The organism is Mesorhizobium sp. M2E.F.Ca.ET.219.01.1.1 (assembly GCF_004016445.2).
Lineage (GTDB): Bacteria > Pseudomonadota > Alphaproteobacteria > Rhizobiales > Rhizobiaceae > Mesorhizobium.
Genome location: NZ_SADT02000004.1, coordinates 283,531 through 339,467 on the forward strand (window position 1 = coordinate 283,531; position 55,937 = coordinate 339,467).

The 55,937-nt window shown below is 63.5% G+C and carries 56 protein-coding genes (2 of these 56 only partly in view); 28 read left to right on the plus strand and 28 right to left on the minus strand.

Features of this window, described 5'->3' with window-relative positions:
* Positions 1-134, plus strand: partial view of a hypothetical protein gene (locus tag EN862_RS21375; protein ID WP_127867867.1) — the 3' portion only. 712 nt of this gene lie to the left of the window's left edge; only the last 134 of its 846 coding nucleotides appear in the window; the start codon falls outside the window, past its left edge; it ends in the stop codon at positions 132-134.
* Between the two features lie 249 nt (positions 135-383).
* Positions 384-2,150 carry a tetratricopeptide repeat protein gene (locus EN862_RS21380; protein WP_127867961.1) on the plus strand — a complete coding sequence of 589 codons (1,767 nt, stop codon included), beginning with the start codon at positions 384-386 and terminating at the stop codon, positions 2,148-2,150.
* Here EN862_RS21380 and EN862_RS21385 read toward each other — a convergent pair.
* The 4 genes from EN862_RS21385 to EN862_RS21400 form a co-directional block, all read right to left on the minus strand.
* Complete coding sequence (locus EN862_RS21385; RefSeq protein ID WP_127867868.1) at positions 2,142-3,455, minus strand: O-antigen ligase family protein; 1,314 nt, start codon at positions 3,453-3,455, stop codon at positions 2,142-2,144. The two genes, EN862_RS21380 and EN862_RS21385, sit on opposite strands and share 9 nt — an antisense overlap.
* Positions 3,452-4,987, minus strand: a complete 1,536-nt coding sequence (locus EN862_RS21390) for an undecaprenyl-phosphate glucose phosphotransferase (protein WP_127867869.1) — start codon at positions 4,985-4,987, stop codon at positions 3,452-3,454. The genes EN862_RS21385 and EN862_RS21390 overlap by 4 nt, the downstream gene beginning before the upstream one ends.
* A gap of 98 nt (positions 4,988-5,085) precedes the next feature.
* The gene (locus EN862_RS21395) at positions 5,086-6,216 is read right to left on the minus strand and encodes a glycosyltransferase (RefSeq protein ID WP_127867870.1); all 1,131 of its coding nucleotides are present in this window, start codon (positions 6,214-6,216) and stop codon (positions 5,086-5,088) included.
* A gap of 10 nt (positions 6,217-6,226) precedes the next feature.
* Positions 6,227-6,790 carry a polysaccharide biosynthesis/export family protein gene (locus EN862_RS21400; protein WP_127867871.1) on the minus strand — a complete coding sequence of 188 codons (564 nt, stop codon included), beginning with the start codon at positions 6,788-6,790 and terminating at the stop codon, positions 6,227-6,229.
* Positions 6,791-7,051: 261 nt separating this feature from the next.
* Here EN862_RS21400 and EN862_RS21405 point away from each other — a divergent pair, with 261 nt between their 5' ends.
* Together EN862_RS21405 and EN862_RS21410 are read left to right on the plus strand one after the other, a co-directional pair.
* Positions 7,052-9,301, plus strand: a complete 2,250-nt coding sequence (locus tag EN862_RS21405; protein WP_127867872.1) for an exopolysaccharide transport family protein — start codon at positions 7,052-7,054, stop codon at positions 9,299-9,301.
* A gap of 274 nt (positions 9,302-9,575) precedes the next feature.
* Entirely contained in the window at positions 9,576-10,010 is a 435-nt protein-coding gene (locus EN862_RS21410; protein ID WP_127867873.1) for a peptidylprolyl isomerase, read from the plus strand.
* 19 nt (positions 10,011-10,029) lie between these two features.
* On the opposite strand, the gene EN862_RS21415 is transcribed toward EN862_RS21410, so the two are convergent.
* A complete protein-coding gene (locus tag EN862_RS21415; RefSeq protein WP_127867874.1) occupies positions 10,030-11,259 on the minus strand; it encodes a GNAT family N-acetyltransferase in 1,230 nt (409 codons plus the stop codon).
* Positions 11,260-11,349: 90 nt separating this feature from the next.
* Here EN862_RS21415 and EN862_RS21420 point away from each other — a divergent pair, with 90 nt between their 5' ends.
* A complete protein-coding gene (locus tag EN862_RS21420) occupies positions 11,350-12,408 on the plus strand; it encodes a polysaccharide deacetylase family protein (RefSeq protein ID WP_127867875.1) in 1,059 nt (352 codons plus the stop codon).
* 30 nt (positions 12,409-12,438) lie between these two features.
* Here EN862_RS21420 and EN862_RS21425 read toward each other — a convergent pair whose 3' ends face one another.
* Positions 12,439-12,654 carry a DUF2842 domain-containing protein gene (locus EN862_RS21425; protein ID WP_042643947.1) on the minus strand — a complete coding sequence of 72 codons (216 nt, stop codon included), beginning with the start codon at positions 12,652-12,654 and terminating at the stop codon, positions 12,439-12,441.
* A 152-nt stretch (positions 12,655-12,806) separates the two neighbouring features.
* On the opposite strand from EN862_RS21425, the gene EN862_RS21430 reads away from it, so the two are divergent.
* Positions 12,807-13,898, plus strand: coding sequence for a COX15/CtaA family protein (locus EN862_RS21430; protein ID WP_127867876.1), 1,092 nt, complete (start codon positions 12,807-12,809; stop codon positions 13,896-13,898).
* A 70-nt stretch (positions 13,899-13,968) separates the two neighbouring features.
* Here the strand turns inward: EN862_RS21430 and argC are convergent, their stop codons facing one another.
* Both argC and speB read right to left on the minus strand, forming a co-directional pair.
* Positions 13,969-14,901, minus strand: coding sequence for an N-acetyl-gamma-glutamyl-phosphate reductase (argC, locus tag EN862_RS21435; RefSeq protein ID WP_127867877.1), 933 nt, complete (start codon positions 14,899-14,901; stop codon positions 13,969-13,971).
* A 29-nt stretch (positions 14,902-14,930) separates the two neighbouring features.
* On the minus strand, positions 14,931-15,932 hold the full coding sequence (gene speB / locus EN862_RS21440; protein WP_127867878.1) for an agmatinase: 1,002 nt from the start codon (positions 15,930-15,932) through the stop codon (positions 14,931-14,933).
* Between the two features lie 125 nt (positions 15,933-16,057).
* Here speB and EN862_RS21445 point away from each other — a divergent pair, with 125 nt between their 5' ends.
* Positions 16,058-17,272: an acyltransferase gene (locus tag EN862_RS21445; RefSeq protein WP_127867879.1), complete on the plus strand. Its 1,215-nt coding sequence runs from the start codon at positions 16,058-16,060 to the stop codon at positions 17,270-17,272.
* Between the two features lie 95 nt (positions 17,273-17,367).
* Positions 17,368-18,426, plus strand: a complete 1,059-nt coding sequence (locus EN862_RS21450; RefSeq protein ID WP_127867880.1) for a glycerophosphodiester phosphodiesterase family protein — start codon at positions 17,368-17,370, stop codon at positions 18,424-18,426.
* Positions 18,427-18,621: 195 nt separating this feature from the next.
* Here EN862_RS21450 and EN862_RS21455 read toward each other — a convergent pair whose 3' ends face one another.
* Complete coding sequence (locus EN862_RS21455; RefSeq protein ID WP_127867881.1) at positions 18,622-19,494, minus strand: aldo/keto reductase family oxidoreductase; 873 nt, start codon at positions 19,492-19,494, stop codon at positions 18,622-18,624.
* 94 nt (positions 19,495-19,588) lie between these two features.
* On the opposite strand from EN862_RS21455, the gene EN862_RS21460 reads away from it, so the two are divergent.
* A complete protein-coding gene (locus EN862_RS21460; protein WP_127867882.1) occupies positions 19,589-20,497 on the plus strand; it encodes a LysR family transcriptional regulator in 909 nt (302 codons plus the stop codon).
* Positions 20,498-20,555: 58 nt separating this feature from the next.
* Here EN862_RS21460 and rpsI read toward each other — a convergent pair whose 3' ends face one another.
* From rpsI to EN862_RS21475, 3 genes are all read right to left on the minus strand, one after another.
* Positions 20,556-21,026, minus strand: coding sequence for a 30S ribosomal protein S9 (gene rpsI, locus EN862_RS21465; protein ID WP_040999876.1), 471 nt, complete (start codon positions 21,024-21,026; stop codon positions 20,556-20,558).
* On the minus strand, positions 21,026-21,490 hold the full coding sequence (gene rplM / locus EN862_RS21470; RefSeq protein ID WP_040983169.1) for a 50S ribosomal protein L13: 465 nt from the start codon (positions 21,488-21,490) through the stop codon (positions 21,026-21,028). Before rplM ends, rpsI begins: the two co-directional genes overlap by 1 nt.
* Positions 21,491-21,715: 225 nt before the next feature.
* Positions 21,716-22,180 carry a PaaI family thioesterase gene (locus EN862_RS21475; RefSeq protein WP_127867883.1) on the minus strand — a complete coding sequence of 155 codons (465 nt, stop codon included), beginning with the start codon at positions 22,178-22,180 and terminating at the stop codon, positions 21,716-21,718.
* A 150-nt stretch (positions 22,181-22,330) separates the two neighbouring features.
* On the opposite strand from EN862_RS21475, the gene EN862_RS21480 reads away from it, so the two are divergent.
* From EN862_RS21480 to EN862_RS21500, 5 genes are all read left to right on the plus strand, one after another.
* Positions 22,331-23,152, plus strand: a complete 822-nt coding sequence (locus EN862_RS21480) for an enoyl-CoA hydratase (protein ID WP_127867884.1) — start codon at positions 22,331-22,333, stop codon at positions 23,150-23,152.
* 43 nt (positions 23,153-23,195) lie between these two features.
* Positions 23,196-23,978, plus strand: coding sequence for an AAA family ATPase (locus tag EN862_RS21485; protein WP_127867885.1), 783 nt, complete (start codon positions 23,196-23,198; stop codon positions 23,976-23,978).
* Positions 23,975-24,496 carry a CoA-binding protein gene (locus tag EN862_RS21490; RefSeq protein WP_127867886.1) on the plus strand — a complete coding sequence of 174 codons (522 nt, stop codon included), beginning with the start codon at positions 23,975-23,977 and terminating at the stop codon, positions 24,494-24,496. The genes EN862_RS21485 and EN862_RS21490 overlap by 4 nt, the downstream gene beginning before the upstream one ends.
* Before the next feature lie 158 nt (positions 24,497-24,654).
* A complete protein-coding gene (locus EN862_RS21495) occupies positions 24,655-25,935 on the plus strand; it encodes an O-acetylhomoserine aminocarboxypropyltransferase (protein WP_127867887.1) in 1,281 nt (426 codons plus the stop codon).
* Position 25,936: 1 nt separating this feature from the next.
* Entirely contained in the window at positions 25,937-26,281 is a 345-nt protein-coding gene (locus tag EN862_RS21500) for a cupin domain-containing protein (RefSeq protein WP_127867888.1), read from the plus strand.
* 49 nt (positions 26,282-26,330) lie between these two features.
* On the opposite strand, the gene EN862_RS21505 is transcribed toward EN862_RS21500, so the two are convergent.
* Both EN862_RS21505 and EN862_RS21510 read right to left on the minus strand, forming a co-directional pair.
* Complete coding sequence (locus tag EN862_RS21505) at positions 26,331-27,569, minus strand: cytochrome P450 (RefSeq protein ID WP_127867889.1); 1,239 nt, start codon at positions 27,567-27,569, stop codon at positions 26,331-26,333.
* A gap of 80 nt (positions 27,570-27,649) precedes the next feature.
* Positions 27,650-28,378, minus strand: a complete 729-nt coding sequence (locus EN862_RS21510; protein ID WP_127867890.1) for a hypothetical protein — start codon at positions 28,376-28,378, stop codon at positions 27,650-27,652.
* A 109-nt stretch (positions 28,379-28,487) separates the two neighbouring features.
* On the opposite strand from EN862_RS21510, the gene EN862_RS21515 reads away from it, so the two are divergent.
* A complete protein-coding gene (locus EN862_RS21515; RefSeq protein WP_127867891.1) occupies positions 28,488-28,832 on the plus strand; it encodes a hypothetical protein in 345 nt (114 codons plus the stop codon).
* Positions 28,833-28,851: 19 nt separating this feature from the next.
* Entirely contained in the window at positions 28,852-29,379 is a 528-nt protein-coding gene (locus EN862_RS21520; RefSeq protein WP_127867892.1) for a gamma carbonic anhydrase family protein, read from the plus strand.
* Between the two features lie 20 nt (positions 29,380-29,399).
* On the opposite strand, the gene EN862_RS21525 is transcribed toward EN862_RS21520, so the two are convergent.
* From EN862_RS21525 to EN862_RS21540, 4 genes are all read right to left on the minus strand, one after another.
* The gene (locus EN862_RS21525; protein ID WP_127867893.1) at positions 29,400-29,951 is read right to left on the minus strand and encodes an ankyrin repeat domain-containing protein; all 552 of its coding nucleotides are present in this window, start codon (positions 29,949-29,951) and stop codon (positions 29,400-29,402) included.
* A gap of 252 nt (positions 29,952-30,203) precedes the next feature.
* A complete protein-coding gene (locus EN862_RS21530) occupies positions 30,204-30,809 on the minus strand; it encodes a transglutaminase-like cysteine peptidase (RefSeq protein ID WP_127867894.1) in 606 nt (201 codons plus the stop codon).
* A gap of 241 nt (positions 30,810-31,050) precedes the next feature.
* Positions 31,051-31,668 (minus strand): PilZ domain-containing protein, encoded by a 618-nt coding sequence (locus EN862_RS21535; RefSeq protein ID WP_095820716.1) that lies wholly within the window; start codon positions 31,666-31,668, stop codon positions 31,051-31,053.
* 173 nt (positions 31,669-31,841) lie between these two features.
* A complete protein-coding gene (locus tag EN862_RS21540; RefSeq protein ID WP_042643989.1) occupies positions 31,842-32,480 on the minus strand; it encodes a PAS domain-containing protein in 639 nt (212 codons plus the stop codon).
* Positions 32,481-32,906: 426 nt separating this feature from the next.
* On the opposite strand from EN862_RS21540, the gene EN862_RS21545 reads away from it, so the two are divergent.
* Together EN862_RS21545 and EN862_RS21550 are read left to right on the plus strand one after the other, a co-directional pair.
* The gene (locus EN862_RS21545; protein WP_127867895.1) at positions 32,907-33,644 is read left to right on the plus strand and encodes a rhomboid family intramembrane serine protease; all 738 of its coding nucleotides are present in this window, start codon (positions 32,907-32,909) and stop codon (positions 33,642-33,644) included.
* Between the two features lie 313 nt (positions 33,645-33,957).
* Positions 33,958-34,389, plus strand: coding sequence for a CBS domain-containing protein (locus EN862_RS21550; RefSeq protein ID WP_127867896.1), 432 nt, complete (start codon positions 33,958-33,960; stop codon positions 34,387-34,389).
* Between the two features lie 48 nt (positions 34,390-34,437).
* On the opposite strand, the gene EN862_RS21555 is transcribed toward EN862_RS21550, so the two are convergent.
* Complete coding sequence (locus EN862_RS21555) at positions 34,438-34,704, minus strand: YjhX family toxin (RefSeq protein WP_127867897.1); 267 nt, start codon at positions 34,702-34,704, stop codon at positions 34,438-34,440.
* A 363-nt stretch (positions 34,705-35,067) separates the two neighbouring features.
* Between EN862_RS21555 and gatB the strand changes: the two genes are divergently transcribed.
* The 3 genes from gatB (at position 35,068) to EN862_RS21570 (ending at position 37,882) form a co-directional block, all read left to right on the plus strand.
* Entirely contained in the window at positions 35,068-36,567 is a 1,500-nt protein-coding gene (gene gatB, locus EN862_RS21560; RefSeq protein ID WP_127867898.1) for an Asp-tRNA(Asn)/Glu-tRNA(Gln) amidotransferase subunit GatB, read from the plus strand.
* 4 nt (positions 36,568-36,571) lie between these two features.
* The gene (locus tag EN862_RS21565) at positions 36,572-37,060 is read left to right on the plus strand and encodes a GNAT family N-acetyltransferase (RefSeq protein ID WP_127867899.1); all 489 of its coding nucleotides are present in this window, start codon (positions 36,572-36,574) and stop codon (positions 37,058-37,060) included.
* A 123-nt stretch (positions 37,061-37,183) separates the two neighbouring features.
* Entirely contained in the window at positions 37,184-37,882 is a 699-nt protein-coding gene (locus EN862_RS21570) for an AIM24 family protein (protein WP_127867900.1), read from the plus strand.
* A gap of 58 nt (positions 37,883-37,940) precedes the next feature.
* Here EN862_RS21570 and panC read toward each other — a convergent pair whose 3' ends face one another.
* Together panC and panB are read right to left on the minus strand one after the other, a co-directional pair.
* On the minus strand, positions 37,941-38,792 hold the full coding sequence (panC, locus tag EN862_RS21575; RefSeq protein ID WP_127867901.1) for a pantoate--beta-alanine ligase: 852 nt from the start codon (positions 38,790-38,792) through the stop codon (positions 37,941-37,943).
* Complete coding sequence (gene panB / locus EN862_RS21580) at positions 38,789-39,622, minus strand: 3-methyl-2-oxobutanoate hydroxymethyltransferase (protein ID WP_127867902.1); 834 nt, start codon at positions 39,620-39,622, stop codon at positions 38,789-38,791. The genes panC and panB overlap by 4 nt, the downstream gene beginning before the upstream one ends.
* 216 nt (positions 39,623-39,838) lie before the next feature.
* Between panB and EN862_RS21585 the strand changes: the two genes are divergently transcribed.
* From EN862_RS21585 to EN862_RS21595, 3 genes are all read left to right on the plus strand, one after another.
* Entirely contained in the window at positions 39,839-40,237 is a 399-nt protein-coding gene (locus EN862_RS21585; protein WP_127867903.1) for an NADH:ubiquinone oxidoreductase subunit NDUFA12, read from the plus strand.
* 126 nt (positions 40,238-40,363) lie between these two features.
* Positions 40,364-40,996, plus strand: coding sequence for a DUF2155 domain-containing protein (locus EN862_RS21590; RefSeq protein ID WP_348632082.1), 633 nt, complete (start codon positions 40,364-40,366; stop codon positions 40,994-40,996).
* 59 nt (positions 40,997-41,055) lie between these two features.
* The gene (locus EN862_RS21595; protein ID WP_127867904.1) at positions 41,056-41,439 is read left to right on the plus strand and encodes a hypothetical protein; all 384 of its coding nucleotides are present in this window, start codon (positions 41,056-41,058) and stop codon (positions 41,437-41,439) included.
* A 2-nt stretch (positions 41,440-41,441) separates the two neighbouring features.
* Here the strand turns inward: EN862_RS21595 and aat are convergent, their stop codons facing one another.
* The 6 genes from aat to EN862_RS21625 all read right to left on the minus strand — a co-directional run bounded on the left by aat (position 41,442) and on the right by EN862_RS21625 (position 46,788).
* Positions 41,442-42,059 carry a leucyl/phenylalanyl-tRNA--protein transferase gene (aat, locus tag EN862_RS21600; protein WP_127867905.1) on the minus strand — a complete coding sequence of 206 codons (618 nt, stop codon included), beginning with the start codon at positions 42,057-42,059 and terminating at the stop codon, positions 41,442-41,444.
* A 12-nt stretch (positions 42,060-42,071) separates the two neighbouring features.
* On the minus strand, positions 42,072-43,415 hold the full coding sequence (gene accC, locus EN862_RS21605) for an acetyl-CoA carboxylase biotin carboxylase subunit (protein WP_127867906.1): 1,344 nt from the start codon (positions 43,413-43,415) through the stop codon (positions 42,072-42,074).
* Positions 43,416-43,428: 13 nt separating this feature from the next.
* Positions 43,429-43,896: an acetyl-CoA carboxylase biotin carboxyl carrier protein gene (accB, locus tag EN862_RS21610; protein WP_127867907.1), complete on the minus strand. Its 468-nt coding sequence runs from the start codon at positions 43,894-43,896 to the stop codon at positions 43,429-43,431.
* Between the two features lie 26 nt (positions 43,897-43,922).
* On the minus strand, positions 43,923-44,357 hold the full coding sequence (gene aroQ, locus EN862_RS21615) for a type II 3-dehydroquinate dehydratase (RefSeq protein WP_040983116.1): 435 nt from the start codon (positions 44,355-44,357) through the stop codon (positions 43,923-43,925).
* A 132-nt stretch (positions 44,358-44,489) separates the two neighbouring features.
* Positions 44,490-45,317, minus strand: coding sequence for a DsbA family protein (locus EN862_RS21620; RefSeq protein ID WP_127867908.1), 828 nt, complete (start codon positions 45,315-45,317; stop codon positions 44,490-44,492).
* A 58-nt stretch (positions 45,318-45,375) separates the two neighbouring features.
* Entirely contained in the window at positions 45,376-46,788 is a 1,413-nt protein-coding gene (locus EN862_RS21625) for a M48 family metalloprotease (protein ID WP_127867909.1), read from the minus strand.
* A gap of 184 nt (positions 46,789-46,972) precedes the next feature.
* On the opposite strand from EN862_RS21625, the gene EN862_RS21630 reads away from it, so the two are divergent.
* The gene (locus EN862_RS21630) at positions 46,973-48,121 is read left to right on the plus strand and encodes an aminotransferase class I/II-fold pyridoxal phosphate-dependent enzyme (protein ID WP_127867910.1); all 1,149 of its coding nucleotides are present in this window, start codon (positions 46,973-46,975) and stop codon (positions 48,119-48,121) included.
* 5 nt (positions 48,122-48,126) lie between these two features.
* Positions 48,127-49,056 carry a glutaminase gene (locus EN862_RS21635; protein ID WP_189401280.1) on the plus strand — a complete coding sequence of 310 codons (930 nt, stop codon included), beginning with the start codon at positions 48,127-48,129 and terminating at the stop codon, positions 49,054-49,056.
* A gap of 221 nt (positions 49,057-49,277) precedes the next feature.
* Here EN862_RS21635 and EN862_RS21640 read toward each other — a convergent pair whose 3' ends face one another.
* Positions 49,278-52,253 (minus strand): ribonuclease E/G, encoded by a 2,976-nt coding sequence (locus tag EN862_RS21640; protein WP_127867912.1) that lies wholly within the window; start codon positions 52,251-52,253, stop codon positions 49,278-49,280.
* 702 nt (positions 52,254-52,955) lie between these two features.
* On the opposite strand from EN862_RS21640, the gene EN862_RS21645 reads away from it, so the two are divergent.
* Both EN862_RS21645 and EN862_RS21650 read left to right on the plus strand, forming a co-directional pair.
* Positions 52,956-54,146, plus strand: a complete 1,191-nt coding sequence (locus tag EN862_RS21645) for an N-acetylmuramoyl-L-alanine amidase (protein ID WP_245519675.1) — start codon at positions 52,956-52,958, stop codon at positions 54,144-54,146.
* A gap of 231 nt (positions 54,147-54,377) precedes the next feature.
* Positions 54,378-55,937: the 5' portion of a penicillin-binding protein 1A gene (locus EN862_RS21650; protein WP_127867914.1), read on the plus strand. The gene runs 897 nt beyond the window's last position; the window shows 1,560 of its 2,457 coding nt (coding positions 1-1,560); its start codon is at positions 54,378-54,380; its stop codon lies beyond the right edge, outside the window.

A 55,937-nucleotide genomic window follows, 5' to 3' on the forward strand; every position in this document is an offset into this window, starting at 1 on the left:
GACCGGGGGGCATGGACAGTGCCGGCATGAGCGCGCGCGGGATGAGCGCAAGAGGCATGAGCGCGCGTGGCATGAGCGCAAGGGGAATGAGCGCCCGCGGCATGAGCGCCCGCGGAGGCGGCAACAGCGATTGACCCCGTATGGAATGAGTCCCTGACGGCCCCATTCGCTTCGCCATGCAGAAGATCGGCCTTGGCTGAGCAATCAACGGTGTGGTGTGTCGCCACCCGCTGATCGCGCGGGCGTTGCATTAGCATAAGCTAATTCCTTTAAATCTCAGCAATATTCCCTTGAGCACGTCTTTTTTTCCCGCCTGCTGTTGGCGATTCTGCGTGCTATGCTGCACTGCCCGGTGATTGCTGGGAACGCCGGCGGGAAGAGCAATGGTAACAGGCCGATACGAGCTGCTTAATCGAAAGCTGTCGGCGATCGTCTATGCGGACGTGCACGGCTACAGCCGCCTTATGGATCAGGACGAGGCAGGCACAGTTGTCCGCCTGACCCGGTCGCTCAGCTTCATACGCGGCTTGGTTGGAGACTATGGCGGTTCAGTCGTCGACACTGCCGGCGACGCTGTGGTGGCCCTGTTCCCCAGCCCGACCCTGGCGTTGCATTTCGCGGTCGAGATGCAGCGGGAACTGTCTAACGAGACGGTGTGGTCAGGCGCCCAGGATCCCATTACCTATCGGATCGGCATCACCGTTGGAGACACGATCGCAAGCGACGGTGAGATCTATGGCCTGGGCATCAATATGGCCGCTCGAATCCAGTCGCTGGCGGAGCCGCGCGGCATATGCATCGCCGAATCCGTTCGCCAATTCGTTCGCGGCGAGCCGGAGTGCTCGTTCCGCTCGCTGGGCAAGCAAAAGCTGAAGAATATCGCCGACGAAGTGGAGGTCTTCGCGGTCGATTTCGAGCTGGCACATGCCGAGCCAAGGGCGTCGGCGCTACACTTTGCCCCTGCGCCTGAGCGTATCGCGCCGGAGAGTTCGCTGGCGGTCCTGCCGCTTGAGAACGTTTCAGGCGACCCCGCGGACCTCCATTTGTGCCAGGGTGTCGTGGCGGATCTCATTTCCAACCTGTGCCGGTTCCGCAACCTGATGGTGATTGCCCGGCATTCGACACTGGCCGTCGTCGCCCAGACACGATCGCTGCGCGAGATCGCCAATCAACTGGGCGTTCGCTATCTCCTGACGGGAAGCCTGCGCCGTGCGGGCACTCGCCTGCGGGTCGCCATGGACCTGGTCGAGGCGCAGACCGAGCATACGATCTGGTCGGAACGCTACGACGGCAGCATTGAGGACATCTTCGCCTTCCAGGACGATGTTACCGCGATGACAGCGTCACGGCTTGCAGTGCAGATCGACATGGCTGAGAGGCGGCGGCTGATATCGCAAAATCATCCCAACATTCATGCCTATGGCATGATCTTGCGCGGGCAGGATCTCAGCTTCCGCTTCCGCCCGGAGAGCAATTGGCATGCCCGGCGGCTCTATGAGCAGGCGAGGAATCTCGACCCCCGCTATGCCCGCAGCTATGCGGCCCTGTCCAGAACGTTCAATGTCGAATGGCGCTATGCGTGGACCAGCGACCCGGAAGCAGCGTTGAACGAGGCGCTGAAGCTCGCAAGTCTGGCCGTGCTGCACGATGACCTCGACGCGCGGGGTTACTCGGAGATGGGGTTGGCTCACCTCTACAAGAAGCAGCACGATCCAGCGATCGCCGCCTACGAACGCGCTCTGCAGCTCAATCCCAACGACGCCGACCTGCTGGCCGAGATGGGCGACTGCCTTGTCTATGTTCGGCAGGCGGAACGGTCGGTGAAGCTGCTGGAGCGGGCGATGCGGCTGAACCCCTACTATCCCGATGCCTATCTTTGGTATCTGGGCGACGCCTATTTTCAGCTGGGCGAATATGAAAAAACGATAGAGACGCTGCAGAAGATGCGGGATGGCTCCGAGGGCCATCGGCTAATGGCGGCGAGCCATGCCTATCTCGGGAACACTGAAGAAGCGCAGAAGCACGCCCGTGCGCTGCTGGAGGTGCACCCGAATTTTACCACTGAGCAGTGGCGCAAAGTTCCTCCGCACAAACATCCCGAGGATACTGAATTGCTTGTCGATGGCCTGCGCAAAGCGGGGCTAAGATAGCGCGGGTGCGGGCGTCTGCCGCGAGATAGACGACGCGGCCGATGCCGGAACGGGACTACGTGCCAGCCGCAATTCCCGCTGATGCCGGTACTCCAGCGCGATGGCGCCCCAGACCAGTCCGAGCAGCAGATAGAGATGGCGCCAGTGGTCGATGTCGATGAAGGTGCCGAGGCCGATATTGCCGAGATAGGCGACATAGGCGCAGAGCAGGTAGGGCTGCCATGGCCGGTCGCGCAGGAGGATGCGGAAGCCGGCGCCGATCGTCCACAGCGTCAGCGTCAGGAACGACACGAAGCCCAGCCAGCCATAATCCATCAGCGCCTTCAGCCAGATGTCGTGCGTGTCCTCGCCATAGATCGTGCCGAAGACCAGCGGGCCGATGCCGAACGGATGCTCCATCGCCAGCTGGAAGCCGATCGTGTAGCGGGCGAAGCGGCCGAGCCGCGCCGAATCGTAGCTCTGCTCGAGCTGCGCGCGCTGGGTGAACATGTCCGACACGCCGGGCAGCTGCAGGATGATCAGGAAGGCGATGACCAGCAGCGCCAACGCCGCTATCGTCATCACCACCACGCGCAGCCGGAACTTGCCGCTGGCGCTCTGCAGGAAGAGGCACGCGGTAAGCAGCACCGCCGACACCGCGAACATGCCCCAGGCGCCGCGCGAGAAGGAGAAGAAGATGCCGGCGGTGATGATGAGCAGCGGCACGGCAAGCAGCGGCATGCGCGACACCGGACCGGTGAGCAGCAGGTAGAGCAGGTAGGTGCCCGGCAGCACAAGGTACGGCCCGAACACGTTCGGATCCTGGAAGGCGCCGGCCGCGCGGTCGTATTTGGTGAACATCTCCGCGCCGGGAAAGGCATGGAAATAGCCGGCGATGCCGAGCAGCGACGTTGCCACCGCCGACACGACATAGGCGATGAAGATCAGCCGGTAGAGGCTGGGCTGGACCGAGGTCACCGAGGCGAAGAACACCGCGCTGAAGGCGAGGAACAGCGAGACGGCGAGATAGAGCGGCGTGTTGGCGAGATCCGCCATCTGCGTCATGGCGATCATGCCGCCGATGTTCATCGCCACCAGGAGCACCAGCAGCGGCACGATCGCGCGCGAGATCCTGAGGCCGAACAGCGCCCAGACCGCGATCAGCCCGGCCATGTAGAGCTCGTAAGGCGCGGGCTCGCTGATGACGAAGCCGGAGAGCAGGATGCCGATGCCGATCCCCGCCGACGCGATCAGCGAAATCAGCTTCGCATTGACCGCCGACGCCGGCAATGCCCGCGGCTGCAACTCATGAGTGACGGCGCTCAATAGGCGTTTTCCGTGTTGAGCAGGCGGATTGGCGTCAGGAACAGAATGCGCAGGTCGAACAGCATCGACCAGTTCTCGATGTAATAGAGGTCGTATTCGGTGCGCATGCGGATCTTTTCGTTGGTGTCCATCTCGCCGCGCCAGCCGTTGATCTGCGCCCAGCCGGTGACGCCGGGCTTCACCTTGTGGCGGGCGAAATAGCCGTCCACAACCTCGTTGTAGAGCAGATTGTGCGACTGCGCGGCGATCGCATGCGGGCGCGGCCCGACCAGCGACAGCGAACCGAAGAGCGAGTTGAAGAACTGCGGCAATTCATCGATCGAGGTCTTGCGGATGAAGCGGCCGACGCGGGTGACGCGCGGATCGTTCTTGGTCACCGTCTGCTTGGCGGTCGGATCGGACCGGTCGGTGAACATCGAGCGGAACTTGTAGACCTCGATGATCTCGTTGTTGAAGCCGTGCCGCTTCTGCTTGAACAGCACCGGACCCTTGCTGTCGAGCTTGATGGCGATCGCGGTGGCGAGCATCACCGGCGAGAAGACGATGATGCCGACAAGCGAGAAGACGATGTCGAAGGCGCGCTTGGCGACCGAATCCCAGTCGTTGATCGGCTTGTCGAAGATGTCCAGCATCGGCACGGAGCCGATATAGGAGTAGGCGCGCGGCCTGAACTGCAGCGCGTTGGAATGCGCCGAGAGCCGGATGTCGACCGGCAGCACCCAGAGCTTCTTGAGCAACTGCAGGACGCGCGATTCGGCAGTCAGCGGCAGCGACACTATCAGCATGTCGATGCGCGCGATGCGGGCGAATTCGATGAGTTCCGAAATCGTGCCGAGCTTCGGATAACCGGCGACGATCGGCGGCGAGCGCTTGTCGTTGCGGTCGTCGAAGATGCCGCAGATGCGGATGTCGTTGTAAGGCTGCTTCTCGACCGAGCGGATCAGCTGCTCGGCCGCCTTGCCGCCGCCGACGATGAGCGCGCGGCGCTCCATGCGGCCGTCGCGCGCCCAGCGGCGGATGAGGCTGGACATCACCAGCCTCAGGCCGAAGATCAGCACGAAGCCGACCACGAACCAGGTGCCGAACAGCAGGCGCGAATAGTCTTCCGAGGCCTTGATGGCAAAGGCGGTGAGCGCCATCAGCGCGAAACTGCCGGCCCAGACGAGCAGCACCCGGCCGAAATTGGCCAGTGGGCGCATCAGCGCCGCGATTTGATAGCGGTCGGTGACGTCGAGCAGCACCACGGCCAGGAACGACGTCGCCGCGATCGCCAGCGGGTATTGCCAGGCCAGATAGGTGAAGAAGCCGACATAGTAGAAATAGACGCCGAGCCCCGACAGGAACAGCAATGCGAACTCGACCATGCGCAGCACGCCGCTGACCATGATCGGCGACATGGTATCGCGCCGGTATTGCGAGGCGACCTGGCGCGCCACATCGTTGATGCCGCCGGGCTGTCCGCCATCGGCGGGAGCCTCGTAGTTGCGCACCGCATCCATGGAAAAGCGGTGCGCGGGGTCGATCTCATTCATGGGAACTGTCCGCGAGCTTCGCGCAATTGCATAGCAAAAGAGAGCTAAAAAAGGCTTGAAACAACCGGTGGTTTTGAAGCTGTTGTGCGGTTGCGGACCTACTTGTTCAGCGCCGCGAAATAGGCCTTCTCAATCTGGGCGGCCATTACATCCGCTCCGAATCGGGTCTTGAGCTCGCCGGTCTGGGGCATCATCTCCCGGTACGCGTCGCGTTCGCCGAGCGCGGTCTTCATCTTGCCGGCAAGTTCGACCGGATCTGGCCGGATCAGGGCAGGGGAGCCCTCGCCGAAGATTTCCGGAATGCCGCCGACCGCGGTCGCGATCATCGGCATGCCGGCGGCCAAGGCTTCGAGCACAATATAGGGCATCGCCTCCGCCCGGGACGGAACTACGACCAGCTCGGCCAGGGCGAAAGCTTGCCTGGCCGGCATCGGCGGCAGGAAGCGAACGCGGCTCTTGAGGCCGAGCCGCTCGACCTGCGCGTGGTAGCGCGGCAGGTCGTCGCCGTCGCCGACCATCACCGCGCTCAAGGGCCGTTCAAGTTCGCTCCCGGCCAAAGCCAGCGCATCGATGAAGATATCCGGGCCTTTCAGGTCGCGCATCATGCCGATGTACAGGAAATCGGCGGCATCTGCCGCCGTTGCCACCGGTTCGAATTCGGCGGCGCGCAGGCCGTTATAGACGAGCCGGTTGGGTATGGGCGGTTCGCCGACCTTGCGGCGATAGGTTTTCCGCTCATAGTCGGAAACGAACAGCAGGCAGTCGGTGAAGCGCGCCATGAAGCGCTCCAGCCCGAAGAACAGCTTTCCCGTCGCTGTCGTTTCGTCATAGTGGAGCGAGCCGCCATGCGGCGAATAAAGGCGGGCCACGCGATACCTTGAAACCCGCAACAGTGAGCCGAACAGACGGGCATAGGCGCCACCCTTGGCGCCGTGCCCGTGCAGCACGTCCGGCCGCAATTCCTGGATGATTCGATAGGTGCGCCAAGCCGAGGCGAGATCGCCCGGCCCGACATGACGCTGCATCGGCGTGCGATGGATGCCGAGCGCCAAGCTGTCCGTCATCGCCTCGAACAGCCGTTCCTCATAGTCGCCGCCGGTCGTCGAGTCGCAGACGATTCCCACCGCGTGGCCGGCGGCGACCTGCGCCTCGGTCAGGTCGCGCACATGCCGGAAGATTCCCCCGACAGGTGAGCGGAAGCAGTGGACGATCCTGAGGTTCACCGCCACGCCGGATTTTTCAGAACAGGCGTTCGCGGACGTAGACGGTGTCGCCGGGCAGGAGCGGATCGGACGTCAGCACCCGTCCGGTCATCACCTTGCCGTTGATATCGCGGGTGATGTCGACGCTCTCCTGATTGGCGCGTGGCGTGAAGCCGCCGGCAATGGCGACCGCCTTTTGCACGGTGAGCCCCGGCACATAGGAATACTGGCCGGCAGCGCCAACTTCGCCCATCACGAAGATCGGCCGGTAACGGTCGATCTCGACCGAAACGTCGGGATCGCGCAGATAGCCCTGGCGCAATTTGTCGGCGATCTCCTTTTCCAGCTGCTGCGCGGTGTGGCCGCGCGCCGGCACGGCGCCGACCAGCGGGAAGGAGAGGTAGCCGGACTGGTCGACGCTGTAGGTGTTGGTCAAGCCGTCCTGCTCGAACACCGTGACGCGGACGCGGTCGCCGGCGCCAAGCCGGTAGGGCTGGTCGAGCACTTCATGGAAGGCGGCGGGTGTCGGGCGATAGCTCGAGCAGCCGGTCAGCAGCGACAGGGCAAGCAAAGCGCGAACGAGGGAAGCAGTGCTTTTCATGACCGGCCAGGAACCTTCATCGCTCTTGCCGCAAGCCGCGGCACAACCCCAGGAAGTTGCGACCGTTATCATCCTGTTAGGGTTAATGGGCGGTAAAGGAGCGCGATCCGGACCGCGTTGATCGGCAAAAAGCCAATCGTTCTATTGCTTTCACCCAATATTCTTTGAGTGCCCTCTAATAAGCCGCCGCCCTAATCTTAACGGGTGAGTTACCATAGTTGTTTACGGTCCATCCTCGACTCAAAGTTCGGAGCAGGATGCATGTCCGTTCAGTCCGCGGCCGCAGATGTCGATGTCGACCTGAAACAGCTTTTCGCCAGCCTGGCGAGGAACTGGCTGCGCATTGTTATTGTCACGCTTGTGGTCACCGGGCTCGCCTTCGCTTTGGCCTGGCTCGCGACGCCTTATTATAAGGCGACAGCCAAGCTGGAGATCGGCTCGCGCGAATCTGAATACACCCGCCCGCCGGGCACCAACGACGACGACAAGCCGATTCTCGACGAGCAGGGCGTGGCGACTCAGGTGCAGATCATTTCCTCGCCCGACATCCTCAAGCAGGTGGCGACCAAGCTCAATCTGGATAAGCTGCCGGAGTTCGACGAAACGCTGAAGATGTCGGCGCTCGGGCGCATGCTCGTTCTCGTCGGCTTGAAAAGCGATCCCTTCGATATTCCGCCGGAAGAGCGCGTGCTGAACGCCATGCACGACAAGCTCAATGTCTACGCTGTTGAAAAGACTCGCGCGATCGCCATCGAGTTCGCCTCGAAGGATCCCAAGCTTGCCGCCGACATCGCGAACGGCATCGCCAACGCCTATATCGCCTCGAAGGGCGACGCCAAGCTCGAATCGAACGCCGCCGCCACCAACTTCCTGGCGCCGGAAATCGCCGACCTGCAGAATCGGGTGAAGGACGCCGAGGCCAAGGTCGCGGCGTTCCGCGCCCAATCAGACCTCCTGATGGGCGGCAACAATGCGGTGCTGCCGACTCAGCAGCTCGCCGAGCTATCGAGCGAATTGTCACGCGTGCGCGCCAGCCGCGCCGCCGCCGAGGCGAGTGCTGAGAGCGTGCGCCGGGCGCTGCAGAATGGCGGCTCGCTGGACAGCGTGCCGGAGGTCCTGTCCTCCGAGCTGATCCAGCGCCTGCGCGAGCGCCAGGTGGAGCTCCGGGCCAATATTGCCGACCTTTCGACGACCCTGCTGGACAACCATCCGCGCATCCGGGCGCTGAAATCGCAGCTTGCCGACCTCGACGGCCAGATTCGCAATGAGGCGCAAAAGATCATCCGGGGCCTGTCGGCACAGGCTCAGACGGCGAAGGCCCGCGAGGATCAGCTGGTCACGGATGTCAACACGCTGAAAGCCGCCTCGGCGCGCGCCGGCGAACAGCAGGTGCAGCTGGACGCCTTACAGCGTGACGCGAACGTTCAGCGCCAACAGCTTGAATCCTATATGGCAAGTTACAATGCGGCGGCCTCGCGCAAGGATCGCAAATACTCGCCCGTCGCGGCGAGCCTGATCGCGCAGGCTCAGGTGCCGTCCCAGCCTTATTTCCCGAAGATCGGGCCGATCACCGGCGCCGCCGCCGCCGCTTCGCTGCTCCTGATGGCGATCGGAACGCTGCTTGGCGAGCTGTTCTCCGGCCGCGCCATGCGTCCTGCACCCAGTGCCCGTTTTGAGAACATAGAGCAGGTGGCAATGCCTGTCGCGCGGACGGAACCGGCGATCGATGACGAAGGTCGCGCTTTTGCTCCTTACAAGGAAGCCGCGGCAGGTCATTCCATCGCGGAAGCGGAACTCCCCAGGCCGGCCGAGACCGAGCCGGTAGAGGTTCATGCCGCCGCTGCCGAACCCGCTGAGTCCGTTGTCAGGCCTTCTGAAGCCGGCGAATCGGCGCCCGAGCCGCGCCAATCCCGGCTCGGCGAGATCGATGTCGACAAGGCGGCGGAGAAGCTGATCGCCTCCGGTGCGGCGCGTGCGATCTTCGTGTCGCCGGAAGGCGACGAGGCGGCCGCGTCCGCCGTGCTGGTGGCGCGCGAAGTCTCCGACGCCGGCCTGCGTGTGCTTTTGCTCGATCTCACCGCATCGGGCGCGGCGTCCCGGCCGATGCTGGACTCGAGCCTCTTCCCCGGCATCACCAATCTGCTCGCTTCCGAAGCGCAGTTCAGCGACGTCATCCATCCCGATCTCTATTCGGATGCGCATGTCATTCCGGTCGGCACCGCCGACCCGGTCCGCGCCATGCGCGCCGCCGACCGGCTGCCCATCATCATGCAGTCGCTGACCACAGCCTACGATCTCGTTGTGGTCGAATGCGGCCCGGCCGATGCGCAGGGCATCAGCCGCCTGGTCGGCGACGGCACCGAAGTCTTCCTGTCGATGCTGGAAGCCGACGATCAGGTGACCCAGGCCGCGGTGAAGCTGATCGAGAACGGCTTTCCGGATGTCACGCTGGTCACGCCGGTCGGCCATGAGCCGGGAGATCCATTGCCCGGACGCCGGTCGGCTGCATAGGGCTGGAGGCCGACAAGGCTGTCCGGCGCTGCCGCGACGCTTGCCCAGGATAACCGCGAGGTACCGGAGACCGGACCGCGACGAATGGGGCGCAGCTTAGCCGAGGGGGATGACAATCGTTAGGATCGGAGCATTTCTCGGCGGCTCCTGCACTTTACATCGGCGGCAAGGCACCTAGTTTGGATGTTTCGCGCTGCGCATTTTTGTGCGTGGATGATCGTGAGCGGGACCGTGATCCATAGGCCGGCCCCCAAATTCCCAAAGGATGGCTGTTATGACACAGGCCAAGAACGGCGACACCGTACGCATCAACTACACTGGGCGTCTGGTGGACGGCACCCAATTCGATTCTTCAGGCAGTGAACCGCTGCAGTTCACACTCGGTGAAGGACAGGTAATTCCTGGTCTCGAAACCCATGTCGAGGGCATGGAGGTCGGCACGAAAAGCACCGTCACCGTTCCCGCTGACGCCGCCTATGGCCCTCATCGCCCCGAGGCGGTCGTAACCGTCGACCGCGCCGCGGTGCCGGCAAACATCAACGTCGATGTTGGCACCCGATTGCAGGCCCGCACCCGCGAAGGACGTCCCATGCAAGTGACGGTCATCGGCGTCGACGACGCCAGCGTCAAGCTCGACGGCAATCATCCGTTGGCGGGAAAGGACCTGGTGTTCGACGTTGAATTGGTCGAGATCGTTCAGGCGGCGTAGTCAGCGACTCTTTCCAGGGCTAGCTGTCGTCCTCGGTCACGGCAGGTGCCGCCTGTCCGGCAGCCTTGCGGCGCAGCATCTTGGTCAGCTTCCAGACTGTCGGGTTGTTCTTGATGAAGGCCTTCGCCCGCGCACCTTGCCGCATCGCCGCGGCCAACGCGTGGCCCTTCAGCGTCAGTGGCGCGAGCACCTCGAAATGCTGGACTTCGATATCGCACCAGAGCCGCTTGTAAGGCTCGTCGCCGACCGAGAAGTCGTACACGCCGAAACCAAGCTCGCAGGCTTCCTGGATGTTGTCGAAGAACAGGAAGTCGCCAGGGCTGGTGAAGGCGAGATCGTCCTCGGCGATGGCGCCAAACTCGCAGATCAGCCGCTTGCCCGAGCGGCTGGAGCCCGTCACCGCGCGCAGCTTTCCCGCCACGTCAAGGCCGTGCAGCAGGAAGGATGGCTTTTCCTCGGTCAGCGCATCGGTAAACAGCGCCCGGAAAAAGTCGCGCACCTGCCTGTCGCCGAAGACATTGGCGATGCCCATCTTGGCGAAACGCGTCGCCTTCATCTCGAGGAAGGCATCGAGCACCCTGTCGACCTCCTCGCGGGTGCGGGCCTCGATGCGGCGGAAGGTTCCGACTGCCTCGAACTTGCGCGTCTGCGAGCGGTGCTTCTTGCGCTTGCGCTTGCCGCTCGCGCGCGACAGCAGCGCGTCGAACCCGCCGTCGAGATCGACCGCGAGTGCAAGGTTCGGACTTGGGAAGCCGGGCAGCACGGCCAGTGGATTGGCGACGCCATCGAGATCCGGCAGCAGCCTTTCCAGTGAGATCAGGTCGATGTCCGGGCGCTTTCGGCTGATTGCCTTGAACATCGAGCGGATCGCCGGAGCGTCGATGGCGGGCAGAAAGCGCGGATCGGCTGCCGCGAAATTGCCGTTGGCGTGCCGACCGCCGGCGAAACGGGCAAGCTTGAAGGGACCGCGGCGAATGACTTCCAGCGCCAGCGAAAGCGCCGGGCGGCCGTCGCAGACAAGCGTCGCGACAACCATGTCGGCGCCCGTCGCGATTGCCCAGTTGTTCACCCAGGATGCGCTTTGCGCCGGCGCAAACAACGCCGAGGCGCAGAATTGAATGTAATCGGCAAGGCCGGCGCCATCGCGTGCGGTAGCGGTCAACCGGCCTTGATCGGCCTTCATCGGTCGCGTGGAAACCTCATTGGCAGCGACCCGGTTGCCGTCAAATGACGCGGCGGCGTCAACCATCCCTCAATCCTTAAGACGTATTGGTTGCAACCTGGGGTTCGCATAGGCGCAAGTCGTGCATGGATGAGCCTAGGCGCAAAAGGTGAAGGAATGATCGACGGGGGCGAGGCAATCCGGAAACTGGCGTTGAACCTTGCCCGCTACTCCGGTCTGGCGCCCCTGGCGCGGCCGTTTGTCGGCGGCATCGGCGCCATCCTGATGCTGCACCGCGTCACCGCGACACCGGAGAAGCCGAACAGCGTCAATCGGCATCTGAACATTGCTCCCGCTTTTCTTGACAGGCTTATCGCCGACATGAAGGCAAAGGGTTATGCCTTTGTTTCCCTTGATGAAGCGATCGAGCGGATCAAGGCTGATGGCAAGGGTGGCCAGTTCGCCACGATCACCGCCGATGACGCCTATCGCGACAACATGACGGAGGCGCTGCCGGTGCTCGAGAAGCACGGCGCGCCGATCACCATCTACGTCGCCCCCGGCTTGATCGACGGCGCCGTCGATCTCTGGTGGGATGTGATCGAGGACATCGTCGACACCAGTTCGCGCCTGACGCTGACGATGGCGGGCAAGCCGACGATGATCGATTGCTCGACATCAGGCAGGAAGATCCAGGCGGTCGAGCGGCTGAACGCATGGCTGACCGTGGAAGTACCCGAGGAAGAGCAGGGTGCGGCGCTGCGGGAACTGGCCCGTTCGAGCGGCCACGAATTGGGCACAGACCGCCCAGGCACCTTGATGAGCTGGGATGAGCTTCGCAGCATGGCCGCGCACCCATTGGTGACCATTGGCGCGCACACGGTCAATCATCGCAACTTGAAGCGGCTGTCCGAAGCCGATGCGCGCCATGAGATCGGCGACGTCCGCCGTATCCTCAAGGAAAAGCTCGGCGAGGAGCCGCGTCATCTGGCTTACCCCTATGGCTATGCCAGCGCCGTCGGCTGCCGCGAAGTGGGCTTTGCCCGCGACGCGGGCTATGCCTCGGCGGTGACCACTCGGCACGGTGTGCTAAGGGCCGAGCATGCCGGCTTCCTGCATGCTTTGCCGCGCATCTCCGTCAACGGCCGCTACCAGAGCGTCGCCCATATCCGCACGATGTTGTCCGGCATCACCACGCCGCTTGCCAATGCCGGCAAGATGGTGGTGACCATCTAGACGAGCCGGCGCCGCCGGCGTCGGCGCGGCTCAGCCCTTCGGCCGCGGCTCGATGATCAGCCATTTGATGATGGCCATGGCCGGCAGAACCCAAAGAAAGCCGCTGAGCAGGAAGAACAGGAGATGCGCGGTAGGCCCATACTCGGCGAGCCTGGTGACCGCGACGGCCGACGCGATCAGCGCGTAGATGATAACCAGCGCCACCAGCAGGATGGTTCCGATCAGCTTTTTCAGGCGAATGGGCATGTCGCGGTCTCGTTGACCCGTCTCGCTTAGGCTGAATGACATGCGCGTGCAACCGCCGCGGCCCGGCGCGACGGCGTGCCGCGCTGTCCAGTCTTGTCAGCCGGGCGGCCATGGTCCACCAATCCGCCGTTTTCAATCGTTGGAATACGCCCATGGCTGCCATCACCGCCACGGCCCCCTATGCCGCACGCGACCGAGATCTGCATAACCGCGTCCTGGTGCGCGGCTGGCTGTACGTCGTGGTGCTTGTGCTGTTCGCGCTGGTAGTGGTCGGCGGCTCCACCCGTCTCACCGGCTCTGGCCTGTCCATCACCCAGTGGCAGCCGATCCATGGCGTCATCCCGCCGCTCAACGATGCCGAGTGGCAGGAAGAGTTCCAGCGCTACCAGCAGATCCCGCAATATACCGAGATCAACAAGGGCATGAGCGTCGAGGACTTCAAGTCCATCTTCTGGTGGGAGTGGGTGCACCGCATCCTGGCGCGCGGCGTCGGCGTGGTCTTTGCCTTGCCACTGCTGTTCTTCTGGGCGACGCGCCGCATCGAACGCGGGCTTGGGCTGAAGCTCCTCGGGATCCTGGCGCTCGGCGGGCTGCAAGGCGCCATCGGTTGGTGGATGGTGGCTTCGGGCCTGGTCGACCGGGTCTCGGTCAGTCAATACCGGCTGGCGACACACCTGACGCTTGCCGCGCTGATCTTCACCGCCACCATGGCGGTCGCGCGAGGTCTCGCGCCGCATTCCGAGCCCGCCGCAGATCGTTCGACGCAGCGGCTCGCCGGCTTCATCGTGTTCTTGACGCTGATCCAGATCTATCTCGGCGGATTGGTCGCCGGCCTTCACGCCGGCCTTACCTACAACACATGGCCACTTATGGACGGAAAGGTGATCCCCTCCGATCTGCTTCTCCTGAAGCCCGCCTGGCTGAACTTCTTTGAAAATCCGAAGACGGTGCAGTTCGTCCACCGGCTGGGCGCCTATACGGTCTTTGTCATGGCGCTCTGGCATATGATCGCCACCTGGCGTCGTCAGCCCGGCACCACCCATGCCCGCCGCGCCACGCTTCTGTTCGCGCTGGTGGTCGTCCAGGCCTCGGTCGGCATCGGCACGCTGCTGATGCAGGTGCCGCTGCACATGGCTCTGACGCATCAGGCGATCGCGCTGGTCCTGCTCGGCTTTGCCACCGCGCATTGGCGCGGCAGCAAGGGCGCTTATCCGCTGCCGACGCAGATAAGTGTCAGAAGCTGACGGCCGGCGATCAGCATAGCGAGCGAAACCTTCGAACGGCCCAGCGCTCTGGAAACGCCTGCATTGCCGCTCAGTGCTTGATGCCGAGCATCAGGTCGAGATTCTGCACGGCGGCGCCCGACGCGCCCTTGCCGAGATTGTCGTAGACAGCCATCAGCAGCGCCTGCGCCCGCTCGTCATTGGCGAAGACGTAGACCTTCATCCGGTTGGTGCCGTTGTAGATTTCCGGATCGATCTCCGGGATGCGCTCCATATGGGTGTATGGCGCCACCTCGACCACGCCGCCGTCGATCGACGCATAATGGTCGGCGATCGCCGCGTGAAGCTCGGCGCCGGACGGCACGCGGTCGAGACCGCCAAGCTGCAGCGGCACCACGGTGATCATGCCCTGCGCGAAATTGCCCACCGCCGGCTGCATGATCGGGTCGTGCGACAGCTTCGCATAGGTGCGGAGCTCCGGCACATGCTTGTGCTGCAGCGTCAGCCCGTAGGGCAGGAACTCGGGCGCGTCCTCGCCCTTGCCGACATAATCCTCGATCATCGGCCGGCCGCCGCCGGAATAACCGGAAATGCCGTTGACGGTGATCGGAAAATCGGCCGGCAACAGGCCGGCGGAGACCAGCGGACGAAGCGTCGCGATCGGCCCTTGCGGCCAACAGCCGGGATTGGCGACACGCTTCGCGCTGGCAATCTTCTTCGCCTGGTCCTTGTCCATCTCGGCGAAGCCGTACTCCCAGCCCTCGGCGACGCGATGCGCGGTCGAGGCGTCGATCACCTTGGTCGTGTCGTTGGTGATCAGCGACACGCTTTCCTTTGCCGCCGCATCCGGCAGGCAAAGGATCGCGACATCGGCTGCGTTGAGGAATTCGGCGCGAGCGGCGGTCTCCTTGCGGCGCTCGGTCGGTATCGAGATGATCTCCAGGTCGCCGCGGTCGGCAAGCAGCGCCCTGATCTGCAGGCCCGTCGTGCCGTGTTCGCCGTCAATGAAGATTTTCGGTTTCATCGCTTACCAAATTCCCTGCGATTCCAATGTTATATGCCGTGAGCATGATTTATCGCGGCATGATTGCCGTTGTTCAACTCTTCCGCCCGTGCCTTTCGTTCCGCCAACAGGCCGAGATAGTGCATGGCGATGATCGATCCGGCGATCGCCGTTATATCGGCATGATCATAGGCCGGCGCAACCTCGACGATGTCGGCGCCGACGACATCCACCTGGCCGAGCTGGCGCAGCGTTGACAGCATCTTTGCCGAGGAAGGGCCGCCTGCGACAGGCGTGCCGGTGCCTGGCGCGAAGGCCGGATCGAGGCAGTCGATGTCGAAAGTCAGGTAGGTCTTCTTGCCGCCGGTGCGCTCGACGATCGCATAGGCGATGTCGGAGGCACGCATCTCCTCGACCTCGTGGCCGTAGAGGATCTTGATGCCGAACGTATCGGGCGCATGGGTGCGGATGCCGATCTGGATCGAGCGGTCCGGATCGATGATGCCTTCATTCACCGCGCGGGCAACGAAGGAGCCGTGGTCGATGCGCTTGCCGTCATCGGGCCAGGTGTCCTGATGCGCGTCGAACTGCACCAGCGCCAGCGGCCCATGGATTGCGGCATGCGCCTTGAGCACCGGCCAGGTGACGAAATGGTCGCCGCCGAGCGTCAGCAGGAACGCGCCTGATTTCAGGATCTTGGCCGCCTCGCGCTCGATGGTGCCCGGCGTCTTCTGGTGGTTGCCGCTGTCCAGCAGGCAATCGCCATAGTCGACCACCGAGAGGTGCTCGAACAGGTCGCGCGAGAACGGGTATTGCGGGTCGTTGTCGAGGATCGCCGAGGCGCGGCGGATTGCCTGCGGCCCGAAGCGGGCGCCGGGCCGGTTGGTAACGGCGGCGTCGAAGGGAATGCCCCACACCACGGCGTCCGCGCCCTTCACGTCCTTCGTGTATTTGCGCCGCATGAACGACAGCGCGCCGGCATAGGTCGGCTCGAGCGACGCGCCCGTCTTGGAGCGGGCGGTGAAGGCGTGGTCGATCTCTTTGTTCGCCATTACGGGTCCTCGGTTTGCATCGGGGCAGCCACCACTACAGAACCGGCACGCAACATGCCAGTCACAGCTTGCGGAAAGGAAGCGGCGCTCGGCGAGTGCCACGGCAACACAGGATCTGTATCATTATGGCTGAGACGGCTCTGCTCAACCTTGCGCCCGCGCCAGCGGCGACCCGTGTCGGCACGGCCGCCGGCGAGCGCTTCCTGGTGCTGGATTCCTGGCGCGGCATCTGCGCGCTGCTGGTCGCGTTGTTCCACTTCCCGACCACGTCGATGATTTCGCAAAGCGCCTTTGTCGGCGGCTCCTATCTGTTCGTCGATTTCTTCTTCGTACTCTCCGGCTTCGTCATCGCCAGCGCCTATGGCAGCCGGCTGAACGAGCAGGATGATCTTGCCCGCTTCGCGCTGGTGCGCTTCGGCCGCATCTATCCGCTGCATCTCCTGATGCTTGCCGCTTTCGCCGGCTTCGAGGCGCTGCGGCTCGTCTTGCCGGCCCTGCACGGAACTGGTCCGGCACCCTTCACCGCCGGTTTCGATCTGAAAAGCCTCGTCGCCAACCTGTTTCTTTTGCAGGGCATGGGCGTCGAGGATCATCTGAGCTGGAACGCGCCGAGCTGGAGCATTTCGGCCGAGTTCTTTACCTATCTCATCTTCGCCGCCATCGTCTTCGCGGCCGGCCAGCGCGCCTGGATATGGTTCGTCGCCGCCACCGTGACGGCGCCGCTTTTCCTGCTCGCGGTCTCGACGCGTCATATGGACGTGTCCTTCGATTTCGGCTTCATCCGCTGCCTTTACGGCTTCTCGCTCGGCGCGTTGCTTGCCTGGTTTCAACACGATTCCATTGCAGAGGCGCGACAGGCGCTCAGCGGCGGGGCAGGGCGCCTCGCCTGGACGATTGCGGAGCTTGCGATGATCGCGGGGATCGCGCTGTTCGTCTCCATTGCCGGCACCAACGACATCGGCATCGCGGCGCCGGTCGTCTTCGCGCTGGCGCTTTATCTCTTTGCGCATGAGGGCGGGTGGGTCAGCGCGGCTTTGCGCAGCCCGCCGATGCTGCTGCTCGGCTCGCTCTCCTATTCGATCTACATGGTCCACATCTTCGTCCAGGCGCGCATGATCAATGCCGGGGGCCTGGTCGAGCGCAAGCTCGGGCTCGGCATCGTCGGCGACCTGATGCTGCGCGGCGACCATGCGACGGGCTTCGGCGCCGGTTCGCCATGGATTGGCTTCGCGGCTTTGATCGCGATGTTGATCGCTGTCATCGTCGCGTCGTGGTTCACCTGGCGCTTCGTTGAAATGCCCGCGCTTGGCTGGTTTCGCCGTCTTTCCAAACGGATTTGAAGAGCCTTGGTGCAAGACGGATAGCCGGCTTCGTTCACCGCCCTGTCATGGGCATCGCCTAACCGGGTCCCGACCCGGAATGGAGCGATTCCCCGATGCGAACACCCTGGCTGAGCCTTTTTCTTTCCGCCGCGCTTGGTGCAATTCCTAATCAAAGTTTAGCCGGCGAGACGCGCGCCGCCCAAATCCTCGACCGTTTCGAACATGCCAATCAGTGGCGCGACCATGTGATGATTGCCGCGCATCGCGCCGGCAGCATGCAAGCCGGCAAGACGCTCTACGCCGAGAATTCGCTGGCCGCCGTCGAGGGTTCGATCGCCATCGGCGCTGAGATCGTCGAGGTCGACGTCAGGCGCGCTAAGGACGGCACGTTCGTCATCATGCATGACAGCTGGCTCGACCGCACGACCACCTGCAGAGGCGAGGTGGTGAACTATACGCTTGCCGAGCTGAAGACGTGCCGGCTGGTCATAGAGGGCACGGGCGCCGTCACCAACGAGACGGTGTCGACGCTGCGCGAGATGCTGCTGGCGACCAGGGACAAGATCCTGATCAACCTCGACAACAAGCTGGAGGTGACCGACCTGCCGGGCATGATCGCGGAGGCGCGCGATCTCGGCATGGCCGATCAGGTGATCGTCAAGGAGAACCTCTGGAACCGGCAGGGCATCGATGCCGCGAGCGCCGCGCTCGCCAAGGCTGGCGGTGGCTTCCAGTTCATGCCGATCTTGGCCGACGACGCCGTGCATGACGCCGTCTTCGCCGCCGAGGTCGACAAGGCGTTCGCGCCTCATGCCATCGAGCTGATCAATTGGCGCAACGGCGCGGAAACGCTGACGTCGAACGGCGGCCCGCTGTTCAGCAGTCACATGCGGGCGGAAGCGGCCCGCGGCGGCTGGCATCTCTGGGCCGACACTTACGCCATCGTCCACAAGCCGGGCGGCTTCCTTGCCGGCGGCCGCGGGGATGAACTCGCCGTCGCCGCCGGCCTGCCGCGCGAAGCCTGGGGTTTCTGGGTCGACCGCGGCGCAACGATCATCCAGACCGACGAGCCGAAAGCGGCGATCGAGTGGCTGGCGGCGAATGGTTATCGCGTGCCGTACACGACGGACATCAAGCAAGCCGAGCCGGCGCGTACGGCGAGTATTAATTAGAGCCGGCGCTTCACCCCGCCGGGCGTTCGCGCCGACCTCCCCATCGAGGGGAGGTAGAACGTCGTGCCAAACTGCCGTCGCTGCATGCCTGCGGCATCCTGAATGCAAAACCGGCGTTCGAGCATAAAGCGCGGCGCCCTACCTCCCCTTGATGGGGAGGTCGCGCCGCAGGCGCGGGCGGGGTGCTGCGCCGACCTACGCCGCTTTCGCCACGCCATCCAACTCGCGCAGCACATCCGCCGATAGCTCCAGTTCCGCGGCCGCCAGATTCTCGCGCAAATGCCCGACCGACGACGTGCCCGGGATCAAGAGGATGTTGGGCGACCGCTGCAGCAGCCATGCCAGCGCTACCTGCATTGGCGTGGCGCCGAGCCGTTCCGCGACGCCCGAGAGCGTCGACGACTGCAGCGGGCTGAACCCGCCGAGCGGGAAGAACGGCACATAGGCGATGCCGTCGCGCGCCAGCTCGTCGATCAGCGCGTCGTCGTCGCGATGCGCCAGATTGTACTGGTTCTGCACGCAGACGATGTCGCAGATCTTCCGGCCTTCCGCGATCTGCGCGCGGGTGACATTGCTCAAGCCGATATGGCGCACCAGCCCTTTGCGCTGAAGTTCGGCGAGCTTGGTGACCTGCGCCTCGATGGAGCCCTCCGCGGGACCATGCACCCCGAACATGATACGCAGATTGACGACGTCCATCGCCTCGAGGCCAAGATTGCGGAGATTATCGTGCACGGCCTGCTCTAGCTCATCGGCTGTGAAGGCCGGCAGCCAAGAGGCGTCTTCGCCACGGCGGGCGCCGATCTTGGTGACGATGGTGAGGTCGTCGGGGTAGGGCGACAGCGCCTCACGGATCAGCCTGTTGGTGACGTAGGGCCCGTAATAATCGCTGGTGTCGATATGGTTCACGCCTTGCGCCACCGCTTCGCGCAGCACGGCAATCGCCGCGTCATGGTCTTTCGGCGGACCGAAAACGCCTTTGCCCGCAAGCTGCATGGCGCCGTAGCCGAGGCGGTGGACCGAGCGGTCGCCGAGTTTATAGGTACCGGATTTGTTTACGCTGGACATCGTGGTCTCCTTCGCTGTCGAGCACGGAGATAGGGCATGGCCGCTGTCCCGATAACCGGGTATACCTGGCACGACCCGTGCGGAAATAAGAACAATGGCAGCTGACCTTAACGATCTCCAGGCATTTATGGCCGTCGCGCGCGCCGGCGGCTTTCGCGAAGCGGCCCGCGTCACGGCAGGCAGCGCGTCCGTGCTCAGCGAAGCCATTCGCCGTCTGGAAACCCAGCTCGGTGTCAGGCTCTTCAATCGCACCACGCGCAGTGTCGCCCTGACCGAGGCAGGCGCCGGCCTGCTGGCGCGTCTTGGCCCCGCGCTGGGTGAGGTGGAGGCCGCGCTCGACGTCGTGAACGGCTATCGCGACCGGCCAGCCGGGACCTTGCGCCTTAATGTGCCGATCAGCGCCTCACGGCTGGTCCTGCCAAAAATCGTTCCGGGATTTCTCGCCGCCTATCCGGCCATTCGCCTGGAAGTGATCGCGGAGGAGAACTTCGTCGATCTGCTGGTGGCAGGCTGCGATGCCGGCATCCGCTATGACGAGCGGCTAGAGCAGGACATGATCGCCGTGCCGATCGGACCGCGCACGCAGCGTTTCACGACGTCCGCCGCGCCGGCCTATCTTGACCGGCACGGCCGGCCGCAGCACCCGCGCGACCTGCTTGGCCATGCCTGCGTGCGCGGCCGCTTCCCGAGCGGGGTCATGATGCCCTGGGAGTTCGAGCGGGATGGGGAGGTGGTGCGGGTCGACACCACGGGACCATTGCTCGTCAGCATCGGCGGGGGCGTCGATCTCGCCATCGATGCGGCGATCGCCGGCGTCGGCATTCTCTGGCTGTTCGAGGACTGGGTACGCCCGCATTTCGAGAGCGGCACGCTGGAACCCGTGCTTGAGCCGTGGTGGCAGAGCTTTTCGGGTCCGTTTCTCTACTATCCCGGGCGCCGTCTGGTGCCCGCGCCGCTGCGCGCCTTCATCGACTACGTCAAAACGCCGGCCGGACACTGGTAGCGGAAAACAAAAAGGCCACCCGGAGGCGGCCTTTTCGAAAGCTTGGATTTCGCAGCGCTTAGCGCTTCGAGAACTGGAAGCTGCGGCGGGCCTTCGCCTTGCCGTACTTCTTGCGCTCGACAACGCGGCTGTCGCGGGTCAGGAAGCCGCCCTTCTTGAGCACCGAGCGCAGGCCCGGCTCATAGTAGGTCAGCGCCTTGGAGATGCCGTGACGCACCGCACCGGCCTGGCCGGAGAGGCCGCCGCCGATGACGGTGGCGACGATGTCGTACTGGCCGGCGCGGTTAGCCGCGACGATCGGCTGGTTGAGGATCATCTGCAGCACCGGACGCGCGAAATAGGTCGCGAATTCCTTGTCGTTGACAGTGATCTTGCCGGAGCCCGGCTTCACCCAGACACGCGCGATGGCGTTCTTGCGCTTGCCGGTGGCATAGGCGCGGCCCGACTTGTCGAGCTTCTGGACATGCACGGGCGCGGCCGGCTGCGCGGCGACGGTCCCGAGTTCTGCGAGCGAGGAAAGCTCAGCCATTACGAAGCCCTCTTGTTCTTGGAGTTCAGCTTGGCCACGTCGAGCGTGACGGGCTGCTGGGCGGTGTGCGGATGCTCGGCGCCTGCATAGACGCGCAGATTCTTCATCTGGCGACGGCCAAGCGGGCCGCGCGGGATCATGCGCTCGACGGCCTTCTCGACGACGCGCTCCGGGAAACGGCCCTCGAGCAGCTGGCGCGCGGTGCGCTCCTTGATGCCGCCGGGATGGCCGGTGTGCCAGTAGTAGACCTTGTCGGTGTACTTCTTGCCGGTGAACACCACCTTGTCGGCATTGATGACGATGACATTGTCGCCATCATCGACATGCGGGGTGAAGGTGGGCTTGTGCTTGCCGCGCAGATGGTTGGCGATGACAGTGGCCAGACGACCGACGACGAGACCTTCGGCGTCGATCAGCACCCACTTCTTCACCACATCCGCAGGCTTCTGCGAAAAGGTAGCCATGGTTTTGCTCTCAGGTTGACCTTCCCTGCAAAGGGCAGGAGAAGGCGTTTCTTGTTGCTTGGATTGACGGGAAGGCCGGAGCCACCCGCCAAATAACAAAACGGCGGCCATTGCGGGCCGCTGCTTCGGGTGGGCTTATAGGCGAGGGCGCCTGACGCGTCAAGGCAACGGAAAACGAGTTTCAGCGAATAAATATAATAAAAACAACGCGTTGATAAGACGGTATTATTTTACCGCATCACTATCACGCTTCCTCGGGATCGAGTAGGTCCCCGTGGCGTGCGCCACAGTGTGCCCATCCGGGCCTGCCACGATGTCGATGTCGAACACCATCAGGCTTTTGCCGAGCTTCAGGATCCGGCAATGGCCATCGATCGGACCGGCTTCGGCCTTGCGCATGAAGTTGATGTCGAGGTTGACCGTCACCGAAAGCGCGTCCGGTCCGGCGTGGCTGAGCACGCAGACATAGCCGCCAATGTCGGCAAGCGTGAACAGCGATGGACCGGATACCGTTCCGCCGGGACGCAGATGCCGCTCGTCGGCATTGAGCCGAACCGTGCAGCCGCCGGGAAACACGTCGATCGCCTCGTAGGAGGTGAAGTTGTCGTTGAGTTGCGGATAGACGCTTGCCATCAGCGCGTTGACTTCCGCCGCATTGAGCATGGGCTTCAGATCGCTTTGGGCAGGCATGGCGGCGTCCTATATGAAAGGTGGGCTCCGGGCGATGTGCCTGGACCAAACGGTGCGACGGAGAAAACACGTCTCGCGGCTGTTCTTCAACCGGCAGCGTGCTAGTTCTGTTGCTCCATGCGCCGCAAGCGCTGACCCGAGAGATTGGACATGGCTGAAGTTGTTGCCATCAAGCCCGCCGTCGTCGACGGCCCCGTTCTTGTCAGCCAGGACAAGGGCATTTTGCGTCTCACGCTGGCCAGCCCGCCGGCCAATGCGCTGTCGCTGGCGACGATGGCGGCGCTGCAAGCCGAGTTCGATCGCGTGAGAGAAGACAAATCCGTGCGCGTGATCATCCTGGCGGCGTCGGGCAAAGTGTTCTGCGCCGGTCACGACCTCAAGGAGATGACGGCGCACCGCGCCGAAGCGGATCGCGGCAAGGCTTTCTTCGAAAAGACCTTCGCCGCCTGCGCGACGTTGATGCAGACCATCGTGTGCCACCCCAAGCCGGTGATCGCCGAGGTCGACGGCCTGGCGACCGCCGCCGGCCTCCAACTCGTCGCGAGCTGCGATCTCGCCATCGCCTCGCACGAGGCGAGCTTCTGCACGCCGGGCGTCAACATCGGCCTGTTCTGCTCGACGCCGATGGTGGCGCTGTCGCGCAACGTCTCGCGCAAGCAGGCGATGGAAATGCTGCTCACCGGCGAGACGATCGACGCCGCGACCGCCAAGGAGTTCGGCCTGATCAACCGCATTGTGCCGCGCGAATATCTGAATCAGGTTGTCAACAAATACGCGCAAACCATTGCTTCAAAATCATCTTTGGTGGTCAAGACCGGCAAGGAAGCGTTCTATGCCCAGGCCGAGATGGGACTGGGCGACGCCTATGCCTATACCGGCCGTGTGATGGTGGAAAACATGCTGGCCCGCGACGCCGAGGAAGGCATCGGCGCCTTCATCGGCAAGCGCAAGCCGGAATGGACAGACGAGTAGCGGCTTGAATGGGTCCGCGCCATTCCATCGCTAAGGGTTCGACGTGGCTGCCCGCAAGCAACTGACGCGGCTGAAAGCGCCCTACCTCAAGCGCATCCTGCTTGAGCCGTCGCGTGTTGCCGACTGGGAGCAATATCCCTGGAACCTGCCGATTTTCCGCGACCGCGAGTTAGAGTTCGAATTCGCCTCGGCCCTCACCATCATCGTCGGCGAGAACGGCACCGGCAAATCGACGCTGCTGGAAGCGATCGGAGCATTGGCAGGCTATGACGAGGCAGGCGGCGGCAAGGGGTATCGTCCGGTAGATCATTCCATCGCAATCGACAAAAGCGGCGCGGCGCTTGCAGACACGCTGCGCGGCCATTGGCTGCCGAAGGTTACGGCCGGCTGGTTCTTCCGCGCCGAATCCTTCTACTCGGTCGCGCGCTACCTCGATAAGGTTGCGCTCGAGGATCCGTTCAAACCACCACCGCCAGATTTCCTGTCCTGGTCGCATGGCGAGGGTTTTATTCGCTTCTTCGAGGAGCGCTGCCGCAGGCAAGGCATCTACATCCTCGACGAGCCCGAAAGCGCGCTGTCGCCGACACGCCAGATCGAGCTGCTCAAATTGCTTCAACGCATGGAGCAGTCCGGCACGGAGCAGGTGATCATGGCCACGCACTCGCCGCTGCTGATGGCTTGTCCGAACGCGCGGCTCTTCCGCATAAGCCGCTTCGGCCTCGATCCGATCGATTTTCAAGACACCGATCATTTTCGCATGATGCGCGACTTCTGCAGCGATCCGGCTGCCTTTCTCGCCGAAGCGCTGTATGAGGACGAGCCATGAACCACGACACTTACGACAACGCCTACATCGCCGGCATCCTGAATTCGGTAAAGACGATCGCCATGGTCGGCGCCTCGCCCAACGACGTGCGGCCAAGCTACTTCGTGCTGAAATATCTTTTGGCCAAGGGTTTTTCGGTGATCCCGATCAACCCTGGCCAAGCCGGCAAGCAGATCCTCGGGCAGACCGTCTATGCCAGCTTGGCCGACCTGCCGCATCCGGTCGACATGGTCGACATCTTTCGCGGCTCCGCGGCGGTGCCCGGCATCATCGACCAGGTGCTGAAGCTCGACCCGCTGCCCAAAGTCGTCTGGATGCAGCTTGGCGTGCACCATGACGAGGCCGCTGCCCGCGCCGAGGCAGCCGGCATCAAGGTGGTGATGAATCGCTGCCCGAAGATCGAATATGGCAAGCTGTCGGGTGAGATCGGCTGGACTGGTGTCAACTCCGGCGTTCTGTCGTCGAAAAAGCCGTTGATGCGCCAGGGATTTCAGAGCTTCGGCGTGCGGCAGAAGTAGGCCCCCAGCGGTTCGCGCAAAATTATTCCGGGAAGAAACGCATTTTCCCGGGCGTTCGCGGCAGATCGCACCCGGAAAGGTATTTTCTTCTTTGCATTCCAACTCGGGCTTCGCCAAGAATGCCCGGCGATTTTTCGAAGATCAGGAGAGGGATTTCGATGACCCGTACGCCCGGTTTCAACACCTTGGCCGTTCATGCCGGCGCCAAGCCCGATCCGGCCACTGGCGCTCGCGCCACGCCGATCTACCAGACCACCTCCTTCGTCTTCGACGATGCCGACCACGCCGCTTCGCTGTTCGGGCTGAAGGCCTTCGGCAACATTTACACCCGCATCATGAACCCGACGCAGGCGGTGCTCGAGGAGCGCGTCGCAGCGCTTGAAGGCGGCACCGCCGCGCTTGCCGTCGCCTCGGGTCATGCCGCGCAGGTCATCGTCTTCCACAATCTGATGCAGCCCGGCGACAATTTCATTGCCGCCAACAAGCTATACGGCGGTTCGATCAACCAGTTCGGCCACGCCTTCAAGAATTATGGCTGGGAGGTGCGCTGGGCCGACGTCAACGACCTCTCGACCTTCGAGAGCCAGATCGACGACAAGACCAAGGCGATCTTCATCGAAAGCCTCGCCAACCCCGGCGGCGTCTTCGTCGACATCGAGAAGATCGGCGACATCGCCCGCAGGCATGGCCTGCCCCTGATCGTCGACAACACGCTGGCTTCGCCCTATCTGGTGCGGCCCATCGAGCACGGCGCCGACATCGTCGTCCATTCGCTGACAAAATTTATCGGCGGACACGGCAATTCGATCGGCGGCGTTATCGTCGACGGCGGCACGTTCGACTGGTCGAAGTCGGGCAAGTATCCGATGCTGTCGGAGCCGCGGCCTGAATATGGCGGCCTGGTGCTGCACGAGACCTTCGGCAACTTCGCTTTTGCCATCGCCGCGCGCGTGCTCGGCCTGCGCGACCTTGGCCCGGCGATCTCGCCCTTCAACGCCTTCCTGATCCTGACCGGCCTGGAGACGCTGCCGCTCAGGATGCAGCGCCATTGCGACAACGCCGCGAGCGTTGCCGGCTGGCTCTCAAACCATCCCAAGGTTGCCTGGGTGAATTATCCAGGGTTGCCGAGCGACAAGAACAACGCGCTGCAGAAGAAGTATTCGCCGCAGGGCGCGGGCGCCGTGTTTACCTTCGGTCTCAAGGGCGGCTACGAGGCCGGCGTCAAATTCGTCGAGGCGCTGGAACTGTTCTCGCATCTGGCCAATGTCGGCGACACCAAGTCGCTGGTCATCCACCCGGCCTCGACCACGCACCGCCAGCTTTCCGACGAGCAAAAGGTCAAGGCCGGCGCCGGGCCGGATACGGTACGGTTGTCGATCGGCATCGAGGACGTCAACGACATCGTCGCCGATCTCGAACAGGCACTGAGCAAGGTCTGACATGTCGGCCTTTCTTGCGGTCGATATCGACAGCGTCGAACCGGAGGCTGGCGCGCCGGCCCCGGACCGGGTGATCTCCGGCGATCCGAAATTCCGCACCTGGAATGTCGAGGAGCGCGACGGCGGCCTCTATGCCGGCATATGGGAAGCGACGCCGGGCAAATGGCGCATCGTCTATGACGAATGGGAGTTCTGCCACATCCTGTCCGGCGTCTCGGTGATCGCCGAGGATGGCGGGGAGGCCCGCACCGTGCGGGCCGGCGACAGCTTCGTGCTGAGGCCTGGTTTCAAGGGCACCTGGGAAGTGCTCGAGACGACGCGCAAGGAATATGTGATCAAGCTCTGAGTAGGCCCCATCGCCTCGTCAAGGATGACGAAGCGGCGCAGGCCTAGGCTCAAAACGTGACGGCAACCCGTTCCAGTCCGTGGAAATGGTAAGTGTCGCGGAAGCGCGGCGCCTCCGCCAGGCGTAGATTCGGCAGCCGGTCGAACAGCGTTTTCAGCGACACCTGCAACTCCAGACGCGCCAGCGGCGCGCCGATGCAGAAATGGATGCCGGCGCCGAAGGAGACGTTCTTCTGGTCCATGCGGGCCGGATTGAAGGTATCGGGTTCGGCAAAAGCCAGGGGATCGTGATTGGCCATGCCGAGCAGCAGCGCGACCATTTCGCCTGGCTTGACCGATATGCCTGGCGAAACTTCGATTTCCTCATAGGCATAGCGCAGGAACATGTGTAGCGGCGCGTCGAAGCGCAGGCATTCCTCGACTGCCGCGACGTTCTTTTCTGGCGTTTCAAAGAACCGGCGCGGATCGCCGCCCTGGGCCAGGATCGAACGTACCGCATTGCCGGTTTGGTGCACTGTCGCTTCGTGGCCGGCATTGAGAAGCAGGATCGCCGAGGAAACCAGCTCGTCTTCCGACAGCTTCTGGCCGTGGTCCCGGGCCTCTATCAGCAGCGACAGCAGGTCGTCGCCAGGCTTCTTGCGCCGCTCGGCGACGAAGCCGCGCAGGAACGCGGCGAAATCGCGCGCGGCGCGGTTGGCGGTGTCCTCGGTTTCCCGCGTGCGGCCATGCATGTACATGGCGACCATTTGATGCGACCAGTCGAGCAGTTGCGGCCCCATCTCGACCGGCACGCCGAGCATCTCGGCGATGATGGTGATCGGCAGGGGCGAGGCGTAGGCAGGCAGCAGGTCGACGCCGTTTGGCTCGAAGCGGTCGACCAGCTCGTTAGCCAATACCTCGATGCGTGGCCTGAGCCGCTCGACCTGGCGTGAGACGAAGGCGCGGTTGACCAGCGTCCGCAGCCGGGTGTGCACTGGCGGCTCGAGTTCCAGCATGGAATTGGCCTCGATCGCATCAAAGGCCACGAGGTGCGAGCGGTCGTCGCCAATGCCGCGGCTGTCGGGAATACCGGCCGGATTCTGGCGGCCGAAACGGCGGTCGCGCAGCAGCCGGTTGACGTCGTCGAAACCGCCAAAGCACCAGAAACCGTAGTCTTCCCAGAAGAAGGCGTTGGCAGTGCCGTGCAGGAAGGCATAGGCCTCGTAAGGGTTCTGCACGAAGGCCGGCTCGTGCGGATCGAGGCACAGGCGGCGACCGGACGGGTCGAAGGCGAGATAAGCTGGCGTCATGCTCGATCTTTAGCGCGCCTTGTCAGTCCGATGCCAGACAATGTCTGGGCGCCCGGGACGGAGAAGCGTTGAGCCAGCCGCTAATGTCCTGTCTTCAGGATGCTCGCCACCTTGGCGGCAATTGCCGCATCGAGCGCCGGCCAGTTCGCCAGCAGCTCGCGCGGAAAACGGTAGGTGAGGCTGAGCTCGTCGCCGACCTGGATGTCGCGCTCGCAAGGCGCCAGCGATTCTTCCGCGCTCGGCCCGCTGAGGCAGCGGGCCACGAACGGATCCTTGCCGGGGCGCTCGGCGACGGCCAGCACCTCGTTGAGATAGCCTGATTTTTCGCTGAAAGCGTAAACCGTCGTGCCGCCCGGGCCGGGGGTGCCGGGCTTTTCGATCAGGGCGCTGTAGATCGGCGCGAAACGGCCGCTCATGTCGCGCGACATCATGCGCGGCTCGAACGACAGGAAGATGATCTTCCTGGTCGTCGTGTGGTTGAAGTCGTCGCGCGCGGCCGCGCTGTAGCCGTCCATCTCGGGATAGCGCAGATAGAGATCGAGCCGCGAGGCAATGCCGTCTCGCCTCGCCTGGTCGAAGCGGATGAAGTTTGCCGGCACGCTGATCAGATTATTGCCCATGACGATCCGGCGCACCGTCGTGTCATCGGTATAGCCGGCCATGGCGATCGACCGTCCAAGCCATTTGCCGCCGACGCTGATGGCCACCGAAAGCAGCGCGAGAGCCGCGAAAATATAGAAGACCCGCCTCATCAGGGTTGAGTCGACGACTTCGAAGTCCGGGCTCTCGGCGACATTTGCCTGTCTCATTCGAATTCCCCGATCCGCCTGCCTGTCCTTCGGCGGCACAGCCCGCGCGGCATGGCTCTTGCAGCGCGTTGGCACGACTGTGCGTTTTCATGGTAAACGGTTGGTAAACATGGATCCCATTGTGCTTGTTCTTTACGCTTTCGCGGTTGGTGTCACGGCCTGCGGGCTGGCCGGATCGGCCATGGAACTGTTGTCAGGCCGGCGCCTGGCCTTTGCCGAGCCCTATGTTTCGCCGGTCCATATCCTGCGCTCGCTCGCGGCAACGACTTGCGCCGGACCGTTCATGCTTACCAACGAGGCCTTGGCCGCCCGGCGAGAGGGCCGCATCGGCACGATGGCTCTGTTTTCCTGCGGCTGCACGGCCATCGCCTGGGCGCTGGCGCTCGGCGTCGTGCTCATCGCCATTGCATCCTGGGCGACCGAGAACTTAGGGTCTTTCGAATTCGCTGGTTGAGACGATTCGGAGACGGACAATGCCGGTCTATGCGATCGATGGGAAAGCGCCTGAGTTCGAGGACGCCGACACGAACTGGATCGCGCCCGACGCCACGCTGATCGGCAATATCCGGATCGGGCGCAATGTCGGCTTCTGGTTCGGCGTCGCCATCCGCGGCGACGGCGAGCCGATCACGATCGGCGCCGATACCAATGTGCAGGAACATACGATCATGCACACCGATCCGGGCTTTCCGCTGACTATCGGCGAAGGCTGCACGATCGGCCACAGGGCGCTGCTGCATGGCTGCACGATCGGCGACAACAGCCTGATCGGCATGGGTGCCATCGTGTTGAACGGCGCCAGGATCGGCAACAACTCGCTGGTCGGCGCTGGCGCGCTGGTGACGGAAAACAAGGTTTTTCCCGACAATTCGCTGATCGTCGGCTCGCCCGCCAAGGTGATCAGGACGCTGGACGAAGCGGCAATCGAGCGGCTGCGCGTCTCGGCGGCGCACTACGTGGCCAACGCCAAACGCTTCAAGGCTAAGCTGACGGTGGTATAAGGGCGGCCGCGCGCCGCGCGTCATCCGCAGCGGCTGTTCATCGCTTCACGCAGCAGAAAGGCGCCGGCCTCGAAGCCGGCCTCTTCGGCGCCTTCCAATGGCGTCTCATAGTCGTCGATGCGGGTCCTTAGCGACGGGTCCGCGCCCGAGAGCAGCAGCAGGTGGATTGCCTCGACGTCACGCCGCGAAACCGCGTAGTGCAGGGGCGTCCAGTCGTTCACGCCGCGCATATTCGGATCGGCGCCATGCTCGAGCAGGACATGGATGACGTCCAGCCTGTCCGGCCTTTCCGTCGACAATGCCGCGATGATCGAAGGAAAGCCGGCCAGATCTTCGTAGTTCGGGTTCGAGCCGGCATCGAGAAGCGCGGTGATGAACGCGGCCGGGCTCCAGTAGATCGCATATTCCAGCGGATGGCCAAGGCCGAGCTCGAATGGCATCCGCTCGTCGAACCAGCGTGCGGAGCCGCCGAGCGCAACGCCCAGGGCCGCGAAATCTCCGGCCTTGAACGCTTCGTCTATAGCCTTGAAAAGCCGGTGTCGGGCGCCGCGATCCTCAGGGACTTCCAGCATCGCCTTCATCCGCAATGAGCGAACTATATTGCGCCCTTCCACCTCGCTCGGAAAGCCCGTCTCGGCGGCGGCCCTCGGCAAGATCCCGGTCGTTTGCCCTCGACAGACGCGGCCTAAAACAGCGGAGCCGGCCCCGGGGACAGGGGCCGGCTCCTAAAACCCGGTCGTTGGGGACGGGGAGGGTGGGGACTCGACCGGGCTTTCTCTCTGGGCGCGCCGCGTCACCGCGACGTGCCCGATCGCTTTGCCGCCTTAGCGGACGCTGGCGACCGCGTCCTCGCGGCCGTCGTTGATCGTCACCCAAACGCCGGAATTCTCAGTCGATTGACGCTTGAGATAGGTGTAGACCGTATCGTTCCAGGCGAGCACTTTCGGCTCGAGATTGTCGAGGATGAACTCGCCGAGGCTGGTGCGCACGGTGAGCACGGCATGGCCATCGCCATTCGGCTGGCGCACCACCGTCATCAACAGATTGCCGGCCGGGACACCCGCGGCCATCAGCTCGCGACGCTTCTCCAGCGCGTAGTCCTCGCAATCGCCAACGCCATTGTCGGGATAGGCCCAGTATTCCTCGACACCGTAGATTTCCATGTCGGTGCGCGGCTTGACGCGGGTGTTGACCGAATTGTTGACGTTAACGATCGTCGCCCATAGCTTGCGCGTCAGTTCGACCGGCGACCCCTTCGGCGTCCGCTCGTTGCATTCGCCCGGAATGCGCTGACAGAAATCATAGTGACCGACCGGCTGGGTGGTGCGGCCACCCGTATGCATGTAAACCGGCCCTGCGCTTGCCGTGCCCCAGGCGGAAAGCTGCATCGCCATTGCCAAGAGCAACAGCTTGCCCCTCGTCATTTTCATTCTTGTAGTCTCCCCGTTTGAGGAGACTGTGCCACGTTGGGATTTATTTGACGCAAAAACCCGAAGTAGACATTGAGTAAAACGCCAGTAGAATAAACATAAAAGTTGAACTATCGCAGTCTCAGGCTGTTCAGATTTGGGACGTTCTGACAGCCGCTGGGCGGTCCACTTCCGGAGCAAAATCTGGCAACAAAAAACCGGCCTCCAAGGGCCGGTTCGCTGCGCTGGCGGTGAGGTTATGTCAGGACCGCGGCGCGTTGAATTCCTGGTCGAGCGTTTCCGGCCGCTGGATGACCGCGAATTCGATGGCGACGCCGTCCTCGAAATGGCGCACCACCTGGCCGCGCATGGTTCCAAGCATGACCTGGATGCCGATCGCCGGCTTGACGTCGATCTCGATCGCGGCACCCGAGAGCGACAGGTCGATGATGCGGCACTGATACTGGCGCCCGTCGGTAAGCTGCAGGACGCTCATCGGATTTCGCGGCGCCACGCGCTCGTGGCGACGATCCTCGGGCAGGTCCAACTCATGCTTGTTGGCAAGCCAGGTGAGCTGCGCGGCAAGCTTGTCCTTCTTGCGATCCGAGGCGATGACGGTCATGGCGAAACCGTCCTGCGACGTGCGCGTCACGATCCCCTCGACGCGGCCGATATGGTCGATATAGGCGATGACCTTCTCGCCCGGCATGCCGATACGGTCAGTGCGCAGCGCGACGTTGCCGGGTGACATATCGATCACCTGGCATGGATGCTCGGTGCGGTCTTCCAGCATGAAGCGCCCGTAGATCTTGACCCGGACACGCTGGAAGTTGCGCCGCTCAGCTCGTGACGGTGCAAATTCTACCGCCGCTGACCTCATGACTGCCTACACCCCATTGGCGTTCCGCGCGACGATGCGTGGAATCTCGCCCGAAAAACTACAGCGAAGCAGGTTAACAAACGGGAAAAATCGGGCGCGAAAGCCCGGGCTTGGAGACTTGTATGGCGTAGAAAATCAGCCGCGGGCGACAGGAAAATCCCGCGCGGCCAGGCTCATTCGTGACGTCCGCCGTCGAGGACGACGAGGTGGCGGATGCGGCGCACGCGGCCGAGCGCTGAAATGGTTTCCGGGGGATCGAATTCGGACGGAACGAGTGATGGAACCTCGATCGCCGGCCGGTTCTTCAGGAACATCGGTTCCTTGTCGGGATCTATCACCCGGATCGTGTCGATGAGCGCGTCGGCGAGCGGGTCCGCCCCGAGCCAGAACGGCTTTTCGGCAGCGCTGATAATGCCGAGGCAGCGCGGGTTCTCGTGGCCGCCATCCAACGGCAGCGCCAGGAGCTCGAATTTGTTGGAACGGCCGTTGCGGCTGAATCCCTCGTAAGTCATGAACAGCACCGATTTCTGATCGAAAACGCCCTGCATCAGCCGCGACACCAGGCGTTGGTCCTTCTCCCGCCACAGCGAAGGAAAAGAGAAGCCCTTGAGCTCGCGCCCGTAATAGGCGCAAAGCCTCGTGCCGGCCAGCCGGAACACCGCTTCGCCGCGGGTATCGCGCTCGAGGATGAAGGTGTCGGCCAGAAGCGACTTGATGTCGGCCGGCTCCACTTCCGAGCGCTTCGGGGCGAGGCGGCCATCACGCAGCTGGTTCCAATATTGGAACAGCGCGATTGATCCTTTTTCTTTCATGTCCATTCCGCTCCGCACAATCTGTCTTTTGATGTCCCATCGGCGAACAGACAGGGCGCCCTCCGATGACCTTCATGCGGTGCGGAGCAGGATGCGTGCCAGTATCGTTAACGTTTGTTCACGCCTCGGGGTCGTTAAGGTTAACAAGTGGTTTACATTGCATACCGCTGAGGCCCATGGCACATCAAAACCACTCCAAAACGGCCGTTCTAGCGACGACCGGCAGCACTTCAGTCACGAGGTTACGGGGAGCAGGGGACTCGACCGGCCGTTCAGGGGGACACCTGGACGGCCTCTTTTTTGATTCGACCCCGTTCTGATTCGCCCCTTTTGGGCCGGGACGCTGTGGCGATTAGCCGTTTGTGATTCGAACGGGCGTGATCTACATGCTCGCCGAAACCTCAAGTCCCAGACCCGCGAAGGCGCATGAGCGAACCGGTAACCCCCGCTGAAACCGAACCGCCGCCCAACGAGGCGCCCGAGCCGCGGCGCCGCGAACCGGTGTTCAACCTGCCGCCGGTCGTGCTTGCGGTGATCGCCATTTGCGCGGTCGTCTATCTGCTACAGGAATTTGCACTGAACGAGACGCAGCAGATGGTGCTGCTCTATGACGGTGCCTTCATTCCGGTGCTCTACACCGGCAAATACGGCTTCGACTGGTTCCTGTTCACGCGTCCGTTCACCTATGCGTTCATGCATGGTGGCATTGCCCATATCGCCATCAACATGATCTGGCTTGCGGCCTTCGGCTCGCCGCTCGCCAATCGACTCGGCGCGCTGGGCTTCGCCGTATTCTACGCGGTGACCGGGCTGGCTTCGGTTGTTCTGTTCTGGGTGCTGCATCCCTATGGCGAGATGCCGCTCGTCGGTGCATCGGGCGCGATTTCCGGCATGATGGGCGCGGCCGCGCGCTACGGCTTCCGCATCGACCGGTCATCCGGCAGGGCGGCCTTCGCCGGCGAGCCGCTGCCGATCGCGGACGTGTTGCGCTCGCGCGGCGTCGTGACCTTTCTTGGCGTCTGGATGGTGATCAACCTGGCCACCGGCCTGCTCGGCTTCGCGCCGGGCGTCGATGGCCAGATCGCCTGGGAAGCCCATATCGGCGGCTTCGTCGCCGGCTTTTTCGGATTGCGTTTCTTCGACCGCCCGCTGGCTGCCGCTTAGAGCAATTCCAGGAAAAGTGCGCAGCGGTTTTCCGTCCGGAATTGCGTAAAAACAAAGGCATGGAGCGGTTCGCGGTTTCCGTGAAACGGTGAAACGCTCTAGTCCTTAGGCGCACTTGAAAAGCAACCAATCACGGCGCACGATGTTGCCATGCATGTCTCCCAAAAGTGCGCCGCGGTTTTGGGAAAACTATATGCATCAAAACACAGGCGCGCCTTGGCGCGCTTAGAGCCACCCGGTGTCTTACCAGGGGCGCGGGGGCTCAAAAGCCGGTCGGGGCGGGGAGCCGGCGTCAAAGGCAGTGGAGGACGCCATGACGGTTAAGGCAATTCTTGAAACCAAGGGCCATGACGTGTTCACGCTCGGGCCCAATGAGAAACTCAGCGAGGCCATTCGCATGCTGGCCGAGCACAGGATCGGCGCGCTCGTCATCACCAATGGCGACCGAAAGATCGTCGGCATCCTCTCGGAGCGCGATATCGTCAAGGTCGTGGCCAGGGAAGGCGCCGCCGCGCTCGATATCCCCGTGCGTTCGGCGATGACGCCGAAGGTGAATATCTGCAACGAAAACCACACGGTCAACGAGGTCATGGAGATCATGACGAGGGGCCGCTTCCGCCATCTGCCGGTGGAGAAAAACGGCCTGCTCGACGGCATTGTCTCCATCGGCGACGTGGTCAAGCGCCGCATCGAGGACGTCGAGCGCGAGGCCGAGGAGATCAAGCAATACATCGCCACCGCTTGATCTCGAGTGAAACCGCCGGCTGTTGCCAGCCGGCGGCGTAGGCGCGTTCTATCGGTTGTCGAATTCGGCGCGGATGAGTTGGAACCCGCGTCGGGTGATGCGGTAAGGACCGCCATCCGTCGAGGCAACCGCTTTCTTGCGCCTCAGTTTTCGAAAGAGTTCCAGGTTGAAGTCCGGATAGCGCCCGCCGTCGCGGGTCAGGCACTGGACCGAGGCGATCTTCCTGCTCTCGTTCTTTTCGATTTCGATGCGTCCGCCCTGCGCAAGCAGGATGCGCTGCTCCCCACAGCGCCGCGCGTCCTCTTGGACGCGCAAAAGGACGCTGTGGCACTATTGGTTGGCCCATGATCCTTTCCGAAAATCGGTTCCGATTTTCGGGGTCATGCGCTACGCGAAATGTCCATTGGATAAAGTCCGGGAAAAACAACAAAAGCCGCCGCCGCGAGACATCGCGGCACGGGGTTTCAGGTTTTTCTGCCCTGCCTCGCCTAAGAGGTCAGGGCTTCACCGGGGCTAAGCGTAAGTGGACATCCATTCTCCATTGGGATGGATGTCCTATAGGCGAACGTGGCCGAAAAGGCCGGCGTGTGGGCTTTGCGCTTGTCTCGCAGAGCGGTTTGGACTAGCGAGTGACTTTCACTTTTGACGTGAAATCACGTTTCCAATCTGCAGGCCCCCATGAGCATCATCGACACCCGCACCCCTGACGCAAAACGTCTGATCCCCGGCGCCACCGGCGACTGGGAGATCATCATCGGGCTCGAAGTGCATGCGCAGGTGATCTCGGAAGCAAAACTCTTCTCCGGCGCCTCGACCTCGTTCGGCGCCGCGCCCAACGCCAATGTCAGCCTGGTCGACGCGGCAATGCCCGGCATGCTGCCGGTCATCAACGAGGAATGCGTCAAGCAGGCGATCCGCACGGGGCTCGGCCTCAAGGCCGCGATCAACCACAAGTCGGTCTTCGACCGGAAGAACTATTTCTATCCTGACCTGCCGCAGGGCTACCAGATCTCGCAGTTCAAGCAGCCGATCGTCGGCGAGGGCAAGGTGATCGTCTCGGTCGGCCCCGACCGCCAGGGCGAGTTCGAGGATATCGAGGTCGGCATCGAGCGCCTGCACCTGGAGCAGGATGCGGGCAAGTCGATGCACGACCAGCACCCGACCATGTCCTATGTCGACCTCAACCGCTCCGGCGTCGCGCTGATGGAGATCGTCTCCAAGCCCGACATCCGCTCGGCCGACGAGGCCAAGGCCTATGTCACCAAGCTGCGCTCGATCATGCGCTATCTTGGCACCTGCGACGGCAACATGGACGAGGGCTCGCTGCGTGCCGACGTCAACGTCTCGGTGCGCCGTCCGGGCGGCGCGTTCGGCACGCGCTGCGAGATCAAGAACATGAACTCGATCCGCTTCATCGGCCAGGCGATCGAATACGAGGCGCGCCGGCAGATCGCCATTCTCGAGGACGGCGGCAAGATCGACCAGGAGACACGCCTGTTCGACCCGAACAAGGGCGAGACGCGCTCGATGCGCTCCAAGGAGGAGGCGCACGACTATCGCTATTTCCCGGATCCTGACCTTTTGCCGCTGGAATTCGACCAGGCCTATGTCGATGCGCTTGCCAAGAACCTGCCGGAACTGCCTGACGACAAGAAGACGCGGCTGGTCGATGTGCTTGGCCTTTCGGCCTATGACGCCTCGGTGCTGGTTTCGGAAAAGCCGATCGCCGACTATTTCGAGAAGGTTGCCGCCGGGCGTGATGGCAAGCTCGCCGCCAACTGGGTCATCAACGATCTTCTGGGTCAGCTGAACAAGGCTGGAAAAGGCATTGAAAATGCTCCGGTTTCGCCTGAGCAGCTGGGCGCTGTTCTCGACCTGATCAAGGAAGGCACCATTTCCGGCAAGATCGCCAAGGACCTGTTCGAGATCGTCTGGAACGAGGGCGGCGATCCGCGCCAGCTCGTCGAGAGCCGCGGCATGAAGCAGGTCACCGATACCGGCGCAATCGAGAAGGCCGTCGACGAGGTCATCGCCGCCAACCCGGACAAGGCGGAGCAGGCGCGCGCCAAGCCGACCATGGCCGGCTGGTTCGTCGGTCAGGTCATGAAGGCGACTGGCGGCAAGGCCAACCCGCAGGCGGTCAACGACCTGGTCAAGGCCAAGCTCGGCATCGAATAGGGCGATGTTCGTCCGCACCGCCAGCGAACGCGATCTTGTTGCGGTCCGCGCGCTGCTGGTCGAGACCTGGCATGCGACCTATGACGCCATCTACGGCGTCCAGCGGGTTACGGCGATCACCGACGACTGGCATTCGATCGCCTCGCTCAAGGCGCGGCTGACGCGGCCGAATTCCGAGTTCCTTGTGGCTGACGACGGCAAGCGGCTCGGCGGCATGGCATTCGCCGCCGCTACCACCGATCCGAAGATCGTCCTTCTGAACCAGCTCTACGTGCATCCGGCCTGTCAGCGGCAGGGGATTGGCCAGTCGCTGCTCGACGAAGTCGAAGCCAGTTTTCCGGAGATGGATACGCTGCGCCTCGAAGTCGAGGAAGCAAATGCCGCAGCGATCGGCTTCTACGAGGCCAATGGATTCCGGCGGACGGGCAGGACCGCCAATTGCGGCGGCAGTTCGGGCTTACCCGCGCTCATCATGGAAAAACGGCCGGGCTAGATCGGGCACGCCTGTTCATCGCGCGGTTTTGATTTGATCGCGCCGATTCGCGCGATAAAGGCTGGTCGTCGCCAGCGTCGCGAACTCCACAAGGCACAAGTGTCGCCGCAATGGGGGAGAACCATGCCGAGCTTGCCGGAACTGATGCCGACCGAAGTGTCGGACGAGACTTTTGGCGGCGTGACCTATCACGTCGCCGGCGAACTGGTGCCCGTGCTGTCGGTCGATGTGACCAACATGCCGGTCTATTTCGAGCACCACATCCTGCTCTGGAAGAACACCACCATCACCATCGGCCTGAAATCGCTGAAGGGCGCGCTGAAGCGCATGATCGCCGGCATGCAGGTCTTCGTCACCGAGGCGTCCGGGCCGGGCGTCATCGCCTTCAGCCGTGACGGGCCCGGCCATATCGTGCCGATCCACCTGCGGCGCGGCCAGGAAATCCAGGTACGCGAGCATCAGTTCCTCGCCGCCACCGCCAGTGTCGACTACAGCTTCGAGCGGGTGCGCGGGCTGGGAACGATGCTGTTCGGCCAGAGCGGCTTCTTCATCGACCGTTTCCGTGGCGAGACCGGCGACGGCATCGTCTGGCTGCACGGCTACGGCAACGTCTTCGAAAAAGTGCTGGCGCCCGGCGAAACCATCGACGTCGAGCCGGGCGGCTGGCTGTTCAAGGACGCTTCGGTGAGGATGGAGACGAGGATCGACAAGCTTTCCAGCGGCTTCTTCGGCGCCGCCATGAATTTCGTCGTCAATCGCTTCACCGGTCCCGGGCGCGTCGGCATCCAGTCGATGTATCTGCACATGCCGTCGGAAGAGTAGGCGTCACGGAGCTCGGCGCGACAGCCCGCGGATCGGCGGACGATCGGGTCGCTGGCGCTCAGGCGGAGGGAATCTCCACATTGTCGATCAGCCGCGTCGTGCCAAGCCAGGCGGCCGCAAGCAGGCGGCCGTCGCGGTCCCGTCGCCAGGCTGCAAGCGTGACGCTCGCGCGGGCGGCGACATAGTCGACCTTCCGGAAGCCCGCTGAGACAAGCGCCTTTGCCGCATCTTCGGTGGCGGCCGCCTCATCCGTGCCGCCCGAAAGCGCCGCCGCCGTGCGGCGCAGAATCACGTTGAGCTGGCGCGCGATGTCGAGCTCGGCTCCGCCCAGATAGGCATTGCGCGACGACATGGCGAGGCCGTGCGCGTCACGCACGGTCGGCGCGCCGACGATCTCGACGGGCAGGTCGAGATCGCGACAGAGCTGCCTGACGACGCAAAGCTGCTGGTAGTCCTTCTCGCCGAACACCGCGAAATCGGGCGCTGCCTGCAGAAAGAGCTTGGCCACGACGGTCGCGACGCCGTCGAAGAAGCTCGGCCTGAAATCTGTTTCGAGACCCGACGAGGGGCCGCCCACCGAGATCTTGGTGGCGAAGCCGGCGGGGTACATTTCGCTTACGCCCGGCGTGAAGGCGAGATGCACGCCCGCCTCCCGCAACCGGTCGAGATCGCGGGCCAACTGACGCGGATATTTGTCGAGATCCTCCGTCGGCGCGAATTGCGTCGGATTGACGAAGATCGACACGACGCAGCGGTCGGCCTGTTCGAGCGCGATCCTGACCAGCGAGATATGGCCGTCATGCAGCGCGCCCATGGTCGGCACCATGGCGACCCTGAGTCCGGCCCGGCGCCAGTCCTGGACCCGTGCGCGAAGGGCGGCGACGCTGTCGACGACGTTTGGGGCGTTCATGTCTCGTCCTTGCCGGATGTCGTGGTGAAGACGTGGTCGGGGCCGGGAAAGGCGCGGCTGCGCACCTCGGCCGCGTAGCGCGCCGCCGCATCGGCGATCACGCTGCGCAAATCCGCGTATTCCTTGACGAATATAGGCACGCGGTCGACCGTCATGCCGACCATGTCGTCGATCACCAGGATCTGGCCGTCGCAGTCGGCGCTGGCCCCGATACCGATCGTCGGTATGGAAATATGACGGGTCAACTTCGCGGCCACGGCCTCCATCGTCCCCTCTATGACGACCGAGAAGGCGCCGGCCTTTTCCACCGCCTCGGCGTCGCGGAAGAGCGCTGCGATGTTCTCCTCCGTGCGACCCTTGATCTTGTAGCCGCCGTCCTTTTCCACCGACTGTGGCTGCAGCCCGATATGACCCATCACCGGTATTCCTTCGGCGACGATGGCCGCGATCTGGGCGGCCATGTCGACGCCGCCTTCGAGCTTCACGGCCTGGCAGCCCGTTTCCTCGACGATGCGCCTCGCGGATGTCGCGGCCTGCGCCGGCGAGTCCTCATAGCTGCCGGCCGGCATGTCGACCACGACGCAGGCCTTGGCCGAGCCGCGCATCACGGCCTGGCCGTGGGCAATCATCATCTTCAGCGAGGCGCCGAGCGTCGTGTCATGGCCATGCAGCACCATGGCGACGCTGTCGCCGACAAGGAGCAGATCGACATGCGGATCGAGAATCCGGGCAACCGGATAGGTATAGGCCGTGAGGCACACGATCGGCACGCCGCCCTTGCGGCGGCGAATATCCTCCGCGCTGATCCGATTGTCGGCGGCTGGAACCAATCGTCACCCCTCCCTCAAGGCGAGCCCGAAACGGACCGGTCGAGCTTTAGAAAGACAGGTCATGCTTGGCAAGCCGAGCGGTGGTTGACGGCTCTGCTGCATCGATTTAGCGCACGAAGCATTTACGTTTAGGGCATGGCAAAACCCTTGCCTTCGCGTTGGCGTGACGCCATAAGCAGGGGAAAGGCAGGAGCCGCTGCCGCCGCGAGGATCTGGATGAAAACTTTCCTGCTGCAGTTTTTCACCTGGTGGAACAGCCAGACGCTCGGCACGCGCTTGCACACCTGGCGCTTCGGCAAGAAGGTCGGCGAGGACGAAGTCGGCAACGTCTATTACGAGGGCGGCGTCGATTCGGAAGGTCGCACCCGCCGCTGGGTCATCTATCGCGATTATTCGGAAGCATCGAAGATCCCGCCGGGATGGCATGGCTGGATCCACCACCGCGTCGACACGCCTCCCTCGAGCGAGAGCTATAAGGCTCGCGAGTGGCAGAAGCCGCATCGGGCGAACCTCACGGGAACGCCCGGCGCCTATCGGCCGCAAGGTTCGATCCTGACCAACCAGCACCGCCCGCAGGTTACCGGCGACTACGACGCCTGGACGCCCGGCTCGTAATCCGCGTCCGCGACGCCGCTTCGATCCTTTGTCGCCACAATTGGCGTTTAGCTGCTTGCTGACTGCGCAGCCATGACTAGCCTTGGGCATTGAAGAATAACCCGGGCACAACCACCGGTATTTTGCATGAGCTCTTCTAAGCAATTCCAGGAAAAGTGCGCAGCGGTTTTCCGTCCGGAATTGCGACCCAGGATTCCGGGCCATATCTCTAAGGCGCTGATCGCTGCGACGTCCGTTCTGGTTGTCTCGACGGCAGCCTTCGCGGCCGCGCAGGCGCCGGCTCCTGCGCCCGCGGCCGCCGACCGCATCACCAATCCGGTGGCCGAGTTTGCCGGCATCGACAAGATCACCGGCCGCATCATCACCTTCGACGTCTATGTCGACGAGACTGTGCAGTTCGGCGCTTTGCAGGTCACGCCCCGCGTCTGCTATTCGCGGCCGGATACGGAGCAGCCGAAGACCGATTCCTTCGTCGAGGTCGACGAGATCACGCTCGACCGCAAGATCCGCCGCATCTTCACCGGCTGGATGTTCGCCGAAAGCCCGGGTCTCAACGCCGTCGAGCACGCCGTCTATGACGTCTGGCTCAAGGGCTGCAAGCAGAAGTCGGACGTGCCGCCGCCGACCGCGGCAAAGGCCGAGACAGGCAAGTCGAAGACCCAGGCCGCCAAACCCAAGGCTTCGGCGGAGCCGGCCGACGCCGCGCCAGAACCGGCCGACGCGACGCCGGAGCCGGACGACACCACCAACGCGAACTGAACTCGGAACCTGCCCGCCTTTGAGCCGTTCCAACTCGGCAAGGCGAGGAGGATTCCGCGATGACTACCACGAAGCCGTTCATGGCCAACAAGCAGGAGCTTCTCGACATCGAGAAGGGCTTCTGGACCGGCGATTCCGCCTATTATGAAGCCAATGCCGATGTGGAGTGCCTGGTGGCGTTCCCGCAATTGGCCAAGGCGATGACCAATGCCGAACTGGCAGGGACTGCCAGCAAATCCAACCGTTGGCGCAACCTCGACATCAAGCTGAAGGGCATGGTCGAGCCGGGAAGCGATATCGTTATGCTGACTTACGAAGCGCGTGCGACGCGTGAGAACGGCGAATCCTACGCTGCGCTGGTCAGCACCGGCTATGTTCACCGCGCCGATGGCTGGAAGATGATGTTCCATGCGCAGACGCCGTTGGATGCGGCGCAGGGCTGACCTCAAGGATAGAAGACGGCCTCGCCTTTCAGCGCCTCGGCCAGCAGCTTTTCATACTGGCCGCGCGGCACGTCGATGGCGCCGAAGCGCTTCAGATGCTCGGTGGTGAACTGCGTGTCGAGCAGCGCGAAGCCGCGCGCCTTCAGCCGCTCGACGAGATAATATAGGCAGGTCTTCGAGGCATCGGTCTCCCTGGCGAACATGCTCTCGCCGAAGAACACGCGCCCGAGCGAAACGCCGTAAAGGCCGCCGACCAGGCGGTCCTCGCGCCAGGCTTCGACCGAATGGCAGTGGCCGAGGCGATAGAGCTCGACATAGGCTTCGCGGATCGGCGCGTTGATCCAGGTCGAGCGGCGCTCTTCGCGCTTTTCCGCGCAGCCGTCGATCGTCGCCTCGAAATCGAAATCGTAGCGGATATCGAACGGGTGCCTGCGGATCGTCTTCTTGAGGCTGCGCGGTGTATGAAACCCGTCCAGCGGAATGATGCCGCGCGTTTCCGGCCGCACCCAGAACACTTCCGGGTCGTTGGCGCTCTCGGCCATCGGAAAGACGCCCGCGGCGTAAGCCCTGAGCAGCAGGTCGGTCGGGATGCGATAGCCTGGCGCGTAGGGGCGGGTCATCGCATCCCCGTGCTATTCACCCTTGGCCAGGTATTTTTCCAGCCAGTGGATATCGTAGTCGCCATTGGCGATGTCCGGGTTGCCAACAAGGTCGCGGAACAGCGGCAGCGTCGTCTTGATGCCGTCGACGACGAATTCGTCGAGCGCGCGGCGCAGCCGCATCATGCATTCGACGCGGTTGCGGCCATGCACGATCAGCTTGCCGATCAGGCTGTCATAATAGGGCGGGATCTTGTAGCCGGAATAGACACCGGAATCGACGCGGATGCCAAGGCCGCCTGGCGTATGGAAATGCGTGATCGTGCCGGGCGACGGCGTGAAGGTACGCGGATCCTCCGCGTTGATACGGCACTCGATGGCATGGCCGTTGAACTTGATGTCTTCCTGCCTGACCGACAGCCCGCCGCCCGATGCGACGCGGATCTGCTCATGCACGAGGTCGATGCCGGTGATCGCTTCCGTCACCGGATGCTCGACCTGCAGGCGGGTGTTCATCTCGATGAAATAGAACTCGCCATTCTCATAGAGGAACTCGATCGTGCCTGCGCCCGAATAGCCGAGATCGGCGATCGCCTTGGCGCAGATGCCGCCGATGCGCGAGCGCTCTTCGGTGTTGAGCGCGGGGGAGTTGGCTTCCTCCCAGACTTTCTGGTGACGACGCTGCAGCGAGCAGTCGCGTTCGCCGAAATGCACACCGCGGCCGGCGCCGTCACCGAACACCTGCACCTCGATATGGCGCGGCTTCTCCAGATATTTCTCGATATAGACGGCGTCGTCGCCGAAGGCCGCGCCCGCTTCCGACTTTGCCGTCTGCAACGCGACTTCGAGATCTGCTTCGGTGTGCGCTACCTTCATGCCGCGGCCGCCGCCGCCGGCGGAGGCCTTGATGATCACCGGATAGCCGATCTCGGCGGCGACGCGCTTGGCTTCCTTGTCGTCGCTGATCGCGCCATCGGAGCCGGGCACCACCGGAATGCCGAGACGCTTTGCCGTGCGCTTGGCCTCGATCTTGTCGCCCATGATGCGGATATGGTCGCCGGAGGGACCGATGAAGGTGATGTTGTGCGCGGCGAGGATGTCGGCGAACTTCGCGTTCTCGGACAGGAAGCCGTAGCCCGGATGCACGGCGTCGGCGCCGGTGATCTCGCAGGCGGCGACGATCTGGTGGATGTTGAGATAGCTTTCGCGCGACGGCGGAGGGCCGATGCAGACGCTCTCGTCGGCAAGCCGCACATGCATGGCGTCGGAATCGGCGGTCGAATGGACCACGACCGTTTGGATGCCGAGCTCCTTGCACGCGCGCAGCACCCGGAGCGCGATTTCGCCGCGATTGGCGATGAGTATCTTCTGGAACATCTCTTGGCTGTTCCTACTCGAGGACCACCAGCGGCATTCCGTACTCGACCGGCTGGGCATCCTCGATGAGGATCGCCGTCACCGTGCCGGCCCGCGGCGAAGGAATCTGGTTCATCGTCTTCATCGCCTCGATGATGAGCAGCGTCTGGCCTTCCTTCACCTTCTGGCCGATCTCGACGAACGGCTTGGCGTCGGGCGAGGGCGCCAGATAGGCGGTGCCCACCATCGGCGACGGCACGGCGTTCTTGGACGGATCGGCGGGCACCACGGCGGCGACCGCGGCCGGCTGAGCCGCAGCGGCGACGGGAGCGGCGATCGCCGGCAGGGGCGCGGCAACCGCGTGGACAGCCTGCGACTGGCGCGACACGCGCACTTTGAGATCGCCGAGCTCCACCTCGATCTCGGTCAGATTGGTGTCGTTCAGGATGCCCGCCAGATCGCGGATCAGCTGCTGGTCAACACCGGTCTTTTTTATCGACATTTTCGAGCCTTCTGTTTGGGGGCCGGTCACAGGCGTGCCGCCAGTGCCTGCAGCGCGAGCGTGTAGCCGAGCGGCCCAAACCCGCAGATCATGCCGACAGCGACCGGCGCGACCATGGAGACGTGGCGGAAGGGCTCCCGCGCATGGATGTTGGAAAGATGGACCTCCGCCACGGGCAGCGGCGCAACAGAGCGGATGGCATCGTGGATGGCGATCGAGGTATGGCTGTAGGCGCCGGGATTGATGACGATTCCGGAAGCCTTGTCGCCTGCTTCCTGGATCCAGTCGACCAGATCGCCCTCATGATTGGACTGGCGAAAATCGATCTCGAGGCCGAGCGCGGCGCCCGCCGCCTTGCAGTCCTCTTCGATGGCCGCAAGCGTCTTGCCGCCATAGATCCCCGGCTCGCGTTTGCCGAGCGCATTGAGATTGGGACCGTTGAGGACGAAAATCGTTTTCAATATGCCGACCTTGTTTCACGCCGACCCCAAGCCGGCGCACTGGGCCTCTATAATGGGCATAGCCGCCCGCGAAAAGAGCGCAAGTGCGTTCTTACGCTGTCCACAACGGCCGGCTTTTGCATCCGCAAGCGCTTACAGCGCGCTCTTGGCCTCTTCGATCTTTTCCGCCAGAACCTGCTGGCCGAGCGCTCCGAAGATCACCTCGTTGCCCACCACATAGGACGGCGTGCCGGTGATCGACAGTTTCGTCGCAAGGTCATAGGTGCGCGAGAGCGTTTCGGCGATGCGGGGATCCTTCATCTTTTCGCGCAGGGTCGACTCATCGGCACCGAGCGAAAGCGCCACCTTGATGGCGCTGGATTCGGTGGCGCGGCCCTGGCCGCCGAGCAGCGCGGTGTGGAACTCGCCGTATTTCTCTGGGTGCATCAAGTGGAACGCCATGGAGACGACGCTGGCCTTCTGCGAATCCGGGCTCAGTATCGGGAACTCCTTGAGCACGAAGCGCAGATCCGGGTCGGACTTGGTCAGAGCCTGCATGTCCTCGATGGCGCGTTTGCAGAAACCGCAATTGTAATCGTAGAACTCGACGATCGTGACCTTGCCCTTCGGGTTGCCGACGACACCGTCGAAGGTCGAGTTGAAGATCTCGTCCTTGGAATTCTTGATGACGCCGAGTGCCGCGAGGCGCTGCTCTTCCTTCTGCTTGGCCTCGAGCGCGTCCTGCACCTCGAGCAGAACTTCCGGATTCTTCAAGAGATAATCGCGGATGATGCCCTCGACTTCCTTTCGGTCGATCTTGGTATCGGCGGCCGCCTTGGTATCGGTGGAGGACGTCACCTGAGCCACCTGCACGGTGTCGGCCTTCGCGGCCTGCGGATTTCCCGCCACGAAACCGAAGGCCAGCATGCCGAGCGCCACCGCCAGACCGCCGGCACTGCCAAGCAGGATTGCCTTGTTCATGATCGTCGTCCCTTTGCCTGTTCCGGTCCGCCTTCGTCGTCGCCGACGTCCGGGAGGTTCATTTGAGTTTATTAGACGGTGTGTAGTTTATAATATCCTGAGCGCGCACCCAGCGGGGTTCGCCGCGCTTCAATTTCTGTTGAGCGCGCATGGCGAAGATCTTCGCATTCTTGTAGTCGCCCGCATAGTAATGGCCCTCTGCGGTGGCGAGATCGGCGGCCGGAATGTCGCCCTGTTCTCCATAGGCTTGCGCCAGGAAGCGATAGGCGTCGGCATTCTCCTTGTCCCGCCCGACGCCGTTGTTGAGCTGGACCACGGCCTTTTTCAGCGAATCGGGCGTGCCCACCGCCATCAGCGCCTGGCCGAGCGAGACCAGCAGCAGTCCGGAGCGCGCGGGATCGAGGCTCACCGCCTTGGCATAGGCGTCCGCCGCGTCCTTCGGCTTGTTGGCCTTCATCAGGATATCGCCGCGCAGCTCCTGGAAATAGGGGTTCTTCGGCTCCTCCTTGATCAGCGCTGCCGTCTTGGTCAGCGCGGCGCCTGGATTGCCGTAAAGATAGGTCTGCTGCGCGTCGCCATAGCGCGAGGCGAGGCTGGTCGGATTCTTGCGCATCAGCCGTGCCACGGCCGCCTGACCCTGCATATAGGCGGCGATCTTGATGCGCATCATGTCGTGCCGCTGCTGCAGCGCCGGAGGGTCGACAACGTTGACGAAGGGGCTCTGCTTGACCAGCACTTCGAGGTTGGCGATGCGCTCCTGCGGCATCGGATGGCTGATCCGGTAGGGGTCGACCTGGGTGCCGGCGAGCGACAGCGCGCTCTGAAAGCGGCCGAAGGTCTTCAGCATGCCCATGCCGGACTGGCCGGTGGCGTTGAGATAGGTGATCGCCGAACGGTCGGCGGTGATCTCTTCGGTGCGCTGATAGGCGAGGATCGAGCGCTGCGCCATCTCGCCGCCGCCGGCGGCGACGCCCATGCCGGCGCCCGCCAGGCCCTTGCTGCTGGTGGTGGCGCCGGCAACTATGGCGCCGGCGCCGAGCAGCGTGGCGATGATCGCCATGGTCTTGGCACGGTCGAGCTGATCACGCAATTTCTGCTGATGTCCGCCCGCGATATGGCCTGCCTCGTGCGCGATGACGCCGATGATCTCGTTCGGCGTTTCGGCGGTCACCAGCGCGCCGGTATTGATGAACAGGCGCCGCCCGGTGACGAAGGCGTTGAAACTCGGATCATTGACCAGAACGATGTCGATGCCGTCATTGGCAAGCCCGGCGGCCTTGAAGATCGGCCGGGCGTAATCGCGCACCAGCGCCTCGATCTCGGCGTCGCGCACCACCGGCACGCCTTGCGCGAAGGCGCTGACCGAGCCCGACACGGCAACGGCGGCGGCAAGCATAAGCGTCGCGAAGCCGCGCGCGGTTCGGCTGAGGGAGGTCGATCTGCCAATCGATGGTCGGAGTCGGCTCAACATAGGTCCACTGGTAGACGAGCGGGCGAAAGATGAAAAGTCGGCGCCGGCAACTTCCTGCGCGCTTGTGATCCCCACATCAATCGGGCATTTGTGCGGCGCTGCCCCTTTAACCAGGGCAGTTCAAGGCAAGTCTGCGCTGCTTGCGTGCGGAATTCACCGAAACAGGGCAGTTGGAAGAGGTCAAATGGTCGTTTCGCTTTCGCGCCGGGGGGAAGTCGAGCCCTTCCACGCCATGGACATCCTGGCCGAAGCCAACCGGCTGAAGGCCACCGGCGTGCCCGTGGTGTCGATGGCCGTCGGCCAGCCATCGGATCCCGCGCCGGCCGGCGTCCGCGAGGCGGCGGCCGCGGCGCTCAGGCACGGTCGCATCGGCTACACCGATGCCTTGGGCCTGGCCGATCTGCGCAAGGCGATCGCCGAGCACTATGGCGAGCATTACGGGATCGACGTCGCGCCGTCGCGCATTGCCGTCACGACCGGCTCGTCGGCCGCATTCAACCTCGCTTTCCTGGCGATGTTCGATCCGGGCGACCGGGTCGCCATCGCCGCGCCCGGCTATCCTGCCTACCGCAACATCATGGCGGCGCTCGGCATCGAGATCGTCGAGGTCGAGCTCGGCGCGGACGCTTACCTGCATGCCGATCACCTGAAGAGCGCGCATCGCGAGAAGCCGCTGAAGGGCGTGCTGTTTGCCAGCCCCGCCAACCCGACGGGTGCGGTGATCCCGGCGGACGAACTTGCGGCCCTGGTCAAGACGGCCGAGGAACTCGGCATCGCCGTCATCTCCGACGAAATCTACCACCGGCTGGCTTATGCGGCGCCCGATGTCACCGCGCTGGCGCATGGCGCCGGCGTGACCGTCATCAATTCCTTCTCGAAATACTATTGCATGACCGGCTGGCGCATCGGCTGGATGGTGCTGCCCGAGGAACTGGTGCGGCCGGTCGAGCGCATCGCCCAAAGCCTCTATATCTCGCCGCCGGAATTGTCGCAGATTGCCGCGATCGAGGCCTTCAAGGCGATGGAGGAGCTGGAAAAGGTGAAGGCGCGCTATGCCTGGAATCGCGACCTTCTGATGAAACGCCTGCCGGAGCTCGGTTTCGCGCTGGCCGCGCCCATGGACGGCGCCTTCTACGCCTTCTGCGATGTCACCCGCCACACCAATGACAGCATGGCCTTCGCCCGCAAGATGCTGGCCGAGGCGCATGTCGCGGCGACGCCAGGCCGCGATTTCGACCCGTTGCAGGGGCATCGCACCATGCGCTTTTCCTACGCCGGCAGCCATGAAGACATGGTCAAGGCGCTGACCCGCATCGAACGCTGGCTGAAATAGAAGCCATGCCGGAACTCGAGCAAGCATTGGCGGAAGTCGCCGCCGAAATGGCTGAGCGCAGCGATCGCGGCAGGGTGGCGACCTACATCCCGCAGCTCGGCAAGGTCGATCCGAAGAGATTCGGCATCGCCGCCGTGACCAATGATGGCCGCGTCATCCTTGCCGGCGATGCCGATCAGCCCTTTTCAATCCAGAGCGTTTCGAAGGTCTTCACCCTCACCCTGGCGCTGGGCAAGATCGGCGATGCACTCTGGCAGCGCGTCGGTCGCGAGCCGTCCGGCAATCCGTTCAACTCGATCGTCCAGCTCGAGCATGAGAACGGCATTCCGCGCAATCCGTTCATCAATGCCGGCGCCATCGTCGTCTCCGACGTCCTGCTCGCCGGCCATCAGCCGCGCGAGGCGATCGGCGAGATCCTGCGCTTCATTCAGTTCCTCGCCGATGACGAGACGATCATCATCGACCGCGAAGTGGCGGCATCCGAGCGGGCCACCGGCTACCGCAACTTCGCTCTGGCCAACTATATGAAATCCTTCGGCAATCTCCATCATGAGCCAGAGCTGGCGCTGGGTGTCTATTTCCACCATTGCGCCATCGCCATGAGTTGCCGTCAGCTCGCCATGGCGGGGCGCTTTCTGGCTAATGGCGGCAGGAACCCGGCGACCGGGCACTCGGTCGTGTCGGCCGAGCGGGCGCGCCGCATCGGCGCGTTGATGCTGACCTGCGGCCATTATGACGGTTCCGGCGATTTCGCCTTTCACGTCGGCATTCCCGGCAAAAGCGGCGTCGGCGGCGGTATTTTAGGCATCGTGCCCGGGGTGGCTTCGCTGGCGGTGTGGTCGCCCGGTCTCAACGAGAATGGCAACTCCAAGCTTGGCTCAATCGCGCTCGAGAAGCTCGCACGCATGATGAACTGGTCGATCTTCGCGCCATAGGCAAGTCGATATTCAGGTGAGGCCGGCCTGCAAATGGCGGGTCCCTGCGCTTCCGGTGCTCACGTACTTTAAGTACGCTCCGCTCCGGTTCCCGGAACCCCACCATTTTCGACTCGGCCTGACCTGAATCTCGATTTGCCTTGCGCTGCGGCAAACAAGAAAAATCCCGCGCCAGGGGCGCGGGATTTTTGCAAAGAAATCAGTCCAACAATCTGAAAAGCTTAGAAAAAGCCCTTGCGCTGCCACCAGCCGGCGCGCTTTGGCTTGTCCTCGGCCTTGGCCTCGTCGGACACATTCGAGGATACAACGGGAACAACCGGCGCGTCGATCGACTGCGGCTTGCGCCGCGTCGGATGGGCATTGGCGGCAGGCTCCGCCTCGGTCGCCGCGGGAGCGGCAGGTGCCGGCTCAGGAGCGGCAGGTGCCGGCTCCGGCTCAACCGCCACGGGCGCGACCTGAGCTTCCGCCACAGGTTCGGACACCGTCTCTGCCACGGCTTCCTCGGCGGCTTTCTTTGCGCGCGAACGGCGGGGCTTCTTCGGCTTTTCAACCGCCTCGGCATCGTCATTGGCCGCCGTGGGAGCGGCAGGCTGCTCGGGCGCGGCTGCGACCGCCGGCTCGCCGGCTGCGTCCTCGTCTTCCGCTGCTTCGTCCTCGACGTCGCCGACGACGGCCTCTGAAGCCTCGTCGTCACGGCGGTTGCGCTTGCCGCCGCGCTTGCCGCGCCGGCGCTTCTTGCCGGAAGCATCCTCGGCTGCGGCCACCACGGTCTCGCCACCGGCGGTCGCCTCCTGGGCTGCTTCTTCCGGTGCATCCGCGGCATCGTCGCTGGTTTCGCCAGGTTCCGCCGGCGCAGCCGTGACATCCCCATTATGCTCGCGGTCGCGGTCCCTGCCGCCGCGCCGCCGCCGCCGCTTGCGACGCTTGCGATCACGGCCTTCGCCGTCCTCGGACCGCTGTTGGTGCTGGCCCTGCTGCTGCGGGTGGCGCGGCTGCTCGGCCTGCACCGCGACCTCTTCTTCTTCCTCGATGACGATCTCGTCCTCGGGCTCTTCCGGCTCGACATAGGCCGGCAGGCTGCGCACCTCGACGAAGCCTTCCGGCTTCTCGGCGATGGCGCCGCGGAAGATCGCGTAATGCTGGGTGCCGAGTGTCTCGTCAGCCTCGATCGTGATCGTCAGGCCGAACCGGGCTTCGAGCTCAACCAGGTTGGCGCGTTTGTGGTTCAGCACATAAAGCGCCGTCGCGGCCGGCGTGCGCACGATGATGTGGCTGCGCGAATCCTTGAGCAGGAATTCCTCGATCGCCCGCACCACCATCAGCGCCACGGAAGAATCGGAGCGCACATGGCCGGTGCCGCCGCAATGCGGGCAGGGCTTCATGGTCGATTCCAGCACGCTGGCGCGGATGCGCTGGCGCGACATTTCCATCAGGCCGAAATGCGAGATGCGGCCGACCTGGATACGGGCGCGGTCGTTCTTGAGGTGATCCTTCAGCCGCTTCTCGACGGAGCGGTTGTTGCGGTTCTCCTCCATGTCGATGAAGTCGATGACGATGAGACCGGCAAGGTCGCGGAGTCTCAACTGGCGCGCGACTTCCTCGGCCGCTTCCAGGTTGGTGTGGAGCGCGGTCTCCTCGATCGAATGCTCCTTGGTGGAGCGGCCGGAGTTGACGTCGATCGAGACCAGCGCCTCGGTCTGGTTGATGATGATGTAGCCGCCGCTCTTCAGTGTCACCTGCGGCTGCAGCATGCGGTCGAGCTGCGCCTCAATACCGTTGCGCACGAAGATCGGCGTGGTGTCGCGGTAGGGCTGAACCACCTTGGCATGGCTGGGCATCAGCATGCGCATGAAGTCCTTGGCCTCGCGGTAGCCGTCCTCGCCGGAGACCAGGATCTCGTCGATATCCTTGTTGTATAGGTCGCGCACCGAGCGCTTGATCAGGCTGCCTTCCTCATAGACCAGGGCAGGGGCGGATGACTGCAGCGTCAGGTTGCGGACATTTTCCCAAAGCCGCATCAGATATTCGTAGTCGCGCTTGATCTCGGCCTTGGTGCGGCTTTCGCCGGCGGTGCGCAGGATGACGCCCATGCCCTGCGGCACTTCGAGGTCGGCCACGACCTCCTTCAGGCGCTTGCGGTCCTGGGCGTTGGTGATCTTGCGCGAGATGCCGCCGCCGCGCGCGGTATTCGGCATCAGCACCGAATAGCGGCCGGCAAGCGAAAGATAGGTGGTGAGCGCCGCGCCCTTGTTGCCGCGCTCTTCCTTGACAACCTGCACCAGAAGGATCTGGCGGCGCTTGATGACTTCCTGGATCTTGTACTGGCGGCGCACCGGCTTACGGCGGTTGCGGATTTCCTCGAGCGCGTCCTCGGCGCCGACCGATTCGACCTCGTGCTCGTCCGAATGCGAGGCCGAGACATCCTCCAGCATGCCGCGATCATTGTCGCTGGCGGCCGCTTCGCCGACCTGTTCGGGGCTAGCCTGCTCGGGCTGATCCGCCTGCGGGACTGCTTCAGAAATGACGTCGGCCTCGACGCTCGCGGCAATCGACGTCGGACCACCTTCGGAGGACTTGCCATCCTCCTCGCCTGTGGCGTCGTCGGCTTCGGCGTTGGATTGCTCAGCCGTTTCCGAGACCACTTCGACTTCAACGGCTTCATCGGAGGTTTCGGGGTTCTCGCCTGAAGCGTCGGCGGTCTCGCCGGCATCCCCGCTCGCGGCAGCCTCGGCCGTGGTTTCTTCGGCAACTGCGGGCTCAGCCGGGCTTTCCTCGTTTTCCGACGATGCGTGTCTGTGGTCGCTGCGGTCGCGGTTCTTGCCGCCGCGCCTGCGGTTGCGCCGGCCGCCGCGATCGCGCGCCTGCTGCTCTTCGCCGTTCTCCGCTTCCTCGTCGTCGTCGTCCTCGGCCTCCTGCGCTTCGGCGCGAAGCAGAGCCTGACGGTCCGCTACCGGGATCTGATAATAGTCGGGATGGATTTCACTGAAGGCGAGGAAACCGTGACGGTTGCCGCCATACTCGACAAAGGCTGCCTGAAGGGAAGGTTCGACGCGGGTTACGCGGGCGAGGTAGATGTTTCCTTTGAGCTGCTTCTTGTCCTGGGATTCAAAGTCGAATTCTTCGATGCGGTTACCGCGAACGACGACAACGCGTGTTTCCTCCGGGTGGGAGGCGTCTATCAGCATCTTGTTGGGCATTATCTTGTTTCCTGCCGGCAGCCGACGGCCGCAGCTGGCGTGGCAATGCCCGCCGCTGTGCGCCTGTATCTGTGTGCATGCCGGATAATTGAATGTCCGCTAGCCGCCGCTTGAGCGCAATGGCGGTGCGGCCCGCAGCCACTATGGCGCGGTTTGATGCGGACCTTTCCATGATTGCGCTTGAAGCCATCGGCACCCAGCAGACCTTTTGAACCAAAGCCCGGGCTGAGCCGGACCAGCTTGTTTGCTCACGAAGAGCCGGCACGGGGCAAACCCGGCCGTTTTCCTCACGCAAGCGATTCCCCCGCCACGGGAGCACGCCTGCGAAAATCGTCGCGACCACCTGAGCCTGGAAGGATAACGGAGCCGCCTTTGCATCCGACCTTTGGCAGGAAACTGCTGAGGCGAGCGGTTCCAGGATTGCAGTGATCCAACGTCGCTTTTATGATTTGGCGGGATGGAAGGCAACCCCGATTTCGGATGCCGGCAAAAAGCGCTTCCGTTAGGGAAGGTGCCCTTCGTCTCGCCTCTGAAAGGCTTGGTTAACCTTCTCTGAATACCAATCGTTAATCGAATTGGCGGCCTGACTGGCACTCTGCGAGAAGACCGGGCGCAATGCGTCAAACCGGGAGCGACGGACAAGAGATGGGACTTGCGGGCAGCGCGGACAAGAGAGGCGGGGCCGCGGCGCATTTCACGCGCATGGCCTGCGCCGCCTTGCTGCTGCTTTGTTTTGCGGCCGCCGCGCGCGCCGACGCCCTGCTTGGCGCGACCGGCTACAAGATGGCCGGCGACGCCACCAAGATGCGCATCGTCGTGAATTTCGACCGCGAGCCGGACGTCAAATGGTTTTTGTTGCGGGGCCCCAATCGCCTGGTCGTCGATCTGCCGCGAACGCGATTCGCGCTTGAGGCCAAGGATGTGAAGCCGCGTGGCCTTGTGCGGGCCGTCCGCTACGGCGATCAGGGGCACGGCTCGCGCCTGATCCTGACCGGCAAGGGTCCTTTCGCCGTCGACAAGCTCGACGTGCTCAAGAATGACGACGGCACCGGCTACCGCATCGCCATCGATATGTCGGCCGCTTCCGAACGCGAGTTCGACGAGGCCCTCGCCAACCAGTCGCTGACCACCGGTTCGACGGTCTCCACCGAAAAAGGCGAGCGGGTCGGCACCGGGCCGGTCTCGGCGCCCGGCCATCGCTTCACGGTGGTGATCGACCCCGGCCATGGCGGCGTCGATGGCGGCGCCGAGAGCTCCGCCGGCACGGTCGAGAAGGACGTCACGCTCGCTTTTGCCAAGGAATTGCGCGACAAGCTGGCCGCGGTCGGCAAATACGATGTCTTCATGACACGCGACGACGACGTGTATCTGGCGCTTGACGAGCGTGTGCGCATCGCGCGCCAGCACGAGGCGGACCTCTTGATCTCGATCCATGCCGATACGATTGCCGTCAAAGGTCTTCGCGGCGCCACCGTCTACACGCTGTCGGACAAGGCGTCCGATCCCGAGGCCCAGGCGCTCGCCGATCGCGAGAACCTGTCCGATCAGTTCGCGGGAATGAAGATCGAGGACGACAACAAGGAAGTCACCGACATCCTCATCGACCTGATCCGGCGGGAAACGCATGGCTTCTCGATGAGCTTCGCCCATACGCTGGTCGGCCAATTGTCGACCAGTGTCGGCCTCATCAACAATCCGCAACGCTCGGCCGGCTTCAAGGTGCTCAAGGCTCCGGACGTGCCGTCTGTTCTGGTCGAGCTTGGCTACCTGTCCAACAGCAAGGACGAGGCGCAGCTGCTCAACGCCGACTGGCGCGGCAAGGCGGCGCAAAGCATAACCAACGCGGTCGCCCTGTTTGCCGCGGCCAAGGCTGGAACGGCGACGGGCGGTTGACCGGCCGCGCCTGCTCACAACCACCGGGCGTCTACAACCACAAGCAGCCGTTGCATGACGACAACACCCGGCGTTATTATTGAATAACCGAGTCCTCAAATTTCGCGCTGCCGTATTTTGTCCACATGGTGGCGACATGGGTTTTTTGATTGCGGATTGGGACCGCCCCGGGAAGCTTGCGCGACTGTCGGCTTCGTTTAGGAAATTCCCGAACCTCGGACTGGAGCGGGTATGATTCGTCTCATCGGCTATTTCTTTGGCATCGGCACGACGCTGGCGTTGCTGGTGGCGGCCGGCCTTGCCATCTATATCAGCCATGTCGCGAAGGACCTGCCCGACTACGAGGTTCTGGCCAAATACGAACCGCCGGTGACGACGCGCATTCATGCCTCCGACGGCTCGCTGATGGCGGAATATGCGCGTGAGCGGCGCCTTTATCTGCCGATCCAGGCCATCCCGGACCGCGTCAAGGCCGCCTTCATGTCGGCCGAGGACAAGAATTTCTACAACCACCCCGGCATCGACGTCACCGGCCTCGGCCGCGCCATCATCGTCAACCTGCAGAACCTCGGCTCGGGCCGGCGCCAGGTCGGCGCCTCGACCATCACCCAGCAGGTGGCGAAGAACTTCCTGCTCACCTCGGATCAGACCTACGAGCGCAAGATCAAGGAGATGATCCTGGCCTTCCGCATCGAGCAGGCCTATTCCAAGGACCGCATCCTTGAACTCTATCTCAATGAAATCTTCTTCGGCTTCGGCGCTTATGGCGTCGCGGGCGCGGCGCTCACCTATTTCGACAAGTCGGTCAACGAGCTGACGGTCGCGGAAGCCGCCTATCTCGCCTCGCTGCCCAAGGGCCCGAACAATTATCATCCCTTCAAGCACGCGGACCGCGCGATCGAGCGCCGCAACTGGGTCATCGACCAGATGGTCGAGAATGGCTACGTCACCCGCGAGGAGGGCGCCAAGGCCAAGGCTGAGCCGCTCGGCGTGACGCCGCGCCGCAATGGCTCCTATCTGTTTGCCGGCGAGTATTTCACCGAGGAAGTCCGCCGCCAGATCATCGCCCGCTACGGCGAGAACGCACTCTATGAGGGCGGCCTGTCGGTGCGCACCACGCTCGATCCGAACATCCAGCTTATCGCCCGCAAGTCGCTGCAGAACGGCCTGCTCAAATACGACATGCTGCGCGGCTACCGCGGTCCGGTCACGCATGTCGACATTTCCGGCGACTGGGGCGTGCCGCTCGGCAACGTGAAGGGCCTCGAGGACGTGCCTGAATGGACGCTTGCCGTGGTGCTCGACAGTTCGGCGGACGGGCTGACCATCGGCATCCAGCCGACGCGGCAGGTCTCCGGCGAGCTCGTCAAGGACCGCGTCCAGGGCACCGTCAGCAAGGACGACATGGGCTTCGCCATGCGCCACTTCGTCAACGGCAAGTCCGTCAGGGCGAAGTCTCCGGCCGAGGTTCTTGAGCCCGGCGACGTCGTCTTCGTGCAGAAGAACGATGGCTCCGACAACACCTATATGCTGCGCCAGGTGCCCGAGGTCGAAGGCGGTCTCGTCGCCATGGATCCGCATACCGGCCGCGTGCTCGCCATGGTCGGCGGATTCTCCTATGCGCAGTCCGAGTTCAACCGCGCGACCCAGGCGATGCGGCAGCCCGGCTCCTCGTTCAAGCCGATTGTCTATTCGGCCGCGCTCGACAACGGCTATACGCCGGCCTCCGTGATCATGGACGGCCCGATCACCATCCAGAGCGGCAACACCACCTGGACGCCGAAGAACTAT

Coding starts and splice junctions, on each gene's coding strand:
- EN862_RS21475 (WP_127867883.1), bottom strand. CDS start 22,180: ATGCCTGCCCAAAGCGATCTGAAGCCCATGCTCAATGCGGCGGAAGTC.
- EN862_RS21590 (WP_348632082.1), top strand. CDS start 40,364: ATGAGCTCTTCTAAGCAATTCCAGGAAAAGTGCGCAGCGGTTTTCCGT.
- EN862_RS21400 (WP_127867871.1), bottom strand. CDS start 6,790: ATGAAAAGCACTGCTTCCCTCGTTCGCGCTTTGCTTGCCCTGTCGCTG.
- EN862_RS21545 (WP_127867895.1), top strand. CDS start 32,907: ATGAGCGAACCGGTAACCCCCGCTGAAACCGAACCGCCGCCCAACGAG.
- EN862_RS21595 (WP_127867904.1), top strand. CDS start 41,056: ATGACTACCACGAAGCCGTTCATGGCCAACAAGCAGGAGCTTCTCGAC.
- EN862_RS21450 (WP_127867880.1), top strand. CDS start 17,368: ATGCGAACACCCTGGCTGAGCCTTTTTCTTTCCGCCGCGCTTGGTGCA.
- EN862_RS21620 (WP_127867908.1), bottom strand. CDS start 45,317: ATGAACAAGGCAATCCTGCTTGGCAGTGCCGGCGGTCTGGCGGTGGCG.
- EN862_RS21635 (WP_189401280.1), top strand. CDS start 48,127: ATGCCGGAACTCGAGCAAGCATTGGCGGAAGTCGCCGCCGAAATGGCT.
- rplM (WP_040983169.1), bottom strand. CDS start 21,490: ATGGCTACCTTTTCGCAGAAGCCTGCGGATGTGGTGAAGAAGTGGGTG.
- panC (WP_127867901.1), bottom strand. CDS start 38,792: ATGAACGCCCCAAACGTCGTCGACAGCGTCGCCGCCCTTCGCGCACGG.
- EN862_RS21550 (WP_127867896.1), top strand. CDS start 33,958: ATGACGGTTAAGGCAATTCTTGAAACCAAGGGCCATGACGTGTTCACG.
- EN862_RS21510 (WP_127867890.1), bottom strand. CDS start 28,378: ATGAGACAGGCAAATGTCGCCGAGAGCCCGGACTTCGAAGTCGTCGAC.
- EN862_RS21430 (WP_127867876.1), top strand. CDS start 12,807: ATGGCTGCCATCACCGCCACGGCCCCCTATGCCGCACGCGACCGAGAT.
- rpsI (WP_040999876.1), bottom strand. CDS start 21,026: ATGGCTGAGCTTTCCTCGCTCGCAGAACTCGGGACCGTCGCCGCGCAG.
- EN862_RS21630 (WP_127867910.1), top strand. CDS start 46,973: ATGGTCGTTTCGCTTTCGCGCCGGGGGGAAGTCGAGCCCTTCCACGCC.
- EN862_RS21410 (WP_127867873.1), top strand. CDS start 9,576: ATGACACAGGCCAAGAACGGCGACACCGTACGCATCAACTACACTGGG.
- accB (WP_127867907.1), bottom strand. CDS start 43,896: ATGTCGATAAAAAAGACCGGTGTTGACCAGCAGCTGATCCGCGATCTG.
- argC (WP_127867877.1), bottom strand. CDS start 14,901: ATGAAACCGAAAATCTTCATTGACGGCGAACACGGCACGACGGGCCTG.
- EN862_RS21460 (WP_127867882.1), top strand. CDS start 19,589: ATGGCAGCTGACCTTAACGATCTCCAGGCATTTATGGCCGTCGCGCGC.
- EN862_RS21425 (WP_042643947.1), bottom strand. CDS start 12,654: ATGCCCATTCGCCTGAAAAAGCTGATCGGAACCATCCTGCTGGTGGCG.
- EN862_RS21415 (WP_127867874.1), bottom strand. CDS start 11,259: ATGGTTGACGCCGCCGCGTCATTTGACGGCAACCGGGTCGCTGCCAAT.
- EN862_RS21455 (WP_127867881.1), bottom strand. CDS start 19,494: ATGTCCAGCGTAAACAAATCCGGTACCTATAAACTCGGCGACCGCTCG.
- EN862_RS21640 (WP_127867912.1), bottom strand. CDS start 52,253: ATGCCCAACAAGATGCTGATAGACGCCTCCCACCCGGAGGAAACACGC.
- EN862_RS21645 (WP_245519675.1), top strand. CDS start 52,956: ATGGCCTGCGCCGCCTTGCTGCTGCTTTGTTTTGCGGCCGCCGCGCGC.
- EN862_RS21530 (WP_127867894.1), bottom strand. CDS start 30,809: ATGAAAATGACGAGGGGCAAGCTGTTGCTCTTGGCAATGGCGATGCAG.
- EN862_RS21570 (WP_127867900.1), top strand. CDS start 37,184: ATGCCGAGCTTGCCGGAACTGATGCCGACCGAAGTGTCGGACGAGACT.
- EN862_RS21525 (WP_127867893.1), bottom strand. CDS start 29,951: ATGCTGGAAGTCCCTGAGGATCGCGGCGCCCGACACCGGCTTTTCAAG.
- speB (WP_127867878.1), bottom strand. CDS start 15,932: ATGGCGAACAAAGAGATCGACCACGCCTTCACCGCCCGCTCCAAGACG.
- EN862_RS21390 (WP_127867869.1), bottom strand. CDS start 4,987: ATGAATGAGATCGACCCCGCGCACCGCTTTTCCATGGATGCGGTGCGC.
- EN862_RS21405 (WP_127867872.1), top strand. CDS start 7,052: ATGTCCGTTCAGTCCGCGGCCGCAGATGTCGATGTCGACCTGAAACAG.
- EN862_RS21480 (WP_127867884.1), top strand. CDS start 22,331: ATGGCTGAAGTTGTTGCCATCAAGCCCGCCGTCGTCGACGGCCCCGTT.
- accC (WP_127867906.1), bottom strand. CDS start 43,415: ATGTTCCAGAAGATACTCATCGCCAATCGCGGCGAAATCGCGCTCCGG.
- EN862_RS21495 (WP_127867887.1), top strand. CDS start 24,655: ATGACCCGTACGCCCGGTTTCAACACCTTGGCCGTTCATGCCGGCGCC.
- gatB (WP_127867898.1), top strand. CDS start 35,068: ATGAGCATCATCGACACCCGCACCCCTGACGCAAAACGTCTGATCCCC.
- EN862_RS21585 (WP_127867903.1), top strand. CDS start 39,839: ATGAAAACTTTCCTGCTGCAGTTTTTCACCTGGTGGAACAGCCAGACG.
- EN862_RS21515 (WP_127867891.1), top strand. CDS start 28,488: ATGGATCCCATTGTGCTTGTTCTTTACGCTTTCGCGGTTGGTGTCACG.
- EN862_RS21540 (WP_042643989.1), bottom strand. CDS start 32,480: ATGAAAGAAAAAGGATCAATCGCGCTGTTCCAATATTGGAACCAGCTG.
- aat (WP_127867905.1), bottom strand. CDS start 42,059: ATGACCCGCCCCTACGCGCCAGGCTATCGCATCCCGACCGACCTGCTG.
- EN862_RS21505 (WP_127867889.1), bottom strand. CDS start 27,569: ATGACGCCAGCTTATCTCGCCTTCGACCCGTCCGGTCGCCGCCTGTGC.
- EN862_RS21625 (WP_127867909.1), bottom strand. CDS start 46,788: ATGTTGAGCCGACTCCGACCATCGATTGGCAGATCGACCTCCCTCAGC.
- EN862_RS21490 (WP_127867886.1), top strand. CDS start 23,975: ATGAACCACGACACTTACGACAACGCCTACATCGCCGGCATCCTGAAT.
- EN862_RS21565 (WP_127867899.1), top strand. CDS start 36,572: ATGTTCGTCCGCACCGCCAGCGAACGCGATCTTGTTGCGGTCCGCGCG.
- EN862_RS21420 (WP_127867875.1), top strand. CDS start 11,350: ATGATCGACGGGGGCGAGGCAATCCGGAAACTGGCGTTGAACCTTGCC.
- EN862_RS21535 (WP_095820716.1), bottom strand. CDS start 31,668: ATGAGGTCAGCGGCGGTAGAATTTGCACCGTCACGAGCTGAGCGGCGC.
- EN862_RS21520 (WP_127867892.1), top strand. CDS start 28,852: ATGCCGGTCTATGCGATCGATGGGAAAGCGCCTGAGTTCGAGGACGCC.
- EN862_RS21445 (WP_127867879.1), top strand. CDS start 16,058: ATGGCTGAGACGGCTCTGCTCAACCTTGCGCCCGCGCCAGCGGCGACC.
- EN862_RS21500 (WP_127867888.1), top strand. CDS start 25,937: ATGTCGGCCTTTCTTGCGGTCGATATCGACAGCGTCGAACCGGAGGCT.
- EN862_RS21380 (WP_127867961.1), top strand. CDS start 384: ATGGTAACAGGCCGATACGAGCTGCTTAATCGAAAGCTGTCGGCGATC.